This window comes from Streptomyces broussonetiae, assembly GCF_009796285.1.
GTDB lineage: Bacteria > Actinomycetota > Actinomycetes > Streptomycetales > Streptomycetaceae > Streptomyces > Streptomyces broussonetiae.
This window is the reverse complement of record NZ_CP047020.1, coordinates 2,672,027-2,728,721: the sequence shown is the minus strand read 5'-3', so window position 1 is coordinate 2,728,721 and position 56,695 is coordinate 2,672,027. Positions and strand designations below refer to the sequence as shown.

The following is a 56,695-nucleotide window of genomic DNA, read 5'->3' as shown; positions in this document are numbered from 1 at the left end:
CGAGGCCCTCGAGCTGGACAGCGCCCCGCTCAGGATCGAGTGCTACGACATCTCCCACCTCCAGGGGGACGACGTGGTCGCCTCCATGGTCGTCTTCGAGGACGGCCTGCAGCGCAAGAGCGAGTACCGCCGCTTCCAGATCAAGGGCTTCGCGGGACAGGACGACGTCCGCTCCATGCACGAGGTGATCAGCCGCCGATTCAGGCGCTATCTCGCCGAGAAGGAGAAGACGGGGGAGTGGGCCGACGGCGGGGACACCATCACAGGCGGTGAGTCCGTCCTCCCAGACGGTGAGTCCGTCCCCACGGGCGGCGAGTCCGTCCTCAACGGCACGGACGAGATCACCAGCTCCCTCAAGGACGACGACGGCCGTCCGAGGAAGTTCGCCTACCCGCCGCAGCTGGTCGTGGTCGACGGCGGCCAGCCGCAGGTCGCGGCGGCCCGGCGCGCCCTGGACGAGCTGGGCATCGACGACATCGCCGTCTGCGGCCTCGCCAAGCGTCTGGAGGAGGTCTGGGTGCCCGGCGAGGACGACCCGGTGGTCCTGCCGCGTACCAGCGAGGGCCTCTATCTGCTCCAGCGCGTGCGTGACGAGGCCCACCGCTTCGCGATCACCTACCAGCGCACCAAGCGGGCCAAGCGCTTCCGCGCCGGCCCCCTGGACGACGTCCCCGGCCTCGGCGATACCCGCAAACAGGCGCTCATCAAGCATTTCGGCTCGGTGAAGAAGCTCCGGTCCGCGACAATCGAACAGATCCAGGAGGTGCCCGGGATAGGCCGGAAGACGGCCGAGACCATCGCTGCGGCCCTCGCCCAGGCGGCTCCGGCCGCACCCGCCGTGAACACGGCGACCGGAGAGATCATTGAAGACGAGGAACCCGATACGACGGGCGGTTCCTCGGGGGAGCCCGTGACCGCGGGTCTCCCGGACGAACGACGGGGGCAGGAGACATGACCGAGCACGAGGCACACCCCACAGCAGAGCGAGATCGGGCGCACGAGGAAGTCAGCCAGGATCGGCCCCGGGCCGCGGCCGGCGATCAGCCCGCGCCCCAGGGAAGCGATCAGCCCGCGGTCCAGGAAAACGGAGCACAGGTGAGTACGGATGCCACGGCGACCGCGGCCCCCGAAGCGGCCATCCCCGAGCTGGTGATCATCTCCGGCATGTCCGGAGCGGGCCGGTCGACGGCGGCGAAGTGTCTGGAGGACCTCGGCTGGTTCGTCGTGGACAACCTCCCGCCCGCCCTCATCCCGACCATGGTGGAGCTGGGCGCCCGCTCACAGGGCAACGTGGCGCGGATCGCCGTCGTCGTGGACGTGCGCGGCCGCCGCTTCTTCGACAACCTGCGCGAGTCCCTCGCCGATCTGGACTCCCGGGGCGTCACCCGGCGGATCGTCTTCCTGGAGTCCTCCGACGAGGCCCTGGTGCGCCGCTTCGAGTCGGTGCGCCGCCCGCACCCGCTGCAGGGCGACGGCCGCATCGTGGACGGCATCGCCGCCGAGCGCGAGCTGCTGCGCGAGCTGCGCGGGGACGCCGACCTGGTGATCGACACCTCCAGCCTCAACGTGCACGAGCTGCGCGCCAAGATGGACGCCCAGTTCGCCGGCGAGGAGGAGCCCGAGCTGCGGGCCACGGTGATGTCCTTCGGCTTCAAGTACGGCCTGCCGGTCGACGCCGACCTGGTCGCGGACATGCGGTTCCTGCCCAACCCGCACTGGGTCCCGGAGCTGCGTCCGTTCTCCGGCCTGAACGAGGAGGTCGCCGCGTATGTCTTCAACCAGCCCGGCGCCAAGGAGTTCCTCGACCGGTACGCCGAGCTGCTGCGCCTGATCGCGGCCGGCTATCGGCGTGAGGGCAAACGGTATGTGACCATCGCCATCGGCTGTACCGGCGGCAAGCACCGCTCGGTGGCGGTGTCGGAGAAGCTCGCCGCGCGCCTCGCGGCCGAGGGTGTGGAGACGGTGGTCGTACACCGGGACATGGGACGGGAATGACGGAACGTACACCGCGGCTTAGCAGGCTGCGCCGGTTGGCGCCCGAATCGCGTGCCGGGCGCCCGGCCGAGCCTCGTGGCGCTCGGCCCCGCCGCCGGGGCGCGCAGCCCAAGGTCGTCGCGCTGGGCGGCGGCATGGGCCTGTCCGCCTCGCTCGCCGCACTGCGCCGGATCACCGGCGACCTCACCGCCGTCGTCACGGTGGCCGACGACGGCGGTTCCAGCGGCCGGCTGCGCGACGAGCTGGGCGTGCTGCCGCCCGGTGACCTGCGCAAGGCGCTGGCCGCGCTCTGCGGTGACGACGACTGGGGCCAGACCTGGGCCCGGGTCATCCAGCACCGCTTCCAGTCCAAGGGCGACCTGCACGAGCACGCGGTCGGCAATCTGCTGATCGTCGCCCTGTGGGAGCAGCTCGGCGACCATGTGCAGGCCCTGGACCTGGTCGGCAAGCTGCTCGGCGCGCACGGCCGCGTGCTGCCCATGTCGGCCGTACCGCTGGAACTGCAGGCCCTGGTCAAGGGGCACGATCCGGAGCGCCCCGACGACGTGGACACCGTGCGCGGACAGGCCACGGTCGCCCTCACTCCGGGTGAGGTGCAGTCGGTGCACCTGGTACCGAACGACCCGCCGGCCGTCCCCGAGGCCGTCGCCGCGGTGCTGGACGCGGACTGGGTGGTGCTCGGCCCCGGCTCCTGGTTCTCCTCGGTGATTCCGCACCTGCTCGTCCCCGAGCTGCTGGACGCTCTCACGGAGACCAAGGCGCGCAAGGTGCTGTCCCTGAACCTCGCCCCGCAGCCGGGAGAAACCGAGGGCTTCTCCCCGCAGCGTCATTTGGAGGTTTTGGGGCGACACGCCCCTAAACTCGCCCTGGACGTGGTGCTGGCCGACGAGGCCGCCGTGCCCGACCGCGACTCGCTCACCGAGGCCGCCAAGCGGCTGGGAGCCGCGATCGAGCTGGCGCCGGTGGCCCGGACCGATGGATCACCCCGGCACGATCCGGAGCTGTTGGCCGCCGCGTACGACCGTATTTTTCGGATGCATGGAAGGATCGGCCCATGGCGATGACGGCAGCGGTGAAGGACGAGATCTCCCGGCTCCCCGTCACCCGGACCTGCTGCAGGAAGGCGGAGGTCTCCGCCATTCTGCGGTTCGCCGGCGGCCTTCACCTGGTGAGTGGGCGCATCGTGATCGAGGCGGAGCTGGACACTGCGATGGCGGCCCGCCGTCTCAAGCGCGACATCCTGGAGATCTTCGGCCACAGTTCCGAGCTGATCGTGATGGCGCCCGGTGGGCTGCGCCGCGGTTCGCGGTACGTCGTCCGGGTGGTGGCGGGCGGTGACCAGCTGGCTCGCCAGACCGGGCTCGTGGACGGCCGGGGCCGCCCGATCCGTGGCCTGCCCCCGCAGGTGGTCTCCGGGGCCACCTGTGATGCGGAGGCGGCCTGGCGCGGGGCGTTCCTGGCGCACGGCTCGCTGACCGAGCCCGGCCGTTCCTCCTCCCTGGAGGTGACCTGCCCGGGCCCGGAGGCCGCGCTCGCGCTGGTCGGCGCCGCCCGCCGGCTGTCGATCGCCGCGAAGGCACGTGAGGTGCGGGGCGTGGACCGGGTGGTCGTGCGCGACGGCGACGCGATCGGCGCGCTGCTGACCCGGCTCGGCGCACACGAGTCGGTGCTGGCCTGGGAAGAGCGCCGGATGCGCCGCGAGGTGCGGGCGACGGCCAACCGGCTCGCCAACTTCGACGACGCCAACCTGCGCCGCTCCGCCCGCGCGGCCGTGGCCGCCGGTGCCCGGGTCCAGCGGGCGCTGGAGATCCTCGGTGACGAGGTCCCCGAGCACCTCGCGGCGGCCGGCCGGCTGCGCATGGAGCACAAGCAGGCCTCGCTGGAGGAGCTGGGCGCGCTCGCCGACCCGCCGCTGACCAAGGACGCGGTCGCGGGCCGTATCCGCCGTCTGTTGGCGATGGCCGACAAGCGAGCCGCAGATCTGGGCATCCCGAGCACGGAGGCCAACCTCAGCGAGGAGCTGGCGGAAAACCTGGTCGGCTGACCTCATTTCGTCAACGCACCGGTGCCGAGGCCCAGTTGGGGCTTCGGCACCGGTTTTTCACACCTGCCCGCGCCCGCCTCGAGTCCCGTTCCCGCGCCCGCGAAGCAGAAAGAGCCTGGAAAACCCTGCCCTTCAAAGAGGGCGGGGGAACGGCCGGGCGTGCCTTCCTTGACAGATCCCGCACCCCTTGTTCCTCAGGTGAGCGGAACCCCCTCTCAACGGTGCGCAAACGGGGTACTCATCAAGTGAGCCGACCCGCTCACGAACGAGTGAAGGAGGCGTCAAAAGCGCCTGGCATTCCGTAATAAATACGGGTGAATCCACTGCCGATCCGAGGCGGTCCGTACCTCTACTGGTGGGTACGGACTGCCTGCCCGTGTATGGGTCATCTCGATGTCACTCCGGGGCCCACAGAGAGGTAGGGTCGGTGGTGGTCGGGGACATCCCAAACAGAGCTCGCCGGCACCGCATGGCCGGCGTACCAACGAGGAGATCGGTTCGTGACGATCCGCGTAGGCATCAACGGCTTCGGCCGCATCGGGCGTAACTACTTCCGCGCGTTGCTGCAGCAGGGTGCAGACATCGAGGTCGTGGCTGTCAACGATCTGGGTGACACCGCGACCACCGCTCACCTGCTGAAGTACGACACGATCCTGGGCCGCCTCAAGCAGGAGGTCACCCACACCGCCGACACCATCACGGTCGACGGTCACACCATCAAGGTGCTGTCCGAGCGCAACCCGGCCGACATCCCCTGGGGTGAGCTGGGCGTCGACATCGTCATCGAGTCGACCGGCATCTTCACCAAGCGCGAGGACGCCGCCCAGCACCTCGCCGGTGGCGCCAAGAAGGTCCTCATCTCGGCTCCGGCCAAGGACGAGGACATCACCATCGTCATGGGCGTCAACCAGGACAAGTACGACCCGGCGAACGACCACGTCATCTCCAACGCCTCCTGCACCACCAACTGTGTGGCGCCGATGGCGAAGGTTCTCGACGAGAACTTCGGCATCGTCAAGGGTCTGATGACCACGGTGCACGCGTACACGAACGACCAGCGCATCCTGGACTTCCCGCACAAGGACCTGCGCCGCGCCCGTGCCGCCGCCGAGAACATCATCCCGACCACCACGGGTGCCGCCAAGGCCACCGCGCTGGTCCTGCCGCAGCTCAAGGGCAAGCTGGACGGCATCGCCATGCGCGTGCCGGTTCCCACCGGCTCCGCCACCGACCTCGTCGTGCAGCTCCAGCGCGAGGTCACCAAGGACGAGGTCAACGCGGCGTTCAAGAAGGCCGCCGAGGACGGCGACCTCAAGGGCTACCTGGCCTACACCGAGGACCCGATCGTCTCCTCGGACATCGTCGGCGACCCGGCCTCCTGTACCTTCGACTCCTCCCTGACCATGGTCCAGGAGGGCAACTCGGTGAAGATCCTCGGCTGGTACGACAACGAGTGGGGCTACTCCAACCGCCTCGTCGACCTCACGGTCTTCGTCGGCAGCCAGCTCTGATCGACACGGCAGGACCTTGAAGTGAGAGCAGGGCTCGGGCAGCGCACCGCCGCGCTGTCCGGGCCCTGCTCTCGCGTACGGACCACGTCCTCTTACGATCAGGTGCACCACGAGCCCTCCTTGGAGTCCACTCAATGAAGACGATCGACGAACTTCTCGCCGCCGGCGTGAGCGGCAAGCGGGTCTTCGTCCGCGCCGACCTCAACGTGCCGTTGGACGGCACCACCATCACCGACGACGGCCGTATCCGCGCCGTCCTGCCCACCGTCAAGGCCCTCGCGGACGCGGGCGCCAAGGTGGTCGTCGCCTCGCACCTGGGCCGCCCCAAGGGCGCCCCGGACCCGGCCTTCTCACTGCTGCCCGCCGCCGAGCGCCTCGGTGAACTCCTCGGTGCTCCGGTCGCCTTCGCCCAGGACACCGTCGGCCCCGCCGCCCACGACGCCGTCGACGGCCTGCAGCCCGGCCAGGTCGCGGTCATCGAGAACCTGCGCTTCAACCCCGGCGAGACCTCCAAGGACGACACCGAGCGAGGCGAGTTCGCCGACCGGCTGGCCGCTCTCGCCGACGTCTACGTCGGTGACGGCTTCGGCGCCGTGCACCGCAAGCACGCCTCGGTCTACGACCTGCCGAAGAGGCTGCCGCACTACGCCGGCCACCTCATCAGCACCGAGGTCGGCGTCCTGAAGAAGCTCACCGAGGACGTCAAGCGCCCCTACGTCGTCGCGCTCGGCGGCGCCAAGGTCTCCGACAAGCTCGCCGTGATCGACGAGCTGCTCGGCAAGGCCGACCGGCTGCTCATCGGCGGCGGCATGGCCTACACCTTCCTCAAGGCCAAGGGCTACGAGGTCGGCATCTCCCTCCTCCAGGAGGACCAGATCCCGACCGTCACCGAGTACATGGAGCGCGCGGAGAAGAACGGCGTCGAGCTGGTGCTCCCCGTCGACGTCCTCGTCTCGCCCGAGTTCCCGGACCTGAAGACGAAGGCTCCGGCCAACCCCACGACCGTCGCCGCGGACAAGATCCCCGCCGACCAGGAGGGCCTGGACATCGGTCCGGAGACCCGCAAGCTGTACGCCTCGAAGCTCGCCGACGCGGCCACCGTCTTCTGGAACGGTCCCATGGGCGTCTTCGAGCACCCCGACTACGCCGAGGGCACCCGGGCCGTCGCCCAGGCTCTCGTCGACTCGGACGGCTTCACCGTCGTCGGCGGCGGTGACTCCGCCGCGGCCGTGCGTACGCTCGGCTTCGACGAGAACGCGTTCGGACACATCTCGACCGGTGGCGGCGCCTCCCTCGAATACCTCGAGGGCAAGACGCTCCCCGGCCTCGCCGCACTGGAGGACTGACCCCGTATGACCACCCGCACGCCGCTGATGGCGGGCAACTGGAAGATGAACCTCAACCACCTCGAGGCCATCGCCCACGTCCAGAAGCTCGCCTTCGCCCTGGCCGACAAGGACTACGAGGCCGTCGAGGTCGCCGTCCTGCCGCCCTTCACCGACCTGCGCTCCGTGCAGACCCTGGTCGACGGCGACAAGCTCAAGATCAAGTACGGCTCCCAGGACATCTCGCAGCACGACTCCGGTGCCTACACCGGCGAGATCTCCGGCCCGATGCTGGCCAAGCTGAAGTGCACGTACGCGGTCATCGGCCACTCCGAGCGCCGCCAGTACCACGACGAGACCGACGAGATCGTCAACGCCAAGGTCAAGGCCGCCTACAAGCACGGCCTGACCCCGATCCTGTGCGTCGGCGAGGAGCTGGACGTCCGCGAGGCGGGCAACCACGTCTCCCACACCCTCGCCCAGCTGGAGGGCGGCCTCAAGGACGTCCCGGCCGAGCAGGCCGAGACGATCGTGATCGCCTATGAGCCCGTGTGGGCCATCGGCACCGGCAAGGTCTGCGGCTCCGCGGACGCCCAGGAGGTCTGCGCCGCGATCCGCGCCAAGCTGGCCGAGCTGTACTCGCAGGACGTGGCCGACAAGATCCGCATCCAGTACGGCGGCTCCGTGAAGTCGGGCAACGTCGCCGAGATCATGGCGCAGGCCGACATCGACGGCGCCCTGGTCGGCGGTGCCTCGCTGGACGCCGACGAGTTCGTCAAGATCGTGCGTTTCCGCGATCAGTGACGCACGCTGTGAGTAGGCGGTAGCGACGATACGTCGTACTCTTGCGGGGGCACAGCCGGTGTGCTGTGCCCCCGTCGTCCATCCGAATCCGAGGAAGTTGGTCCAGCCGTGGTTTTGGGGTTCTCGATCGCCCTGATCATCTTCAGCCTGCTGCTGATGCTGCTGGTGCTGATGCACAAGGGAAAGGGCGGCGGCCTCTCCGACATGTTCGGTGGCGGCATGCAGTCCTCCGTCGGCGGCTCCTCGGTCGCCGAGCGCAACCTCGACCGGATCACCATCGTGATCGGTCTGCTGTGGTTCGCGTGCATCATCGTTCTCGGCATCCTGATGAAGTCGAACGGCTGACACTCTCCCGCACAGCACGCAGATCACGCATATTCGGTACGTAAGGCCCCATGTTCGGTACGCGCTCCTGGGCGCGGCCTATCATGGGGCTTGCGTCTGGGTGTGAGGGCTTGTAACTCCAATCACTGGACGCGCGTTGGGCCTTACGTAGACTGAGGCGCTCGCAGCGAAGCGGAACGCCGACTCGCTTCGCGGCACCATCACGCAGGGAGTTACGACCGTGGCAAGTGGCAACGCGATCCGAGGAAGCCGGGTCGGGGCGGGGCCGATGGGCGAGGCCGAGCGCGGCGAGTCCGCGCCGCGTCTGCGCATCTCCTTCTGGTGCTCCAACGGGCACGAGACTCAGCCGAGCTTCGCCAGCGACGCGCAGGTTCCGGACACTTGGGACTGCCCGCGCTGCGGCTTCCCGGCCGGCCAGGACCGGGACAACCCACCGGACCCGCCGCGCACCGAGCCCTACAAGACGCACCTCGCCTATGTGCGGGAGCGGCGCAGCGACGCGGACGGCGAGGCGATCCTCGCCGAGGCGCTCGCCAAACTGCGGGGCGAGATCTAGGGATGTGACCGGCCGGGCGCCCCAGGGTGCCGGGCCGGAGGTGTCTGGACCCGCGTGCGGACGGCCCGTTGTCAGTGCCGCCCTCTACGGTTGTGTGCATCGAGTGGTGCACCGGCGCATCGTGAGGGGGGGCGGATGGCTGCGATCGAGGCGGCGAGCACGGGAGCACCCGCGTGGCGCGGGGAATTCGGCCCACTGTGGACGGCCGCCGTGGTCTCCCGGTTCGGGGACGCGCTGCGTACGGCCGCGCTGCCGCAAGTTTGCCGTGCGGCTCACCGACGACCCGCTGGTCATCGCCTCGCTGACGGCGTGCGGCTATCTGCCCTGGCTGCTGGGCGGAGCCGTGGCCGACCGGGTCGACCAGCGGCGGGCGATGTGGGCCGTGGACACCGTGCGCGGGCTGCTCGTCGCCTCGTTCGCCCTCCTGGTGGGGGGCGGGCTTCGCCTCGGTTCCCCTGCTGCTCGCCCTCGCCTTCGGCCAGACCACACTCCAGACGCTGTTCGACAACGCCGCAACGGCGCTGCTGCCCTCACTGGCGCGACGCGAGGCCCTCGGCGGGGCCAACGCCAGGCTGATGACGGGTCAGCAGCTCGCAGGCGGGCTGCTGGCGGGCCCCTTCGTGCCGGTCCTGCTGTCCGTCGGCGTGTTCCTGCCCTTCGTCGCCGACGCCGGCACCTTTCTGCACGCTCATGCAGGAACACAGCCCGGCCGCCATGGTCGGCCGTGTCTCCGCCGCCTTCCGCACCTCCTCCACCTCCGGCGCCCCGCTCGGCGCGCTCCTCGGCGGCGCGGTGGCCGGCGTGGTCTCAACGGCCCGGCCCTGCTCGCCGCCGCCCTGTTCACCCTCGCGGTCATCTCGCTGATACCGGCCCGTCAGCCGGACGTACCTGTTGTTGCGCCGCACAGGGACGCCACCACGGCTCGCACCACGCGGTGATCAATTAGGTTGGAACAGCTGGGACAGGCACGAAAGAAGGCGGAAGTCGGAAATGAACGCAGACGGCCGTACCAGGCTCAACCAGAGGCCCGAATGGGCCGCTCTCGCCAAGCACCGCGAAGGGCTGGCCGACACCCATCTGAGGGAATTGTTCGCCGCCGATCCCGGACGCGGTGAGGGATACACGCTCCGGGTCGGTGACCTGTACATCGACTACTCGAAGCACCTGGTCACCGACGAGACGCTGCGGCTGCTGCGCGAGCTGGCCGCGGCCACGGACGTGTTCGCGCTGCGCGACGCCATGTTCCGCGGCGAGAAGATCAACGTCACCGAGAACCGCGCGGTGCTGCACACCGCGCTGCGTGCCCCGCGGGACGCGGTGATCGAGGTCGACGGCGAGAACGTCGTCCCCAAGGTGCACGCCGTGCTCGACAAGATGAGCGACTTCGCCGACCGTGTCCGCTCCGGCGCCTGGACCGGTCACACCGGCAAGCGCATCAAGAACGTGATCAACGTCGGCATCGGCGGCTCCGACCTGGGCCCCGCGATGGCCTACGAGGTGCTGCGCAGCTTCACCGACCGCGAGCTGACCGTCCGCTTCGTCTCCAACGTGGACGGCGCCGACCTGCACGAGGCAACCCGGGACCTGGACCCGGCCGAGACGCTGTTCGTCATCGCCTCCAAGACCTTCACCACCATCGAGACGATCACCAACGCCACCTCCGCGCGCTCGTGGCTGCTGGACGCGCTCGGTGGGGGAGACTCCGCGGTCGCCAAGCACTTCGTGGCCCTGTCGACCAACACCGAGAAGGTGGCCGAGTTCGGTATCGACACGGCCAACATGTTCGAGTTCTGGGACTGGGTCGGCGGGCGGTACTCGTACGACTCCGCGATCGGCCTTTCCCTGATGATCGCCATCGGTCCGGACCGCTTCCGGGAGATGCTGGACGGTTTCCGGCTGGTCGACGACCACTTCCGCACCGCACCCGCCGAGGCCAACGTCCCGCTCCTGCTCGGCCTGTTGGGCATCTGGTACGACAACTTCCACGACGCCCAGTCGCACGCCGTCCTGCCGTACAGCCACTACCTCTCCCGGTTCACCGCCTATCTCCAGCAGCTGGACATGGAGTCCAACGGCAAGTACGTGGCGCGCGACGGCAAGCAGGTCGACTGGCAGACCGGGCCGGTGGTGTGGGGCACGCCGGGCACCAACGGCCAGCACGCCTACTACCAGTTGATCCACCAGGGCACCAAGCTGATCCCGGCGGACTTCATCGGCTTCGCCGAGCCGGTGGCCGAACTGAGCGCTGGACTCAAGGCGCAGCACGACCTGTTGATGGCCAACTTCTTCGCCCAGACCCAGGCCCTCGCCTTCGGCAAGACCGCCGAGGAGGTCCGCGCGGAGGGCGTGGCCGAGGAACTGGTCCCGCACAAGACCTTCCAGGGCAACCGGCCGACGACGACCATCCTGGCCAAGGAACTCACCCCGTCCGTTCTCGGCCAGCTGGTCGCCCTCTACGAACACAAGGTGTTCGTCCAGGGCGCCGTGTGGAACATCGACTCCTTCGACCAGTGGGGCGTCGAGCTGGGCAAGGTCCTCGCCAAGCGGGTGGAGCCGGCACTGACCGAGGGTGCCGAGGTGCCCGGCCTGGACGCGTCGACCAAGGCGCTGGTCGCGAAGTACCGCGAGTTGCGCGCCCGTAGCTGATCGGGCCCCACGGGAGCCGGGCGCTGCACGGCCGTCCGGCTCCCGTGCGCTGCCGCTGATCACGGGTCCCGGCACCACCCGGGCGCCGGCTCAGGCCACCGCGCTCAGTGTGTCCGCGAGCCGTCCGCGTGCCGCGCGGGCCGCGGGCAGCGCAGCGAGCGCGGCCGCTCCCAGCACGGCGGCCGAGCCCAGCGCGAGCAGCAGCTCGGGCGACGGGGACTGGGCGATCCCCGCACCGATGCCGCTGGAGGCGCCCTGGGCGTCGATGAGCCGGCGGGCCAGCGGCAGCCCGAGGGCCGTGGCGGCGAGGGTCGCGGCCAGGGCCGTACAGCTCGTGGCCGTGACGGTGATCGCGGTGATCTGCCGCGGGGACATGCCGATCGCCCTGAGGGCGAGCACGTCCCGCTCGCCCTCGCGCACGCTCCCGCCGATCGCGGTCAGCAGTTCGACCAGCCCGATGAGGGCGAGCACCGCGATCAGGCCGGCGACGACCGCGCGCAGCGGGGACATGCCGTCGGCCGGGTTCGGCACGGCGTGCACGTCCAGATGGCCCCGGCCGGCGGCGGTGAGTGCGGCGGCCACGCGGTGCGGGTCGGCGCCCGGGTGCAGCTGCAGCTCGTAGAAGGCCGGGGCGAGCTGCGGGTCGTTCTCGCGCAGGGTGTCCAGGGAGGTCGTCACCACCCGGCCGGCGTTCTGCGGTTCGATGCTGCGGCCGACGATGTGCAGGATCTGTGGGCGGTCGCCGACCATCAACCGTACCCAGTCGCCGACCCGCGCGTGCAGCAGGTCCAGCAGTCCCTGCCCGGCCACCGCCTCGTCCGGGCCGTGCGCGGCCCGGCCTTCGGCGAGGGAGCAGGGATAGGGCCGGGTGTCGGTGCCGAGGCCGCGCAGGGCGATGGTCCCGGTCTGTCCGGGCACCAGCGCGGCCAGCTCGACCCCCGGATAGGTGGCGGCCACACGGGAGTCGCCGGTCAGCAGGGACCGCAAGTCCGCCGCGGGCGGTGTGCCGTCGGTGCGGACCGTGAGCGAGGTGGGCAGCCCGACCCGGGCCGGGCTGGTGTGGAAGCGGTCGATCGTGGTCCAGGCGCTGAGCGCCACCACGATCAGCAGCAACGGCAGGGTCAGCCGGGCCACGGTGGCCAACGCGCGTCCGCGCCCCGTGACCGCCTTGTGGCAGCCGAGGACCAGCGCGGCCGGCAGCCGCAGCCCGAGCGCCCGCCGGGCGGCCCCGGAGAGCCGTCCGCCCGCCGCAGTGGCCGGGCGCGGCAACGGAACCGGTGGCACCCGTCCGGCTCGCCAGGCCGCGAGGCCCGTGGTCAGGCCGATGAACAGCACTGCACCCGCGGGCACCGCCAGCAGCGCCACGGTGTGCCCCGGCAGTCCCTGCCACACGCCCACGGCGTCACCGAGCCGCCCGGGGATCCTGCTGCCCAGCGTGTCGGTGAGCGCGGCGGCGGCCACGGCTCCGAGCAGGGCGTAGGCGAGGTGCTGGAGCAGGAAGATCCGTACGACCTGGCCGGGGGTGAAGCCGATCGCCTTGAGCACCGACAGGTCCCGCAGATGGCCGCGGATCCGGGTGGCGATCGCCCCGTGCACGGCGAACCCGGCCGCGATCAGCGCGCCGAGACCGAACAGACCGAGTACCTGCCCGAGCAGCCGGTTGTCGCCCTGTGCCTGGGCGCGCGCCTGCTGCCAGGTGGAGACCTCGCCGACCGCGCCCGCGCCCAGCACGGTGACGGCGCGCTGCACCGCGTAGTCGGTGTCGGACGGATCACCGAGCCGCAGCCCGATGACCTGGCCGCCCGGCGCCCGGACCGCGGACGGCAGGGCCCAGACCAGGCCCGGCTCCTCGCCAGGGCTGTACGCGGGTTCGGCGCTGTCCGCGATGCCCTCGACGGTCAGGGTGCGGGCGGTGCCGGGCAGGGTCAGGGTGTCGCCGGGCTCGGCCAGCAGGGCGCGGGCCAGGCCGCTCTCCAGCACCACACCGTCCGGCTCGGCCGGATCCAGCCAGTGCCCGGCGGTGAGCAGCGGCCGGCCGACGGAGGGCAGGTGCGGGGTGCCCCGCAGTTCGACGGAGGCACGGGTGCCGCGTGCGGCGACGGTGACGGGCTCGGTGCGGTAGGGACCGGCGACGGACGTGACGCCGTCCAGCCGGGCGAGCCTTCCGGTGTCCGCGGACTGCGCCGTGTGGATCCACACATGGGCCCCACGCGCCTCGGCGAAGGTCCGCTGCCAGGGATTGGTCGCATAGCCGAACAGAGCGGTGGCCAGCAGCAGTGAGGCGACGATGCCGGCGGTGGCCAGCACGAGGAACAGCGCCTCGCCGCGATGCGTGCGCAGATCGGAGTGCGCCCAGCGCAGGGTGGCCCGCACGGTCAGTCCTTCAGCTCCAGTACACCGGAGATGCCGGCGCGGCGCGGCGGCGCACCGTCCAGCGAGGCATCGTCCGCTATGCGGCCGTCGAAGAAGCTGATCACCCGGTCCGCGGCGCTGGCCAGCCGGGCGTCATGCGTGACCAGCACGATGGTCTGGCCGCGTCCGTGGAAGCGGGACAGCAGCCGCATCACCTCGCGGGTGCCCTTGCTGTCCAGACTGCCCGCGGGCTCGTCCGCCAGCAGCAGCGGCGGATGGTTGACCAGGGCCCGGGCGAGCGCGACCCGCTGCTGCTCGCCACCGGACAGCTCGCCGGGCAGGCTGCGCTCCTTGCCCTCGAGACCCAGCTCGGCCAGGAGCGCCTCGCGCTCGGCGCGGGCCTTCTTCGGCGGTGCACCGGCCAGCAGGGCGGGCAGTTCGACGTTGTCGGCGACGGACAGGTTCGACACCAGGTTGAAGAACTGGAAGACGATGCCGATGGACCGGCGGCGCTCCACCGCCCAGCGCGCCTCGCTGAAGGAGTCCGTGCAGCGGCCGTCCAGCCAGATGCTGCCGGCGTCCGGCCGCTGCAGTCCGCCCAGCAGGTGCAGCAGCGTCGACTTCCCGGCGCCGGACGGGCCGGTGATCGCGACGAACTCGCCCCGGGCCACACCGAGGTCCACCTCGCGGACGGCGTGCGCGGGCGCGCCCTCCCCGTGGTGGGTCTTCACCAGGCCCGCGGCGCGGAGCACCGGAACACGGTCCTCGCTCATTCCAGTTCCTCCTGGCACCGCTCCAGCCAGTCCAGGTCGGCCTGCAGGTGCAGCATCGCGCCCTCGATCAGCAGGTGGGCGATTCGGTTGTCCCGGTTCTCGGCCGCGGCCAGTTTCGACAGGTTGCGCATGGTGTTGAGGTACTGGCGCCGCTGCTTGTTGATGAGCGCGATCTGGTCGGCGAGACGGGTCTGCGGGGCGAGGGCCAGCTTCATGAAGAACTCGTCCCGTACCCGCGGCTCTTCCTCGGTCTCCTCGAACCAGGCGTGCAGCGCCTCCCGCCCGGCGTCGGTGAGGTGGTAGACCTTCTTGTTGGGTCGGCTGGACTGCTCGACGTCCTCGCCCTCGATCAGCCCGGACTTCTCCAGGCGGCCGAGGGTGACGTAGATCTGGCCGACGTTCGGCTGAGGGTACGCGGAGCCCAGCAGTTGCTCAAGGTCCTGCTTCAGCTCATAGCCGTGGGCGGGGCCGCGGGCGAGGAGTGCCAGGAGGGGCAGGCGCACTCGTGCTGTCCTCCTGTCTGCTCACAATGTGCTCCGGGCCCTAGTATCGCTCATACCTAACAGGTATACATGGCCTCTGACTCCCGGGGCGAGGGTGCCCGGAGCCGTGCGTACGTGTTCAAGGAGGAACCTATGCGGTGGATGCGCGCCGCCGGTAGGGGCCTCCTCGTTCTTGCCGTGGTCATCGCCGGGTACGTCACCTCCGGGGCCCGCGCCGAGGAGGGCGCGGGCGGTGGGCGCGGTCCGCTCACTCTGGCCACCGCCGGCGACCTCACCGGTTATCTCGGCCCACTGCTCCAGGGCTGGAACCGCACCCACCCCGGCGAGAAGGTCACCCTCGTCGAGCTGCCGGACTCGGCCGACGAGACCCATGCGCAGATGACGACCGACCTGCGCGGCGGCGACCGGAGCCGCTTCGACGTCCTCAACATCGACGTCAACTGGACCTCGGAGTTCGCGGCGGCCGGCTGGATCCGACCACTGCCCCCGAGCCGCTTCCCGCTGAAGAGCTTCCTGCCGCCCGTCGTGAACACGGCGACCTACGACGGACGGCTGTACGCGGTCCCGTACGTCACGAACGCCGGACTCCTGCTGTACCGCAAGGACGTCCTCGCCAAGGAGGGTGTGCCGCCGCCGCGTACCTGGGCCGAGCTGGAGCGCGACGCCAGGACCATCGCGCCCAGGTACGGACTCGACGGTTACGCGGGCCAGTTCCTGCCGTACGAGGGCCTCACCGTCAACGCGGCCGAGGCCGTGTACTCGGCGGGCGGGTCCATCCTCGGTGACGAGGGCACCCGGGTCACCGTCGACTCGGCCGCCGCCCGTGAGGGCATCGGCTTCCTCGCCCGGGGGGTCCGCGAGGGCTGGATCCCGAAGGCGGCGCTGACGTGGAAGGAGGAGGAGTCCAAACAGGCCTTCCAGGACGGCAGACTGCTCTTCCTGCGCAACTGGCCCTACGCCTACGCCGTCGCCTCCGCCAAGGGCTCCAGGGTCGCCGGCCGGATCGGCGCCGTACCGCTGCCCGGCCCCGACGGACCGGGGACGAGCGTCCTGGGCGGTTCCAACCTGGCGGTCAACACCCATGCCCGGCACCCCGATTCCGCCGCGCGCCTGATCGCCTACCTCACCAGCGAGCAGGTCCAGCGCCAGGTACTCACCCGGGGCGCGCTGCCGCCCGTACGCGCCGCGCTCTACCAGGATCCCGCGCTGATCCGGCAGTTCCCCTATCTGCCGACCCTGCGCACCGCCGTGCTCACCGCCGCGCCGCGCCCCAAGAGCGCGCACTACGACCAGGTCAGCCTGGTCGTGCAGGCGGTGGTGTACGGCGCCCTGACCGGGCGCGAGACGCCCGAGCAGGCCGTGCGACGACTGGCGCGCGAACTCGACACCATCGCCCGTCGATAGTTACCTGTTAAGTAACGCCGTCATCACGACTGGTGGCTCATTGCGGCGGTTTGTCCATATATGGTCAGTCAACTGGCCGGTAGCTTCCGTTCACTTCGTTGACATCCCCGCGAGGCTCCTACCTAACATGCATGCATGTTGAGTAAGCACGACTGGTGGCGTGACGCGGTGATCTACCAGGTCTACGTCCGCAGCTTTCTGGACAGCACCGGCGACGGCGTCGGCGATCTCGCCGGGGTCCGCGCGGGGCTGCCGTATCTGAAGAAGCTCGGTGTCGACGGGATCTGGCTGAGCCCGTTCTACCCCTCGCCGCAGCACGACCACGGCTACGACGTGGCCGACTACTGCGGGGTCGACCCCCTCTTCGGCGACCTCGCCGAGTTCGACCTGCTGACGGCGGCCGCCCACCGGCTCGGCATCAAGGTGCTCCTCGACATCGTCCCCAACCACTGCTCCAGCGAGCACCCCTGGTTCCGCGAGGCCCTGGACGGCGCACCCGGCAGCCCGGCCCGCGCCCGCTTCCACTTCGCCGACGGCCGTGGCCCGGGCGGCGCCGAGCCGCCCAACAACTGGCACGCCATGTTCGGCGGCCCGGCCTGGACGAGGGTCGGCGACGGCCAGTGGTACCTGCACATGTTCACGCCCGAACAGCCCGACTGGAACTGGCGCGACCCGGGGATCCCCGCCGAGTTCGACCGCGTCCTGCGGTTCTGGCTGGACCGCGGCGTGGACGGCTTCCGCATCGATGTCGCCGCCGGCCTGTTCAAGCACCCCGAACTGCCCGACTCCGACGACCCCGAGGCCGACGCCCGCACCCGCGACTCGGTCAACCCGCTCGCCTGGAACCAGCCCGAGGTGCACGAGGTGTGGCGGCGCTGGCGCTCCATATGCGAGGAGTACCGGGAGCGCGACGGCCGCGAACGCCTCCTCGTCGGCGAGGTCTCCGTCCCCACCGCACGCGAACACGCCCTGTACGTCCGCCCGGACGAACTCCACCAGGCCTTCTTCTTCGACCTGCTCGGCGCCCCCTGGGACGCCGACGCCTTCCGCAAGGTCGTCTCCGAGGCCATGCAGGACATCGCCGGCACCGGCTCCACGGTCACCTGGGTCCTCAACAACCACGACCAGGTCCGCACCGTCACCCGCTACGGCGAACCCGCCACCGAGGGCAGCGGCCTCGGAGCCGTCCGCGCCCGCGCCGCCGCGCTGCTGATGCTGGCGCTGCCCGGAGCCGCGTACATCTACCAGGGCGAGGAACTGGGGCTGCCCGAGGTCGTCGACCTGCCCGACGACGTCCTCACCGACCCGATCTTCCACCGCACCGGCAGCCGCGCCCGCATCCGCGACGGCTGCCGGGTGCCGCTGCCCTGGTCCGGCCAGGCCTCGCCGTTCGGCTTCACCTCCGGCGCGCAGGGCGCCAAACCCTGGCTGCCGCAGCCGGACTACTTCGCCGAGTACGCCACCGACCGCGCCCTCGCCGACACCCGCTCCTTCTGGCACCTGTACCGCGACGGCCTCCAGCTGAGGCGGTCACTGCCCCAGTTGGGCGAGGGGACGCTGCGTTGGCTGGACACCCCGCCCGGCGTCCTCGCCTTCGCCCGCGGCGACGACCTGATCTGCGCCGTCAACTTCACCACGGCCCCCACTCCCGCGCCGGTCTCCGGCACCCCCCTGCTGTCCAGCGGCCCCTGCCCGCCCGGCGTCCTGCCCGGCTCCACGGCCGCCTGGTGGCTGAACGACCTCTGATCCCCCCGGCCCATCCACCTCCACCGAAAGGCCCGTCAGCGATGATGCGACGACGTACGACCCTGCTCACGAGCTGCACCGCCCTCGCCCTCGCGCTCGGCGCCACCGCCTGCGGCGGCGGACCGGTCTCGGCCGGCGGCGGGGACAAGACGCTCAGCGGCCAGACCGTCACCGTGGCCGGTGTCTGGTCCGGCAGCGAGCAGAAGAACTTCCAGAAGGTGCTGGACGCGTTCACCGCGAAGACCGGCGCCAAGACCCAGTTCGTGTCGACCGGCGACAACGTCTCCACCGTCGTCGGCAGCAAGATCGAGGGCGGCAACGCACCCGACGTCGTGATGGTCCCGCAGGTCGGCGTCCTGGAGCAGTTCGCGAAGAAGGGCTGGCTCAAGCCGCTGTCGCCGACCGCGCAAGCGACGATCACCGCCGACTACGCACCCGTGTGGAAGAAGTACGGCAGCGTCGAAGGCACCCTGTACGGCCTCTACTTCAAGGCCGCCCACAAGTCGACCGTCTGGTACAGCCCCGCCGCGCTCGCCCAGGCCGGGGTCAAGCCGCCGAAGACGTACGACGAGATGCTCAAGGACGGGCACACCGTCTCCGACTCCGGGCTCGCCGCCTTCGCCGTCGGCGGTGAGGACGGCTGGACGCTCACCGACTGGTTCGAGAACATCTACCTCTCCCAGGCCGGACCCCAGAAGTACGACGCCCTCGCCACCCACCGGCTCAGGTGGACCGACGCCTCCGTCGTCAGGGCGCTCACCACCCTCGGCAAGCTGTTCAAGGACAAGCAGCTCCTCGCGGGCGGCCAGAAGGAGGCCCTGAACACCGACTTCCCGACCTCGGTGGAGAAGGTGTTCGGACCCAAGCCCGAGGCCGGCATGGTCTACGAGGGCGACTTCGTGGCCGGGGTCGCCCACGACCAGTTCGGCAGGACCATCGGCAAGGACGCGAACTTCTTCCCCTTCCCCTCGGTCGACGGCGGCACGGCACCGGTGGTCAGCGGAGGTGACGCGGCGGTCGTCCTCAAGGACGGCAAGAACGCCACGGCCGGCATGAAGCTCCTGGAGTACCTGGCCACCCCCGAGGCGGCGGCCGTGTGGGCGAAGGCGGGCGGCTTCCTCTCCGCCAACAGGAAGCTCGACCTCGCCTCGTACGGCGACGACGTCACGCGGGCGACCGCCAAGTCCCTCATCGACGCGGGCGACTCGGTCCGCTTCGACATGTCCGACCAGGCGCCCGCCGCCTTCGGCGGCACCAAGGGCGCGGGCGAGTGGAAGCTGCTCCAGGACTTCCTGCGCGACCCCTCGGACCCCAAGGGCACCGCGGCGCAGCTGGAGTCCGCCGCCGCCAAGGCCTACCAGAACTGAGCGACAGCACCATGACCGCCACCACTTACGTGAAACAGCAGGCGGGCCCGCGGGCCGCCGGCGCGGCGCGCGGGCGCCGCGGCCGGCGGCGCGCCCGGCTGGTCGCCCTGCTCTTCGTCTTCCCGGCGCTGCTCCTGCTCGGCGCGCTCGTCGTCTACCCGGTGCTGTTCTCCGTCGGCCGCAGCTTCTTCGACGCCTCCGGCACCCGCTTCGTCGGCGCCGGCAACTACACGGAGATGTTCCGCGACCCGGCCACCCTGAAGGCCGTCCGCAACACCGCGATCTGGGTCGTCGTGGCCCCGGCCCTGCTGACCGGCCTCGGCCTGGTCCTGGCCGTGCTGGTGGAGAAGGTCCGCTGGGCCACGGCCTTCAAGCTCCTGCTCTTCATGCCGATGGCCGTGTCCTTCCTCGCCGCCGGCATCATCTTCCGCCTCGCCTACGACGCGGACCCGAACAAGGGCGTGCTCAACGCGGCCGTCGTCTCCGTCCATGACGCCTTCCAGAGCACATCGGCGTACCCGACGGCCCGAGGGCGCGAGGGCCTGCTGACCCAGGACCGGGACGGCTCCTGGCGTACGACGGCCTCGACGGGCCATTCGGTGACCCTCCCCATGGTCGGCGTCCTGCCGGGGGACCTGCCGAAGAACGCCTCGCCTGCCTACCCGGCCGCCGCGCACGCGGCCACCCCCGGTGAACTGCGCGGAGTCGTCTACCTGGACTTCACCCCCGGCGGGGGTGGCAGACAGGGCAAGGTCGACCCCGGCGAGAGCGGGCTGCCCGGCATGACGGTCCAGGCGGTGCGTGACGGGAGGACGGCCGGGAGCACGACCACCGCGGCCGACGGCTCTTTCCGCTTCTCGGGGCTGACCGCCGGGTCGTACACCGTGAAGCTGCCGGAGTCCAACTTCGCCCAGCCCTATCAGGGCATCTCCTGGCTCGGCCCGACCCTCGTCACACCGGCGATCATCGGCGCATACCTGTGGATCTGGACCGGCTTCGCGATGGTCCTCATCGGCGCGGGGCTCTCCACCCTGCCCCGGGATGCGCTGGAGGCGGCGCGGATGGACGGCGCGAACGAGTGGCAGATCTTCCACCGCATCACCGTCCCGCTGCTGGCCCCCGTGCTCACGGTCGTCTTCGTGACCCTCGTGATCAACGTGATGAAGGTCTTCGACCTCGTCTACATCATCGCGCCCGGACCGGTGCAGGAGGACGCCACGGTGCTGGCCACACAGATGTGGCTGGTCTCCTTCGGCGGTGGCAACAACCAGGGGCTCGGCAGCGCCCTCGGTGTGCTTCTGCTGCTCCTGGTGGTCCCCGCGATGGTGTTCAACGTCCGCCGTTTCCGCCGTAGTCAGCGATGAGGAGCCAACGATGAACGTGATCAGGCGGGGCCTGGGCAACGGCCTGGTGCAGGCCTTCCTGGTGGTGATCGGCCTGGTCTGGCTGACCCCGCTCGCGGGCCTCTTCGTGTCCTCCCTGCGCTCGGCGCAGGACACCGCGAAGGGCGGCTGGTGGACCGCCCTGACGAGCCCCGGGCAGCTGTCCTTCGACAACTACTCGGCGCTGCTGAAGAACTCCGGCATCACCCAGGCCTTCTGGAACACGGTGCTGATCTCGGTGCCGGCGACCACGCTCGTGGTGGTCATCGCGGCCCTCGCCGGATATGCCTTCGCCTGGCTGGACTTCCCGCTCAGGGAGCCGCTCTTCCTGCTGGTGGTGGCTCTGCTGGTGGTGCCGGTGCAGATCGGCCTGCTGCCGGTGGCCAAACTCTTCGGCGCGCTGGGCCTGTTCGGCACGATCCCCGGGGTCGTTCTCTTCCACGTGGCGTACGGACTGCCGTTCGCGGTGTTCCTGCTGCGCAACTACTTCGCGGAGATGCCCAAGGAGATGCTGGAGGCGGCACGGATGGACGGCGGCACCGAGTGGCGCATCTTCACGCGGCTGGTGCTGCCGGTCGGGCGCCCGGCGATCGCCTCACTCGCCATCTTCCAGTTCCTGTGGGTCTGGAACGACATGCTGGTCGCGCTGCTCTTCGCGGACAGCTCCTCCCAGCCGCTGACCGTGCAACTCCAGTCCCAGATCCGTCAGTTCGGCAGCAACATCGACGTCCTGGCCCCGGGCGCGTTCCTCTCCCTGATCGTGCCGGTGGTGGTGTTCTTCGCGTTCCAGCGGCACTTCGTGCAGGGCGTGATGGCAGGATCCGTGAAATGAGCGGCGGCGGGGACCCAAGTCCCCGCCGCCGCTGTCCACAAACAGTCCTCACGGTGACGACGGGGGATACAGCGACCGGGGCAGCTGCGAAGCCGCCGCGGCGTCCAGCAGCCACAGGGTGCGCTGCCGCCCGTACGCGCCCGCCGCCGGGGCCTGGATCTCGCCCGCGCCCGACAGGGCGATGGCCGCGGCCTCCGCCTTGTCCTCGCCGGCCGCGAGCAGCCACACCTCGCGAGCCGCGCGGATCGCGGGCAGGGTCAGGCTGATCCGGGTCGGCGGCGGCTTGGGCGCGCCGTGCACGCCGACCACCATGCGCTCGGTCTCCCGTACGGCCGGCAGCTCCGGGAACAGCGAGGCCACATGGGTGTCCGGGCCGACACCCAGCATGAGCACGTCGAAGGTGGGCACCGAGCCGTGGTTCTCCGGCCCGGACGCCTTCGCCAGCTCCGCCGCGTACGCCTCCGCCGCGGCGTCGACGTCCGCGCCGTACGGGCCGTCGGAGGCGGGCATGGCGTGCACGCGCTCCGGGGCCAGTGGTACGGAGTCCAGCAGCGCCTCGCGGGCCTGCGTGACATTGCGCTCGGGGTCGCCCTCGGGAAGGTAGCGCTCGTCGCCCCACCACAGGTCCAGGCGGCTCCAGTCGACGGCGTCCCGCGCGGGCGCCGCCGCGAGCGCGGCCAGCAGGCCGTTGCCGTTGCGGCCGCCGGTGAGGACCACGGACGCGGTGCCCCGGGAGGCCTGCGCGTCCACGATCTTCGTGATGAGGCGGGCCGCCGCGGCCTGCGCCATCAGTTCCTTGTCGCGGTGGACGACCAGTTGCGGAGTGCTCACTTCGCCGCCGCCTTCCTCGCCGGAGCCTTCTTCGCGGTCCCGGCCGCCGTCTTCTTCGCGGGCGCCCCGGCCGGCACCGCCTCGGGCTCGGCGGCCGGTTCGGCCGTCTCCGTGGAGGCCTGCTCCGGCGCGGTGTCCAGCCGCTCCACGCCGTAGCGCAGTGCCGACGCGTAGGTGTCGTCCGGGTCGAGCCGGCGCAGCTCCTCCGCGATCAGCTCGGCGGTCTCCCGCCGCTTGAGCGCCACCGCGCGGGCCGGCTGGCCCTCGATGGACAGCGTGGCCAGCGAGCCGTCGGCCCGGTCCAGGACGACCGGCCCGCAGGTGGTCTCCATGCGGACGGCCGTCAGACCCGGGCCGGACGACAGGGAACGCCTGACGGGGACTTCCAGCCGGTCCGCGAGCCACATCGCCAGCAGCTCACAGCTCGGGTTGAACTCCTCGCCCTCCACCTCGACGCCCCGCACCTCGCAGGTGACCTGGTCCAGGGCGGCCGCGAGCATCGAGCGCCACGGCGTGATCCGGGTCCAGGACAGGTCGGTGTCACCGGGCGTGTAGGCCTCGGCGCGGGCCGACAGCTCCCGCACCGGCTGCTCGGCGGCGTAGGTGTCGGTGACCCGGCGCTGGGCGAGTGCGCCCAGCGGGTCCTTCGCCGGGTCCAGCGGGGCGTTCACCGGCCACCACACCACGACCGGGGCGTCCGGCAGCAGCAGCGGCAGCACGACCGAGTCGGCGTGGTCGGCGACCTCGCCGTACAGCCGCAGCACGACCGTCTCGCCGGTGCCCGCGTCCGCACCGACCCGTACCTCGGCGTCCAGCCGGGAGGTCGTACGGTCGCGCGGGGAGCGGGAGACCCGCTTGATGACCACCAGCGTGCGCGAAGGGTGCTCGCGCGACGCGTCGCCCGCGGCCTTCAGCGCGTCGTAGGCGTTCTCCTCGTCGGTGACGATGACGAGGGTGAGGACCATGCCGACGGCGGGAGTGCCGATGGCACGGCGGCCCTGGACGAGCGCCTTGTTGATGTCGCCGGCAGTGGTGTCGGTCAGGTCTATCTTCATGGCCGGCGCCAGCTCCGTCCGTCTCGTGCAAGCATCTCGTCCGCCTCGGCGGGGCCCCAGGTGCCCGACGGGTACTGGGCGGGCCTGCCGTGCTTGTCCCAGTACTGCTCGATCGGGTCGAGGATCTTCCAGGACAGCTCGACCTCCTCCGTGCGCGGGAAGAGGTTGGCGTCGCCCAGCAGCACGTCCAGGATCAGCCGCTCGTACGCCTCCGGCGACGACTCGGTGAAGGACTCGCCGTAGGCGAAGTCCATCGAGACGTCGCGGATCTCCATCGAGGTGCCCGGCACCTTGGAACCGAAGCGGACCGTGATGCCCTCGTCCGGCTGGACACGGATGACGATCGCGTTCTGGCCCAGCTCCTCCGTCGCCGTGTGGTCGAAGGGGGAGTGCGGGGCCCGCTGGAAGACGACCGCGATCTCCGTCACGCGCCGGCCGAGGCGCTTGCCGGTGCGCAGGTAGAAGGGGACCCCCGCCCAGCGGCGGTTGTCGACCTCCAGCTTGATCGCGGCATAGGTGTCGGTCTTCGACTTGGCGTCGATGCCGTCCTCTTCGAGGTAGCCGATGACCTTCTCGCCGCCCTGCCAGCCACCCGCGTACTGACCGCGCACAGTGTGCTTGCCGAGGTCCGCCGGCAGCCGTACGGCGCCGAGCACCTTCTCCTTCTCGGCGGCCAGCGCGTCCGCGCCGAAGGAGGCGGGCTCCTCCATGGCGGTGAGAGCCATGAGCTGGAGGAGGTGGTTCTGGATGACGTCACGGGCGGCGCCGATGCCGTCGTAGTAGCCGGCCCGGCCGCCGATGCCGATGTCCTCGGCCATGGTGATCTGCACATGGTCCACGAAGGACCGGTTCCAGATCGGCTCGAACATCGTGTTGGCGAAGCGCAGCGCCAGGATGTTCTGGACGGTCTCCTTGCCGAGGTAGTGGTCGATCCGGAACACCTGGTCCGGCTCGAAGACCTCGTGCACGACCTTGTTCAGCTCCTCGGCCGACTTCAGGTCGTGGCCGAACGGCTTCTCGATGACCGCGCGCCGCCAGGAACCGCCGGTCTGGTCGGCCAGCCCGTGCTTCTTGAGCTGCTGGATGACGACGGGGAAGGAGCGCGGCGGCACCGACAGGTAGAAGGCGAAGTTGCCGCCCGTGCCCTGCGCCTTGTCCAGCTCCTCGATGGTGGCGCGCAGCCGCTCGAAGGCATCGTCGTCGTCGAAGGTGCCCTGGACGAAGCGCATCCCCTGGATGAGCTGCTGCCAGACCTCCTCCCGGAACGGCGTACGGGCGTGCGCCTTGACGGCGTCGTGGACCTCGGCGGCGAAGTCCTCGTTCTCCCATTCGCGGCGGGCGAAGCCCACCAGCGAGAAGCCCGGCGGCAGCAGACCCCGGTTGGCGAGGTCGTACACCGCGGGCATCAGCTTCTTGCGCGACAGGTCGCCCGTGACGCCGAAGATCACCAGGCCCGACGGCCCCGCGATACGCGGGAGCCGTCGGTCGGCGGGGTCACGAAGCGGGTTCGCTCCGGATCCGACGAGGGGTGACAAATCATCCCTCCGAGGGGGTGAGGCGCTTGAGCTCCGCCTCGGTCGACTTCAGCAGGTCGATCCAGGACGCCTCGAACTTCTCGACGCCCTCGTCCTCCAGCACCTGGACCACGTCGTCGTACGAGATCCCGAGCTTCTCGACCGCGTCGAGGTCGGCGCGGGCCTGCTCGTAGGTGCCGGTGATGGTGTCGCCGGTGATCTCGCCGTGGTCCTCGGTGGCCTCCAGGGTGGCCTCCGGCATGGTGTTGACCGTGTTCGGACCGACCAGGTCGGTGACGTACATCGTGTCCCGGTACGCCGGGTCCTTCACGCCGGTCGACGCCCACAGCGGACGCTGCTTGCGGGCGCCCGCGTTCTCCAGCGCCTGCCAGCGGTCGGAGGAGAAGACCTCCTCGTACGCCTGGTAGGCGAGGCGCGCGTTGGCGACGGCGGCCTTGCCGCGCAGCGCCTTGGCCTCGTCGGTGCCGAGGGCGTCCAGGCGCTTGTCGATCTCGGTGTCCACACGGGACACGAAGAACGACGCCACGGAACGGATGAGCGACAGGTCCAGGCCGCGCGCCTTGGCCTTCTCCAGGCCGGTGAGGTAGGCGTCCATGACCGCGCGGTAGCGCTCCAGCGAGAAGATCAGCGTGACGTTGACGCTGATGCCGAGCCCGATGACCTCGGCGATCGCCGGCAGACCCGCCTTGGTGGCCGGGATCTTGATCAGGGTGTTGGGGCGGTCCACCAGCCAGGCCAGCTGCTTGGCCTCGGCGACGGTCGCCCTGGTGTTGTGGGCGAGGCGGGGGTCGACCTCGATGGAGACCCGGCCGTCCTGGCCGTCCGTGGCGTCGAAGACCGGGCGCAGGATGTCGGCGGCGTCGCGGACGTCCGCCGTCGTGATCATGCGGACGGCCTCTTCGACGGTGACCTTGCGGGCGGCGAGGTCCGTGAGCTGCTGCTCGTAGCCGTCGCCGCCGCTGATCGCCTTCTGGAAGATCGTCGGGTTGGTGGTGACGCCCACGACGTGCTGCTGGTCGATCAGCTCGGCGAGGTTGCCGGACGTGATCCGCTTGCGCGACAGGTCGTCCAGCCAGATCGCGACGCCTTCCTCGGAGAGGCGCTTGAGTGCGTCTGTCATGGAATTACATCTCCTACGTGTCGTATATGGGCGTCAGCGCTGGGTGGCGGCGAGGGATTCCCGGGCCTTGGCGGCCACGTTCTCGGCAGTGAAGCCGAACTCGCGGAAGAGCACCTTGCCGTCGGCGGAAGCACCGAAGTGCTCCAGGGAAACGATGCGGCCGGCGTCCCCCACGTACTTGTGCCACGTGAGACCGATACCCGCCTCGACCGACACGCGGGCCCTGACCGACGGCGGCAGCACGGAGTCCCGGTACCCCTGGTCCTGCTCCTCGAACCACTCCACGGACGGCATCGACACCACGCGCGTGGGGACACCGTCGGCCTGGAGCTGCTCACGCGCCTCGACGGCCACGTGCACCTCGGAACCGGTGGCGATCAGGATCACCTGCGGGGCGCCGCCGTCCGCTTCGAAGAGGACGTAACCACCCTTCGCCGCATCCTCGTTGGGCTCGTACGTCGGCACGCCCTGGCGGGTGAGGGCGAAGCCGTGCGGCTGGCCCTTGCCGAACTCCTTGGTGTAGCGCTTGAGGACCTCGCGCCAGGCGATCGCGGTCTCGTTGGCGTCGGCCGGCCGGACGATGTTCAGGCCCGGGATGGCGCGCAGCGAGGCCAGGTGCTCGACCGGCTGGTGGGTCGGGCCGTCCTCGCCGAGGCCGATGGAGTCGTGCGTCCACACGAACGTCACCGGCAGGTGCATCAGGGCCGACAGGCGCACCGCGTTGCGCATGTAGTCGGAGAAGACGAGGAACGTGCCGCCGTAGATACGGGTGTTGCCGTGCAGGGCGATGCCGTTCATCTCGGCGCCCATGGAGTGCTCACGGATGCCGTAGTGAATCGTGCGGCCGTAGGGGTTGGCCTCCGGCAGCGGGTTGCCCTCGGGCAGGAACGAGCTGTCCTTGTCGATGGTGGTGTTGTTCGACCCGGCGAGGTCGGCGGAACCGCCCCACAGCTCCGGGATGACCGCACCGAGCGCCTGCAGCACCTTGCCGGACGCGGCACGCGTCGCGACGCCCTTGCCGGGCTCGAAGACCGGGAGCTTGTCCTCCCAGCCGACGGGCAGCTCGCCCTTGCTGATCCGGTCGAACTCGGCGGCCCGCTCGGCGTTGTCGTCGCGCCAGACCTGCAGCGACTTCTCCCACTCGGCCTTGGCCTGCGCGCCGCGCTCCAGGGCCTTGCGGGTGTGGGCGATGACCTCGTCGGAGACCTCGAAGCTCTTCTCCGGGTCGAAGCCGAGGACGCGCTTGGTGGCCGCGACCTCCTCCGCGCCCAGCGCCGAGCCGTGCGCGGCCTCGGTGTTCTGCGCGTTCGGGGCCGGCCAGGCGATGATCGAGCGCATCGCGATGAACGACGGCCGGTCGGTGACCGCCTTGGCCGCCTGGATCGCCGCGAAGATCGCCTCCGGGTCCAGGTCGCCGTTCTCCTTGGCCTCCACACGCTGCACGTGCCAGCCGTAGGCCTCGTAGCGCTTGACGGTGTCCTCGGAGACAGCCGTCTCGGTGTCGCCCTCGATCGAGATGTGGTTGTCGTCCCACAGCAGGATCAGGTTGCCGAGCTTCTGGTGGCCGGCCAGCGAGGACGCCTCGGCGGAGATGCCCTCCTGGAGGCAGCCGTCACCGGCGATGCAGTACACGAAGTGGTCGAAGGGCGACTCGCCCTGCGGCGCCTGCGGGTCGAACAGGCCGCGCTCGTAGCGGGCGGCCATCGCCATGCCCACCGCGTTGGCGACACCCTGGCCCAGCGGACCGGTGGTGGTCTCGACGCCCTTGGTGTGCCCGTACTCCGGGTGGCCCGGGGTCTTCGAACCCCAGGTACGGAAGGACTCGAGGTCCTCCAGCTCCAGGCCGAAGCCGGCCAGGTAGAGCTGGGTGTAGAGGGTCAGGGACGAGTGGCCGGCGGACAGCACGAAGCGGTCGCGTCCTACCCACTCGGGGTCGGCCGGGTCGTGCCGCATCACCTTCTGGAAGAGGGTGTACGCGGCCGGGGCCAGGCTCATCGCCGTACCGGGATGGCCGTTGCCGACCTTTTGTACGGCGTCTGCGGCCAGGACACGGGCGGTGTCGACGGCCCGCTGGTCCAGCTCGGTCCACTCGAGGTCTGTGGTGGTCGGCTTGGTGCTCACCCTGGGTCAGGGCTCCTCTCCACATGTCGGTCGCCGGTCTTCGGGGCATGTGCCCACCCGGCCGCCGGCGTGCTTCTGCCCGCCGGCCGCTGTCGAGCCTACCCCCGTAAGGACGTGCGTTTTTTCGACTCATTCCAGACTGCCGGGAGTCCGCGCGATCCGCCTCCCGACTGGCCGACACGGCATTTGGCACATGAATACGCGGCCGGTCATCTGAGCGCTCAATCGAGGGGTGGGTCACCTCTTATGGGGGTCCTCCTACGAGGGGCCGCCAACACGACCCCACCCCCGCGGAGGGCGGGGTATGGGCAACGTCTAAAGTGGCGTGGTACGCGCGAGCCTTTACCGGTACTTCACACGGGGAGGCTTGCTGGGATGTCTCTGTCAGGGGTGTGCGTGACGGCCGTCGAATCCCGTCCAGCGGGCTTGCTCGGTGGTGCGAGCCAGGGCCCGGTTCACCGGCCGTTCGGGGCCCGTGTCAAGGCGTTCGTGGCTCTGACGAAGCCGCGGATCATCGAGCTGCTGCTCATCACCACCGTTCCGGTGATGTTCCTGGCGCAGCAGGGTGTGCCGGACCTCAAACTGGTGCTGCTCACCTGCATCGGCGGGTACCTGTCCGCGGGCGGCGCCAACGCGCTCAACATGTACATCGACCGCGACATCGACGCCCTGATGGACCGCACCTCGCAGCGGCCCCTCGTCACCGGCATGGTCAGCCCGCGCGAGTGCCTGGCCTTCGGCATCACCCTGGCGGTCGTCTCGACGCTGCTGTTCGGGCTCACCGTCAACTGGCTGAGCGCCTGGCTGTCGCTCGGCGCGCTCCTCTTCTACGTCGTCGTCTACACGATGATCCTCAAGCGGCGTACGTCGCAGAACATCGTGTGGGGCGGCATCGCCGGCTGCCTGCCGGTGCTGATCGGCTGGTCCTCGGTCACGGACTCGATGTCCTGGGCGCCGATCATCCTCTTCCTCGTCATGTTCTTCTGGACCCCGCCGCACTACTGGCCGCTGTCCATGAAGGTCAAGGAGGACTACGCGCGCGTGGGAGTGCCGATGCTCCCGGTCATCGCCTCCAACAAGGTCGTCGCCCGGCAGATCGTCATCTACAGCTGGGTGATGGTCGCGGTCTCCCTGCTCCTCACCCCGCTCGGCTACACCGGCTGGTTCTACACGGTGGTCGCCCTCGCGGCCGGCGGTTTCTGGCTCTGGGAGGCGCACGGCCTGCAGAACCGGGCGAAGGCCGAGGTGACGGGCGTGAAGCTCAAGGAGATGCGCCTCTTCCACTGGTCGATCACCTACGTGTCGATCCTCTTCGTCGCCGTCGCGGTCGACCCGTTCCTGCGGTAACCACTCTTCCGCGCCGACGGGAGGGGTGCGTGGTCAAGGCCACGCACCCCTCCCGTCGCCGTTTGATCTACTCGTGGGTAGCATCCTGGCCATGGCAGACACACAGCAGGTTGACGCGCGGGCCGAGCGCAAGGTGTCCCGGCTCGCCCACCAGATCAGCGCCTTCGCCAAGGCACACGGCGGTGCCGAGGGCCAGGTGGCCCACATCGGCGAACGTGGCGCCCGCATCGTCCTCGTCGGAGAGGACGGCGGCTGGGGCGACCTGGTGGCCCCCAGCACGGAGATCGCCGAGAAGGCCGTCGAGAAGTCCGGCATCACCGTCCACGAGTCCTTCGACGGTGAATTCGCGGCGAAGGTGAAGACGGGGCCGTACGAGTGGAAGAGGATGGCCGGGATTCAGATCGGCGGTTGAGGCAGCCGACCCCAAGGGGCGCGGGGCTGTATCCGTGTGCGGCTGCGCCGCGGGAGCGCGAGCAGCCAAAGACGGCCTGGAGTCGCCCAACAACGCGCATTCCCGAGCCGATCCGCGACCTCGAACGCCGTCCACCCGTTAGGACTGCAAGGCACAGCGCAGCGTCCTGCGGGGAGACCGGGATGATCGAAACGCCGTCCCTCGTGGACCAGTACTGCCACGGAGTACTCCGCACCGAACTGGGCCTCGGCACCTTCGAGGCCCAACTCGCCCGCACCGAGGGCCCGCCGGCACCCGGCACCACCCTCTTCGACACCCAGACGGGCTTCGCCGTACGACGCTGGTGCCCGCCCCTGCTCGGCCTGGAACCCCACTGTGCGCCCGCACGCTATCTCGCCCGACGGCGTGAACTGGGCGTCCTGGAAGCGGGCCGCAGGCTGCTGCGGGGCAGCGGCATCACCACGTACCTGGTCGACACCGGCCTGCCCGGCGACCTCACCGGCCCCGCCGAGATGGCCTCCGCCGGTTTCGCCCGGGCCCACGAGATCATCCGGCTCGAGCTGCTCGCGGAGCAGGTCGCCGACACCTCCGGCACCGTCGAGTCCTTCCTCGCCAACCTCGCCGAGTCGGTGCACGGCGCCGCCGCGAACGCCGTCGCCTTCACCTCCGTCGCGGGGCTCAGACACGGCCTCGCCCTCGCGCCCGAACCGCCGGGGCCGGGGGAGGTGCGGGGCGCGGCGGGCCGCTGGCTGGCCGGGCGCCGGGTCGGTGGCGCGCTCACGGACCCCGTGCTGCTGCGGCACCTGCTGTGGATCGCCGTCGCCTCCGGACTCCCGCTCCAACTGCACGCGGGGCTCGGCGAGCCCGGCTCCCGCATCGACCGTACGGACCCGGTACTGCTCACCGACTTCGTCAGGGCCACGGCCGGCCTCGGCACCGACCTGATCCTGCTGCACGGCTATCCGTACCACCGCCACGCCGCCCACCTGGCCGGGGTCTTCGCGCATGTCTACACCGACTCGGGTGCCGCGCTCGTGCGCACCGGGGCCCGCGCCGCCACGGTCCTCGCCGAGATCCTGGAACTGGCCCCCTTCGGCAAGATCCTCTTCTCCACCGGTGCCCATGGCCTGCCCGAGCTGCACGTCGTCGGCGCCCGGCTCTTCCGCGAGGCCCTGAGCCGGGTCCTGGGTGCCTGGGTGGCCGAGGACGCCTGGTCCCTGGAGGACGCCCAGCGGGTGGCCCGGATGGTCGCGGCGGGCAACGCACTGCGGGTGTACGGGCTGGAGTGAGCCGACCGGACTGTTCCACCACACCTGTACGGCCGCCGCTGCCCTGAGCGACCCGGACCGGTCCCACCTCAACCAGGGCGCACCGTCATGTTGCGCCGCCGGTCACCCCCGTCACCCGGCGCGAGCTGTTCGGCTCCGGCCGGCTGTTGCACGGGGAGACGGGCCACGTACGGGTGAGGCGCCGCGCGGACCGGCCTACGCGCGCGTCCCCACCGTCACCTCGGCCGCCGGTCCGGGCAGGTCCACGGCGGTCTCCGGGCGTTCACGCAGGGAGAGCAGGATGCGCAGGACGCCGATCCACACCAGGCACGAACCGAGCATGTGCAGGCCGACGAGCATCTCGGGCAGGTGGGTGAAGTACTGGACGTAGCCGATGACACCCTGGCCGAGCAGGATCAGGAACAGGTCGCGCGTACGGTCCAGCGGACCCTTGGGGGCGTCGACCGCCTTGAGGACGAACCACAGGGCGAAGGTGAGCGTCACCACGATCCAGGCGAGCACGGCGTGCAGCTTGGCGACGGTCTCCCAGTCGATCGGGATGCGCTTGACGTCGCTGGAGTCGCCCGCGTGCGGGCCGGCGCCGGTGACGACCGTGCCGACCGCGATCAGCAGCACGGAGGCGACGACGAGCACCCACACCAGCTGCTGCACGGCCTTGCCGACCAGCGGCCGGGGCGCGCCGTCGCCCTCGCGGGTGCGCTGCCACATCACCGCGGCGACCGTGATCAGGGCCGTCGCCAGCAGGAAGTGGGCCGCGACCGTGTACGGGTTGAGGCCGACGAGCACCACGATGCCGCCCAGCACCGCGTTGCCCATGACGAGCCAGAACTGCGCCCAGCCCAGCCGGGTCAGGCTGCGCCGGTACGGCTTCTCGGAGCGTGCCGCGATGATCGCCCAGCCGACCGCGGCGCACAGTACGTACGTCAGCATGCGATTGCTGAACTCGATGGCGCTGTGATAGCTCAGCGCGTTCGTCGGCGTCAGCGAGCCGTCGGTGCACTCGGGCCAGGTCGGGCAGCCGAGGCCCGAGCCGGTCAGGCGTACGGCACCGCCGGTGACCACGATGACCACGGACATGACGAGCGCGGCAAGGGCCGCCCGCTGCACGGTCCGGGGCTCCGGGGTCCAGCGTTCGGCGATGAAGGCGAGCGGGTTGCGCAGGGCGGCTACGGCGTCGGCGCGGGTCAGCTTTGGCACGCGCACCATCGTAGGCCGCCGCTTGTGCACGCTTTCACGAGGGTCCACCGTGGCTTCACTCCCAGCGGAAGAACCTTCCGGCCGCGGCCAGGGCGACGACCGCCCACACGGCCAGGATCCCCAGGTCGCCCCACGGCGTCCCGGCCCCGTGCTGGAGCACGTCCCGCAGACCGTCCGAGAGCGCCGAGATCGGCAGCAGCCCGAGGACGTGCTGCCCGGCCGAGCCGAACTTGTCGAGCGGGACGATGACCCCGCCGCCGACGAGCAGCAGCAGGAAGACCAGGTTGGCCGCGGCCAGGGTCGCCTCCGCCTTCAGCGTGCCCGCCATCAGCAGCCCGAGTCCGGAGAAGGCGGCCGTGCCGAGGATCAGCAGGAGCAGGACGGCGGCGGGGTTGCCGTGCGGGTGCCAGCCCAGCGCGAACGCGATCACCGTCAGCAGGATGACCTGAAGGACCTCCGTGACCAGCACGGACGCCGTCTTCGCGGTCATCAGCCCCCAGCGGGGCAGCGGCGAGGCGGCGAGCCGCTTGAGCACGCCGTAGCGGCGCTCGAAGCCGGTCGCGATGGCCTGCCCGGTGAACGCGGTCGACATCACGGCGAGCGCCAGGATGCCGGGAGCGAGGAAGTCGACCGCCTTGCCCTTGCCGGTGTCGACGATGTCGACGGAGCTGAAGAGCACGAGCAGCAGGGTCGGGATGACGACCGTGAGCAGCAGCTGCTCGCCGTTGCGCAGCAGCATCCTGGTCTCCAGGGCCGCCTGCGCCGCGATCATGCGGGGAAGCGGCGCCGCACCCGGCTCGGGGGTGTAGGTACCGGTCGCGGTCGTCATGAACGCAACTCCTTGCCGGTCAGTTCCAAAAAGACGTCTTCCAGGGTGTGCCGCTCGACCGAGATCCGGTCCGGCATCACCCCGTGCTGGGCGCACCACGAGGCCACCGTGGCCAGCAGTTGCGGGTCGACCTTGCCGATGACCCGGTAGGCGCCCGGGGTCAGCTCCGCGGCCGTGCAGTCGGCCGGGAGCGCCTTGAGCAGGGAACCGACGTCGAGGCCGGGGCGGCCGGTGAAGCGCAGGGTGTTCTCGGCGCCGCCCTTGCACAGCTCCTCAGGGGAGCCCTGGGCGATGACCTTGCCACCGTCGATGATCGCCACGTCGTCGGCGAGCTGCTCGGCCTCGTCCATGTGGTGGGTGGTGAGGATCACCGCGACCCCGTCGGCGCGCAGGTCCTTCACCAGCTCCCAGGTGGCCCGGCGGGCCTGTGGGTCGAGGCCGGCGGTCGGCTCGTCCAGGAAGACCAGCTCCGGGCGGCCGACGACGGCCATGGCGAGCGCGAGCCGCTGCTGCTGGCCGCCGGAGAGCCGGCGGTAGGAGGTACGGCCGCAGGAGCCGAGCCCGAGCCGCTCCATCAGCGCGTCCACGTCCAGCGGATGCGCGTGCAGCTTGGCCACGTGCCGCAGCATCTCGTCGGCCCGGGCGCCGGAGTACACGCCGCCGGACTGCAGCATCACACCGATACGGGGACGCAGCTCGGCGCACTGGCGCACCGGGTCGAGGCCCAGGACGCGCACCGCGCCGGAATCCGGCTTCCGGTACCCCTCGCAGGTCTCGACCGTGGTCGTCTTTCCCGCACCGTTGGGACCGAGGACGGCGGTCACACCCGCCTGGGCCACCAGGTCGAGGCCGTCCACCGCGGTCTTCGTGCCGTACCGCTTCACCAGTGCCTGGACCTGGACCACGGGCTCACTTCGCATGGATCCAGAGTCTAGGGAGACGCCGGACCGCTCAGGCGCGGGGGTGCGGGAACTCCTCCTCACGAGGTCGGTGCAGCGGCAGCCACCGCTGCGCGTAGGCCACCGCGTCCCCCACCGGGAACAGCCGTACGTCCGCCGCGCCCACCGTGCCCCGTACGACGTTCCGGTCCCGTTCGAAGTCGTGGCCCAGCTCGTCGAACCGGTCGGAGGTGATCGAGACCTCGGTCACGGTCTCCCAGCCGCCGCCCGGAGCGGGCCGGCCGACCGGGACCAGGGGGGCGGGTATCCGGTACTCGGCCAGGTGGAAGCTGGTGCAGGCGTCGTAGCCCACGCCCAGCAGCAGGACCCGGGCGCCGAGCTTCTCCAGGCGGGCCAGCGGGCTGCGCTCGCCGAGCCGGCAGTCGGGCGCGTGACCGACGGTGATCTCGCGCGCGTGCGGGCCGACCGCCGCGAAGGAGGTCTGCGGGTGGGCGCTGCGCAGCGCACCGGGCCAGGTCCGCACGGTCTCCGGGACCACCCCGACCCCGCGGGTGGGGGTGATCAGCGGATCGTAGGCGGGCATGGTGGCCCGGATCCGGTCCCACCACTGCCTGGGCACCGGCGGGTTCGACCACACCGCCGGGTCGGACAGATCGCCGGTCTGCGTCGGGACGACGAGCGTGCCGTCCGGGCCGAGGGCGTCGAGCAGGCCCTGGACGACGGCGACCGCGCCTCCATTGACCCAGCCGAGCGAGCTGAGCGAGGAGTGCGCCAGGAGGATCTCGCCGCTCCTGACACCCAGCAGTCGCAGCTGTGCGGCGATGGTGTCCCGGGTGACAAGTGGGCCGGTCGGAGGGGGTGTGGCCATGGTTCGCGAGTCTTCCGGACGGGCCCGCGCGGCGCTACCGAATTGGCCGCACGGCCCTTCAGGGATGATCGATCAAAGATCGTTTTCGCAGGTCAGATTAGGTATGCCTAAGTGATGCAGGGCACCGTCCGGTGATCCGGGCGGCGCTTGTCAGGCCCCGCGGAATTACGCAACAATGGCGTTGTGAAAAACGTCGGCGAGGCTCGGGAGACCTCCTTGGGGGCCCCGCAGGAGGAACTCGCGACCGGTGAGCGCTCCACGCGCAACCGGGTCGCGCGCTCCATCCTGGACCACGGCCCGTCGACCGTCGCCGAGCTGGCCGGCCGGCTGGGACTGACCCAGGCCGCCGTCCGGCGCCATCTGGACGCCCTGGTGGCCGACGACGTCGTGGAGGCGCGCGAGCAGCGGGTGTACGGCACGCGCACGCGTGGCCGTCCCGCGAAGGTCTTCGCGCTCACCGACTGCGGCCGGGACGCCTTCGACCAGTCGTACGACAAGCTGGCCGCGGACGCACTCCGCTGGATCGCCGAGCAGGGGGGCGGACCCGAGGCGGTCGCCGCCTTCGCCCGTGCCCGGATCGCCGCCCAGGCGAGCGCCTACCGCAAGGCGGTCGAGGCCGTCACCCCGGACAGGCGTGCCGAAGCGCTGGCCAAGGCCTTGAGCGTGGACGGGTACGCTGCTACGGCGCGCAGCGCACCGGTCGGCGAGCAGCTGTGCCAGCACCACTGCCCGGTCGCCCATGTCGCGGAGCAGTTCCCGCAGCTCTGCGAGGCGGAGACGGAGATCTTCGCCGAGCTGCTGGGCACGCACGTCCAGCGACTGGCGACCATCGCGCACGGCGACGGCGTCTGCACGACGTTCATCCCCAAGATTTCCCCTAACGCACCTGCAAGCACGGCCGGGAGGAACCCCGCATGACTCTCCCCACGGAGACTGCCCACCCTGAGCTCGAGGGTCTGGGCAAGTACGAATACGGCTGGGCCGACTCCGACGTGGCCGGTGCGTCCGCGCGCCGTGGCCTGAACGAGGACGTCGTCCGGGACATCTCGGACAAGAAGTCCGAGCCGGAGTGGATGACCAAGCTCCGCCTCAAGGGCCTGAAGCTGTTCGAGAAGAAGCCCATGCCGAACTGGGGCTCGGACCTGTCGGGCATCGACTTCGACAACATCAAGTACTTCGTGCGCTCCACGGAGAAGCAGGCGGAGTCCTGGGAGGACCTGCCCGAGGACATCAAGAACACCTACGACAAGCTGGGCATCCCGGAGGCCGAGAAGCAGCGCCTGGTCGCCGGTGTCGCCGCCCAGTACGAGTCGGAGGTCGTCTACCACCAGATCCGCGAGGACCTGGAGGAGCAGGGCGTCATCTTCCTCGACACCGACACCGCCCTGAAGGAGCACCCGGAGCTCTTCAAGGAGTACTTCGGGACCGTCATCCCCGCCGGTGACAACAAGTTCGCCGCGCTGAACACCGCCGTGTGGTCCGGCGGCTCCTTCATCTACGTGCCCAAGGGTGTGCACGTCGAGATCCCGCTGCAGGCCTACTTCCGCATCAACACGGAGAACATGGGCCAGTTCGAGCGGACCCTGATCATCGTCGACGAGGGTGCCTACGTGCACTACGTCGAGGGCTGCACCGCCCCGATCTACCAGTCGGACTCGCTGCACTCCGCGGTCGTCGAGATCATCGTCAAGAAGAACGCCCGCTGCCGCTACACGACCATCCAGAACTGGTCGAACAACGTCTACAACCTGGTCACCAAGCGCGCCGTGGCCTACGAGGGCGCGACCATGGAGTGGATCGACGGCAACATCGGCTCCAAGGTGACGATGAAGTACCCGGCCGTCTACCTGATGGGCGAGCACGCCAAGGGCGAGACCCTGTCCATCGCCTTCGCGGGCGAGGGGCAGCACCAGGACGCCGGCTCCAAGATGGTCCACATGGCGCCGAACACCTCCTCCAACATCGTCTCGAAGTCCGTGGCGCGCGGCGGCGGCCGTACCTCCTACCGCGGTCTCGTCGAGATCGGCGAGGGTGCCCACGGCTCCAAGTCGAACGTGCTGTGCGACGCGCTGCTGGTCGACACCATCTCCCGCTCCGACACGTACCCCTACGTGGACGTCCGCGAGGACGACGTGTCGATGGGCCACGAGGCCACCGTCTCCAAGGTCTCCGAGGACCAGCTCTTCTACCTGATGAGCCGCGGTCTGTCCGAGTTCGAGGCGATGGCGATGATCGTGCGCGGCTTCGTCGAGCCGATCGCCAAGGAACTGCCGATGGAGTACGCGCTGGAGCTCAACCGGCTGATCGAGCTGCAGATGGAGGGCGCGGTCGGCTGAGACCCGCCCCGGACAGCAAGCAGCAATTTCTGACGTAGGAAGAGAGCAGACCGACAGCCATGGCTGAGGCTCAGAACTCCCCCACCCTCAACTCCGTTCGGGCGGGGGGACCCCCACCGATGGGCTCCACCACCGCCGGCCAGATCGCGGTGGCCGCCGAGTCGACCGTCGTCTCGCGCATGAGCGCGCCTCCGTCCTTCGACGTGGCGGACTTCCCGGTCCCGCACGGCCGCGAGGAGGAGTGGCGGTTCACCCCGCTGGAGCGCCTGCGCGGGCTGCACGACGGCACCGCCGTCGCCACCGGCACCGGCGTGAAGGTCGTCGTGGAGGCCCCCGAGGGCGTCACCGTCGAGACCGTCGACCGCGGCGACGCCCGCATCGGCAAGGCCGGCACCCCCGTGGACCGCGTCGCCGCCCAGGCGTACTCGGCCTTCGAGAAGGCCGGCGTGGTCACCGTCCCCAAGGAGACGGTGCTCACCGAGCCGATCCGCATCGCCGTGCACGGCGAGGGCGGGGTCGCCTACGGCCACCAGGTCATCGAGCTGGAAGCCTTCGCCGAGGCCGTCGTCGTCATCGACCACACCGGTGACGCCGTACTCGCCGCCAACGTCGACTACGTCCTCGGTGACGGCGCCAAGCTGACCGTCGTCTCCGTCCAGGACTGGGACGACAGGGCGGTCCACGTGGGTCAGCACAACGCGCTGATCGGCCGGGACGCCACCTTCAAGTCGTTCGTGGTCACCTTCGGCGGCGACCTGGTCCGCCTGCACCCGCGCGTCGAGTACGCCGGCACCGGCGGCGAGGCCGAGCTGTTCGGCCTGTACTTCACCGACGCCGGGCAGCACCAGGAGCACCGCCTGCTGGTCACCCACAACACCCCGCACTGCAAGTCGAACGTCGTCTACAAGGGCGCGCTCCAGGGCGAGGACGCACACGCGGTGTGGATCGGTGACGTGCTCATCGAGGCCAGGGCCGAGGGCACGGACACCTACGAGATGAACCGCAACCTGGTCCTCACGGACGGTGCGCGCGTCGACTCGGTGCCGAACCTGGAGATCGAGACCGGCGAGATCGTCGGCGCGGGCCATGCCTCCGCCACCGGCCGCTTCGACGACGAGCAGCTCTTCTACCTGATGGCCCGCGGCATCCCGGAGCACGAGGCCCGCCGCCTGGTGGTCCGCGGCTTCTTCGCCGAGCTGGTCCAGCAGATCGGTGTCGCCGACATCGAGGAGCGCCTGCTCGCCAAGATCGAGGAGGAGCTGGAGGCGTCCGTCGCATGACGACCTTCGTACGCGTCTGCGGGCTGAGCGAGCTGGAGGAGGACACCCCCAAGCGGGTGGAACTCGACGGCACGCCGGTCTCGGTCGTGAAGACCGAGGGCGAGGTGTTCGCGATCCACGACATCTGCTCGCACGCGAACGTCTCCCTCTCCGAGGGCGAGGTGGAGGACTGCCAGATCGAGTGCTGGCTGCACGGCTCCAGCTTCGACCTGCGCACCGGCAAGCCGTCCGGCCTCCCGGCCACACGCCCCGTCCCCGTATACCCCGTAAAGATCGAAGGGGACGACGTGCTCGTCTCCCTCACCCAGGAGTCCTGAGGCACCCATGGCAACGCTTGAAATCCGAGACCTGCACGTCACCGTCGAGGCCGACAACGCCACGAAGGAGATCCTCAAGGGCGTCGACCTCACCGTGAAGCAGGGCGAGACGCACGCCATCATGGGCCCCAACGGCTCCGGCAAGTCGACCCTCGCCTACTCCCTCGCGGGTCACCCCAAGTACACGATCACCGAGGGCACCGTGCTGCTCGACGGCGAGGACGTCCTGGAGATGTCCGTCGACGAGCGTGCCCGCGCGGGCCTGTTCCTGGCGATGCAGTACCCGGTCGAGGTCCCCGGCGTCTCGGTCTCCAACTTCCTGCGCACCTCCGCCACCGCGATCCGCGGCGAGGCCCCCAAGCTGCGCACCTGGGTGAAGGAGGTCAAGGAGGCCATGGAGCGCCTCAACATGGACCCCGCCTTCGCCGAGCGCAACGTCAACGAGGGCTTCTCCGGCGGTGAGAAGAAGCGCCACGAGATCCTCCAGCTGGAGCTGCTCAAGCCGAAGGTCGCGATCCTCGACGAGACCGACTCCGGCCTCGACGTCGACGCGCTCCGCATCGTCTCCGAGGGCGTCAACCGCGTCCGCGAGACCGGCGAGGTCGGCACCCTGCTGATCACGCACTACACGCGCATCCTGCGCTACATCAAGCCCGACCACGTCCACGTGTTCGCCGGCGGCCGCATCGTCGAGTCCGGCGGCCCCGAGCTGGCGGACAAGCTGGAGAACGAGGGCTACGAGGCATACGTGAAGGGTGGCGCATCCGCGTGACACAGCTGCCGGGCCTCCTCGACGTCGAGGCGATCCGCAAGGACTTCCCCGTTCTGGACCGTGTCGTCCACGACGGCAAGAAGCTCGTGTACCTGGACAACGCGGCGACCTCGCAGAAGCCGCGCCAGGTGCTGGACGCCCTGAGCGAGTACTACGAGCGCTACAACGCCAACGTCCACCGCGGTGTGCATGTGCTCGCCGAGGAGGCCACGGCGCTGTACGAGGGCGCGCGTGACAAGGTCGCCGAGTTCATCAACGCGCCGAGCCGCGACGAGGTGATCTTCACCAAGAACGCCTCCGAGTCGCTGAACCTCGTGGCGAACATGCTGGGCTGGGCCGACGAGCCCTACCGGGTGGACCACGAGACCGAGATCGTCATCACGGAGATGGAGCACCACTCCAACATCGTGCCGTGGCAGCTGCTCGCGCAGCGCACGGGCGCGAAGCTGAAGTGGTTCGGCCTCACCGACGACGGCCGGCTCGACCTGTCCAACATCGACGAGATCATCACCGAGAAGACGAAGATCGTCTCCTTCGTGCTGGTGTCGAACATCCTGGGCACGGTCAACCCGGTCGAGGCCATCGTGCGCCGTGCCCAGGAGGTCGGCGCGCTGGTGTGCATCGACGCCTCCCAGGCCGCCCCGCACATGCCGCTGGACGTGCAGGCCCTGCAGGCCGACTTCGTGGCCTTCACCGGTCACAAGATGTGCGGCCCGACCGGCATCGGCGTCCTGTGGGGCCGCCAGGAGCTGCTCGAGGACCTGCCGCCGTTCCTCGGCGGCGGCGAGATGATCGAGACCGTCTCGATGCACTCCTCGACGTACGCTCCGGCGCCGCACAAGTTCGAGGCGGGCACGCCCCCGATCGCGCAGGCGGTCGGACTGGGCGCGGCGATCGACTATCTCAACTCGATCGGCATGGACAAGATCCTCGCCCACGAGCACGCGCTCACCGAGTACGCGGTGCGCCGCCTGGCAGAGGTCCCGGACCTGCGGATCATCGGCCCGACCACGGCCGAGGACCGGGGCGCCGCGATCTCCTTCACGCTGGGCGACATCCACCCGCACGACGTGGGCCAGGTTCTGGACGAGCAGGGCATAGCGGTCCGCGTCGGCCACCACTGCGCTCGGCCCGTCTGCCTGCGCTACGGAATTCCTGCGACCACGCGAGCGTCGTTCTATCTGTACTCCACGCCGGCCGAGATCGACGCACTGGTCGACGGCCTGGAGCACGTACGGAACTTCTTCGGCTGAGGGGCGTGCTGAAACGGTGAAGCTGGATTCGATGTACCAGGAAGTCATCCTGGACCACTACAAGAACCCGCACGGGCGTGGTCTGAGGGATGGCGACGCCGAGGTGCACCACGTGAACCCGACGTGCGGCGACGAGATCACCCTCCGAGTGAAGTACGACGGCACGAGGATCGAGGACGTCAGCTACGAGGGCCAGGGCTGCTCCATCAGCCAGGCCAGCGCCTCCGTCCTCAACGATCTGCTGGTCGGCAAGGAGCTGGCCGACGCGCAGAAGATCCAGGAGACCTTCCTGGAGCTGATGCAGTCCAAGGGCAGGATCGAGCCGGACGACGCGATGGAGGACGTCCTGGAGGACGCGGTCGCGTTCGCCGGTGTCTCCAAGTACCCCGCACGGGTCAAGTGCGCCCTCCTGAGCTGGATGGCGTGGAAGGACGCGACGGCCCAGGCGCTGGGTGGCGCCGAAGCCGAAAGGAAGACCGCATGAGCGACACCGTCCAGATGAAGCCGGCCTCGGAAGAGGAACTCCGCGAGGCGCTGTACGACGTCGTCGACCCCGAGCTGGGCATCGACGTCGTCAACCTCGGTCTGATCTACGGCATCCACATCGACGACGCGAACATCGCGACGATCGACATGACCCTGACGTCGGCGGCCTGCCCGCTGACCGACGTCATCGAGGACCAGGCCAAGTCCGCCACGGACGGCCTGGTCAGCGAACTGCGCATCAACTGGGTCTGGATGCCGCCGTGGGGCCCCGACAAGATCACGGACGACGGCCGCGAGCAGCTGCGGGCGCTGGGGTTCAACGTCTGACATCACCGTGTGCGTGAAGCGGCGGCACCCGCATCGGGTGCCGCCGCTTCTTCGTGTGTCCGTGATCGGTGTTCCGGTACGGGTCCGGTTCCTTGTGTACGCACGTACGCATCCATGTGTACGCTCGTACGCATGGGATACCTGTTGCTCGCCGGCGCCATAGCCGCCGAGGTCGCCGCGACGACGGCGATGAAGTACACCGCGGGTTTCACCCGGCTCTGGCCCTCGCTGGCGACGGCCCTCGGCTACGTCGTCTCCTTCGCGCTGCTCGCCCAGACCCTCAAGACCGTGCAGATCGGCACCGCGTACGCGATCTGGTCCGGGGTGGGCACCGCGACCATCGCCGTGCTCGGACTGCTGCTGTTCGGGGAGGGGCTGAGCGTCACCAAGGTCGCCGGGATCCTGCTGATCATCGGGGGCGTCGTGGTGCTGAACCTGGGCGGGGCGAGTCACTGATGCCCCGCCGCTACGACCCCGAGCGGCGGCAGCGGATCATCGACGCCGCGATCCGCGTGGTCGGCCGGGACGGCATCGCCGGGCTGAGCCACCGCTCCGTCGCCGCCGAGGCGGACGTACCGCTCGGCTCCACCACGTACCACTTCGCCACTCTCGAAGAGCTGATGGTGGCCGCGCTGCGGCAGGCGAACGAGGGCTTCGGGCGGATGCTCGCCGAGCGGTTGCCGCAGGGCGGCCGGGGAGACCTGGCGGCGGAGCTGGCCGGCGCGCTCGGCGCGTGGCTCGGCGGTGACCGCACGGGTGTGGAGCTGGAGTACGAGCTGTATCTGGCCGCGCTGCGCCGGCCCGCGCTGCGGCCGGTCGCCGCCGAGTGGACCGAGGACGCCGCGGCGCTGCTGGCCCGGCGCACGGACCCGGTCACGGCCCGGGCGCTGCTCGCGCTCATGGACGGCATCTGTCTGCAGGTGCTGCTGACGGGCGGTTCGTACGACGAGGAGTACGCGCGCACCGCGCTCGCCCGTCTGATCCCCTGAAGCCGCGCCCGGCACGTGAGACGCCCCGGTGCTGGTTCGCCTCCACGACCCCGCTCACGTTAGGTTTTGGTACATGACCGACTCTGCTTCCCGTACCACCGGCGCCGTCGCCGCCGGCCTCGCCACCATCGCCTCCGACGGCACTGTCCTCGACACCTGGTTCCCGGCCCCCGAGCTGGTCGAGCAGCCGGGCCCGGCCGGCACCGAGCGGCTGAGCGCCGAGCGCGCGGCGGAGCTGCTGGGCGAGGGCGCGACCAAGGCGGTCGGCCCGGACGCCCGTCGGGGCGTCGAGGTGGTCGCGGTCCGCACGGTCATCGCCTCGCTGGACGAGAAGCCGATCGACGCGCACGACACCTACCTGCGGCTGCACCTGCTCTCGCACCGCCTGGTCAAGCCGCACGGCCAGAGCCTGGACGGCATCTTCGGTCATCTCGCCAACGTCGCCTGGACCTCGCTCGGCCCGGTCGCCGTGGACGACATCGAGAAGGTGCGGCTCAACGCCCGCGCCGAGGGCCTGCACCTGCAGGTCACCTCGATCGACAAGTTCCCGCGCATGACGGACTACGTCGCCCCCAAGGGCGTCCGCATCGCCGACGCCGACCGGGTCCGCCTGGGCGCGCACCTGGCCGAGGGCACCACGGTCATGCACGAGGGCTTCGTCAACTTCAACGCCGGCACGCTGGGCACCTCGATGGTCGAGGGCCGGATCTCCGCGGGCGTGGTGGTCGGCAACGGCTCGGACATCGGCGGCGGTGCCTCCACCATGGGCACCCTGTCAGGCGGCGGCAACGTGATCATCTCCATCGGTGAACGCTGCCTGATCGGCGCCGAGGCGGGCGTCGGCATCGCGCTCGGCGACGAGTGCGTGGTCGAGGCCGGCCTCTACGTCACCGCCGGCACCCGGGTCACCATGCCCGACGGCCAGATCGTCAAGGCCCGTGAGCTGAACGGCGCCTCCAACATCCTCTTCCGCCGCAACTCGGTCACCGGTGTGGTCGAGGCCCGCCCGAACAACGCGGTCTGGGGCGGCCTGAACGACATCCTGCACAGCCACAACTGACGCGCGCCGCACGCCCGGAAGCGCCCTTCACCGTCCGGTGAGGGGCGCTTGTGCCATGTGCCGATCTCTTCTGTGCCGACGCCCGCCGCGAACTCCCGCAGGACCGCGGCGTCGCCCTCCCGCAGGCCGACCCGTGGATCGACGTGGTGCAGCGGGGCCGGACCGGGGTGACGGTCCCTGACGTACAGCGTGTCCGCCGGGCTCTGCTCGTCGTCCACCCAGGCGAACGGCCGGCCCGCGGCGTGCGCCACGATCGCCTCCGTCTTCCAGTGGACGCCGTCCGGGCGCTCGGAGAACAGGCCCCGGCCGAAGCCGACGTACGGCAGATCGGCCGGCAGGCGACGACCGGTGCGATCCACACGCCGGCTCCGCCATCCATCCCGTCGCCCAGACCGGCTCGTGGCCAAGCCGGAGCAGTTGCCGGGCCGTGGGCCGGGTTCAGCCAGACCCGCAGTGGCCGTCGGTGGGCGAGGGGCACCCGGATCGTCGCGTGGCCCGCGGGTCGCCGTTCCGGCTTCGCCGCGTACGGGTTCAGGGGCCGTCGACGCCCAGGAACAGCAGGGGGCGGGTCACGGGGCCACCGTGCGGCAGGTGGCGACAGGGTCCCGTCGACCGGTCGCGCGAGCGCCGGTCAGGCTGCCGTCAACTCCTCGTACAGCGCCAGCAGCCCGTCGGCTGTCTCCCGGCCGGCGGCCATGAGCGGTGCGCGGACCGGGCCCGCGGGCAGGCCGAGGCGGGCCAGGAGGGCCTTGGCGGTGACCGTGCCGGGCAGGCCCGCGGCCATCATCGCCTCGATCAACGGCGTGACGCGCAGCTGGAGTTCGCGGGCCCGGGCCGTGTCGCCCGCGTCGAAGGCGTCGAGGATCGCGGCGAAGTGGCCCGGGACGGCGTTGCCGACCGTGCTCACACAGCCCGCCGCGCCGATCGCGTACAGCGCCAGCACATGTTCGTCACAGCCCGTGTAGTACGCCAACTCCGTGCGCCCAAGCACCTTCTGGGTGCCGAGGAAGTCGTAGGAGCAGTCCTTGACCGCCACGATCCGCGGATGCTCCGCGAGCCGGATCATCGTGTCCGGCTCGATCCGGGTGCCGGTGCGGCCCGGGATGTCGTAGAGCATCACGGGCACGCCGCTCGCGTCGGCGACCTGGCGGAAGTGCGCCTCGACCGCCTCCTGCGGGGGCCGGCTGTAGTACGGCGTCACCACCAGCACCCCGTCCGCACCCGCCTTTTGCGCCGCGAGCGCCAGCTCGACGGTGTGCCGGGTGTCGGCGCTGCCCACGCCCGCGACCAGGGTCGCCTCGTCGCCGACCGCCTCCCGCACGGCCGCGACCAGCTCCGTCTTCTCCCTGTCCGTGGTGGTCGGCGACTCGCCCGTGGTGCCGTTCAGCACCAGGCCGTCGCAGCCCTCGGCCACCAGCCGCGCGGCCAGGGCCCGGGCCCCGTCCAGGTCGAGGGTGCCCGCCTCGGTGAACGGCGTGATCATCGCGCAGAGGGTGCGGCCGAAGGGCCGGGCGGGGTCGCGTGTGCTCGTCATGGGAGTAGTCTCGGTAGCGCGACGGTGAAGCTCTACTTAATTCTTCTACGAGGTATTACTAAGTGATACTGATGGATTGGGTCGGCGGCCGGAGGCCCTGTGTCCAACTCGGCCCCTCATGGGTCACTATGGCCGGAGGGTCACCGACGTCACTCATGGGAGGCACCATGAAGCTCGGCAAGGCACTGGCCACCGGAGTCGCCGAGGAGCGGCCGCGCGTCCGGGAAGAGGAGATCCCGCTCCCCGAGGACGCCGTCACGGTCGAACCGGCCGAGCCGGCCCGCGAAGAGGTCCCGGCCGCCCGATGAGACTGCGGCTCCCGGCGGAACGCCCGACGGAGCCGCCGACCGGATACAAGATCGCCCACCCGGTGCTGTCCCAGGACGGCACCCGGGCCGGGTTCACGGGTGTGTCGCTCGGTGGCGCGCTGCCGTACGGCGTGCTCGACGACGCCTCCTGCCTCTACGGCCGACGGCACCGCCCGCCCGCGCGGCTGTGCGACTGCGGCTTCCACTGCGTCCACGACCGCGCCGCCGCCGAGGCGATGCTGTGCACGGCCGAGCACCGTACGGCACTCCTGCTGGAGGTCGCCGTGCTCGGCGCCTACATCCGCTTCGAGCGCGGATTCCGTTATGCCCGCCAGCGGGTGCGCACCGCCACCGCCGGCCCGTGCTCCTGCGGGGCCACCGCCCTCGCGCTGGCCGACGCCGGCTGGGGCCGCCCCGGCTGGCGCGCCCTCGCCCCTGTCTGTGCCGGCTGTGTGCGCGGCCGTACGTCCGTCCCGCTCGCCGGGTTCGCCCGGCTGGCCGGGGAGGGGCTCAAGGTGGTGGCGCGGGGTGGCGGCACGGGACTTGCGTCCCCCGAGCCGGTGTCCGGGGCCGAGCCGGGCGTGCCCGAACTCGTCGCCGAGGCGGCGCTGTTGCAGGCGCGCCTCGACTGGTTCCAGAGCCAGCTCGCCCGCCTCGGCGAACGCGGCACCGGGGGAGTGGGCCAGGGCTGAGTGCCGGGTGCCTCGGGATCGCAGGCGTGCGCAGGAGCGCGCACTCCTTCACCGAAAGTCCGACCCTCCTGGACAAAAAAAATTTTCGGTGCAAGGGTGGATGCATGCTGGACGTGACCGTGATCGAGGATCCCGAAGCAGCGGCCGTTTCGCTGGACCCCGTACGGGCCCGGCTGCTCGCCGAGCTGGCCGCCGAGCCCGCCTCGGCGGCGATGCTGGCCGGCAAGGTCGGACTGCCCCGGCAGAAGGTGAACTACCACCTCAAGGCGCTGGAGCGGCACGGCCTGGTCGAGCTGGCCGGAGAGCGGCGCAAGGGCAATGTCACCGAGCGGCTAATGCGCGCGACCGCCGCGTCGTACGTCATCTCGCCCGCTGCCCTGCCCGCCGTGCAGCCGGACCCGGAGCGCTTTCGCGATCAGCTCTCCGCGCGCTGGCTGCTCGCGCTCGGCGCCCGCCTGGTGCGGGACGTCGGCGTGCTGATCACCGGCGCCGCCAAGGCCAGGAAGCGGCTGGCGACCTATGCCCTGGACGGCCAGGTCCGCTTCGCCTCCGCGGCCGATCGCGCGGCCTTCGTGCAGGAGCTGACGGCGGGCGTGAGCGCGCTGATCCGCAAGTACGACGCCCCCGGCACCGAGGGCGGCCGGGACCACCGGATCGTCGTCGCCCTCCATCCCACGGTCAAGGAGCCCGTGGCCAAGGAGTCCGTGGCCAAGGAGCCCGTGGCCACGGACGTCACGGTCGAGGACCCCGCGGTCGAGGACCAGCCCACCCCCGCACTGGATCAGTAAGCAGGAGCCCCGCCATGCCCGAGGAATTCGAGATCGTCCGCGAGTTCGAGGTCGACGTCCCGCCCGAGAAGGTCTGGGAAGCCGTCACCACCGGCACCGGTGGCTATCTGTGGCCCATGGACCCGCCGGAGCCCCGGGAGGGCGGCCAGGGACCCTTCGGGTCGACGGTCACCGCCTGGGACCCGCCCCACCGCTACACCAGCCGCAGTGAGAACGTGGGCATGCCCACCCAGTCGCTCAACCAGCTCGACTACACCATCGAGCCCCGCGACGAGGGCCGCCACGCCTGGGTGCGCTACGTCCACAGCGGCATCTTCACCGACGACTGGAACAACCAGTACGACGGCGCGAGCAAGCACACCAACTTCTATCTGCACACCCTGTGCGAGTACCTCACGCACTTCGCGCCCCGCCCGGTCGCCTTCGCCCAGCTGAACGGGCCCGCGGCCTCGGCGACCCAGGAGGCGCTCGCCGCCGTCGCCCACGCCCTCGGCCTCGCGGACGACGCCGCCGCCGGCACGAAGGCCGCCGTCCAGGGGCCCGGCGGGCGGACCCTGGACGCCGTACTCGACTACCGCAACCCGTACTTCATCGGGCTGCGCACCGACAACGCCCTCATCCGCTTCTTCGGGCGGGGCCACTGGGGCGCCCCGCTCGGCATCAGCATCCACGACTTCGCGCCGGACGCCGACGCCGAGGCGAACCAGAGCGCGTGGCGCGCCTGGCTGAACGGGGTGTTCAGCCAGGCGTGACCTCCCCTGATCAGGGATGGAAGCGCAGCACCTGCGGGTCGTGGTCGCTGATCTGGTCGTTGAACTCCGAGTTGATGTGCACGCTGTCGTACTCGAAGTCGCCGCCGCGGCGGATCGCCGGGCTGATCAGGATCTGGTCCAGGACCTGCTCGTTGCCCTGGTAGTCGTAGGTGTAACGCTCGCTCCTGGGCAGGGACTTGATCGCCGACCACAGCTCGCCGTCGCCCTCGAGGATCTTGGCGGTGCCGGAGAACTCGAAGTCGTTCATGTCACCGAGGGCGATGACGTTCGCGTTCTTCTGGACCTTCAGGATGTCCTTGACGAACGCGTTCACCTCGGTCGCCTGCGCGTGGCGCTGGATCTCCGAGCTGCGCGTCACCGGCTGGTACTGCGAGGTCAGCGCCTGGTCGCCGCCCTTGGAGACCAGGTGGTTGGCGATCACGAAGACCGTCTTGCCGTGGAAGACGAACTCGCCGGCCAGCGGCTTGCGGCTGTCCTTCCAGGCCGCGTTCGTCGGGTCGATCCGGCCCGGGGAGGCCGTCAGCTCGGCCTTGCCGTGCACCTTCGTGACGCCGACCGCCGTGGTGGAGTCGCCGCCCGCGCGGTCCACGAAGGACACCCGCTCGGGGTTGAACAGGAACACCTGGCGGATGTTGCCGCCCGGCTCGCCGCCGTCCTGGTCGTTGACCGGGTTGATCGAGCGCCAGTCGTACTTGGGGCCGCCCGCCGCGACGATCGCGTCGATCAGCTTGTTCACCGTCACGCTCGCGTCGACCGTGCCGTCGTCCGTGGCGCCGTTGTTGTCCTGGATCTCCTCCAGGGACACGATGTCCGGCGACTGCAGGTTGTTCACGATCGCGGAGGCGTGCTTGTCGAACGTGTTGTCCGACGGGTCGAGGTTCTCGACGTTGTACGTCGCCACCGCCAGCTCGCGGCCCGACTGCTTGCGCGTGGTCTCGCGCTGCAGCCCGCCGCTCCTGAGCGTGCCGAGCTTGCTCGCGACGAGGGTGTAGCCGCCGAACTGGTTGAAGTCCAGCGGGCCGGTGGTGGTGCCCTCGAGCGTGTCGCCGACGTTCGCCTTGGGGAAGTCGGCGGTCGAGCCCAGCGACTGTATCTGGAGCCGGCCGGTGTTCTGCGAGTCGTAGGAGCCGTAGACCGTGCCGCCGCGGCGGCTGCGGTGCTCGTGCGGCTTCACCGTCACCCACAGCTCACTGTAGTGGTCGGTGCCGGTGACCACGCGGGCGTTCTCGACCTGGACGTTCATGCCCTCCAGGGACTCGTAGTAGTCCAGGGCGTACTTCGACGGCTGCAGGGTCAGACCGTTGACGGAGCCGTTCGCGGCCGTGTCGCCGGCCGGGGTGTACGCGCCCTGGACCGACTTCGCGTCGATCACGACCGGCGCCGGCACCGCGTTGCCGGTGGAGACGGTGGTGATCGTCGGCTTGGTGATCTCCGTCAGGGACTGGTTGCCGGACGAGGTGCCGCCCGGGACGTACTCGGAGACCGTGCCGGTCACCGTCACCGAGTCGCCGACCGCGACCTTCGGCGTGGAGCTGGTGAAGACGAACACGCCCTCGCTGGTGCGCGGGTCGTTGTCCGGATTCGGATCCTGCAGCCAGAAGCCTCTGGAGGAGCCGTAGGTGCGCGTGGCCGTGACGATGCCGGGTACGTCCGTCACCTTCTGGCCCGCGAAGGGCGAGATCCGGGTCGTGCCCTGGATGTCGTGGATGCGCACCGAGTCGGCGTGCGCGGGAGCGGGGAGGGCAACGATCTGGACGGCTGCCGCGGCGGAACAGACGGCGGCGACGGTGAGCGCGGCGAGGCGCGCGGAAGACCTGCTCGGCAAGGGATCCCTCCGGGGACATGACGAAGTGCCGGGACGAGGTGGGACTCGAGGGCGGAACGGGAGCGTGTGGGGCTCGTCGCCCTCCGTGACGTGCGTAGAGCCGAGTGAACACTTGTCCCCCCAGCTTCTACGCGCGTCAATCTCCAGGCTGGGCCCGGGAGTTGTCAAGGTTTCGGCCATGTACGACGGCCGACGCAGAGATGAACCGGGCGGCATGGGTGGAAATCCGTCTAGGCTGAGCGATCGAGCCCGTTCACGGTCCGAGGAGAACCAGCCGATGTCAGACAGCTCCCCCCTGCCGCCCGTGCGGCTGCACCCCGAAGCGGAGCTGGCGCGCGCCGCGCTGTCCACGCCGTTGCTCTCCCGCGCCGCCCGACTCGCCCGCTGGGCCGGACCCGACACTCGTGTGGACGCCGGCGGCGGCCTGGTCGAGGAGCAGCTTCCGGCCGCCGCCGAACTGCTGGGGCTGACCGGGGACGACGCCGCCGCGTACGCCGGCGAGGCCTGGCGGGTCGCGGTGGATGCCGGACTGGTCGAGATCACGGACGAGGAGGACGGCACGGTCCGGGCCGGGGAGGAGCTGAAGCTGCTCACCGGCGGTTCCCCGCACGAGGTGCTCACCGTGTGGCTCACCGCCCTGGAGACCGTCCTCGCCGACGCCGCCGTACCCGATCTGGACGATCTGGTCGACGCGCTGGACACGGGCGGCGAGGTCGATTTCTCGTCACTCGACTGGGACCCGGAGGTCGAGGCGGACTTCCTCGACGGCGTCCTCGGCAACCTCTATCTGCTGACCGTGAGCGAGGACGGCCCGGGCGACGGCCCCGTCCCGCTGCCGGCCCTCGCCGCCTCGATGATCGTCCCCGACGACATGGGCGAGCCCACCAACGACGTCCTGGAGCAGGTCTCCGACGCGATGATGCGGCTGGACGACCAGTTCCGGGCGCTGGAGCCGATCGGGATCGTGGAGTACCAGCCGGTGGACGAGGCGCTCATGGCCGACGCCGACGAGGAGGGCGCCGCGCCGGTCGACGACACGGACGTCTCCCGCTACGGCATGGTCCGGCTGACCCCGCTCGGCGCGTACGGGCTGCGGGCGCGGCTGATGGAGGCCGGGTTCGCGGCGCCGGCCGTGGGTGAACTCGCCGACAAGGGTGCGGACGTCCTGCTCGACGGCACGGCCGGATTCGGGCCGTCCGCCGCGCAGGGCGAGACCGAGCAGTGGCTGGCGCGGCGGGAACCGCTGGGTGCGGCACGGGAGTTGCTCGCCGCGGCGCGCGGCGGCGACGAGGGGGCGCCGCTGCGGCGGCTGCGCTGTCAGCAGGCCCTGTCGCTGATCGGCGTTGAGGCCGAACCGGCGCTGCGGGAGGTGCTCGACGATCCGGAGCTGGGGGGCCTCGCCCGGGTGTGGCTGACCGAGCAGGGCGCCGACGGGGTGCCGGCACCGTCCCAGGAGATGGTGTTCTGGCTGACCGTCGACACGCTCGCCGCGCAGCTCGCGGCCGAAGGCAACTCCGAGGAACTGCAGGCCCTGGTCGAGGGGTTGGCCGCGCAGCACAGCGGGTTCTTCGCCACGGCCTGGCGGGTGGAGCACCCGGCCACCGCCGATGTGCTGGAGGCGATGGGACGGTTGCATCCGGACAAGAAGGTGGCCAAGGAGGCCAGGAAGGCAGCCTTCAAGGCGCGGTCCCAGCAGGGGGGCTGAGGCGGCTCCCGGGCGCGGCGGGAGGGGAGTCCTTTGGGTTTGCCATGGGATGGCGCATACGGATTCTTGAACAAGGGCTGTTGAAGTCGCCGGACGTTCAAGCGCCGTTCAGAAGCGGGCGGGAGCGTGTGCGCCGAACCGAGGTCCGCCACCCTCCACGGCACTCCCACCGTCTCAGGAGACACCATGTCGCTCACCCGCAGGGACTTCGCCAGGAACTCCGCGATCACCGGTGCCGGGGTCGCCCTGGCGGGCAGCGTCGGGGCGCTCGCCACCGCCCCGAACGCTCTCGCGGCCACGGAGCCCGGGGACGGCGAGGCCGAGTCGGCCCACGGCCACCACGGCGTCGGCTACGGCCCGCTCGTCCCCGACCCGGACGGCATCCTCGCCCTGCCCGCGGGCTTCTCCTACGAGATCGTCACCTACAGCGGCCGGACCACGCTGGAGTCCGGCGAGTTCACCCCGTCCCACCACGACGGCACAGCCGCCTTCGACGGCCCCCGCGGTGCCACCCTGCTCGTCAACAACCACGAGCTGGCGGGCCCGCGCGCCAAGTGGCAGTACCCGGTGCCGCTCGCCGAGGGCCTGGTCTACGACCCCGCCGCCTCCGGTGGCTGCACGGTGGTCGAGGTGCGCCGTGACCACGTCGCCGAGTGGGTCGGCATCGCCGGCACCGCCACCAACTGCGCGGGCGGCAGCACCCCCTGGGACACCTGGCTGACCTGTGAGGAGACCGAGGACAAGGCCGGCCAGAACGGCATGACCAAGGACCACGGCTACGTCTTCGAGGTCGACCCCGCCGACCGCCGTGCCAACCGGGACCCGGAGCCGATCAAGGCGCTCGGCCGGTACGCCCACGAGGCCGTCGTGGTCGACCCCAAGCGCGGTCACCTGTACCTCACCGAGGACGCGGCCGGCCCCAACGGCCTGTTCTACCGCTGGACCCCGCCGGAGGGCTTCCGGCACGGCCGCGGCAGACTGCGCACCCTCGCCGACGACGCGGGCGTGCTCCAGGCCTTCAGGTGCTTCGACTCCGGCGGCAGGTTCGTGGACGACCTCTCCCGCGCCACGAGGATCGGCACGGTCTACGGCGTCGACTGGGTGGAGGTCCCCGACCGCGACGCCAGGAAGGTCTCCACCCGCAAGCAGTTCACCGACGGCCAGATCACCCGCGCCCGCAAGCTGGAGGGGATGTGGTGGGGCGACGGCGGTGCCTACATCGTCTCCTCCTACGCCCGTGCGGAGAGCCCGCTCCAGCACGACGGCCAGGTCTGGTTCTACCACCCGGGCCGCCGCACCCTCACCCTGAAGGTCCTGCTCGGCGTCAACCCCGACCCCGCCAGGGACGGCGCCTTCGACGGCCCGGACAACATCACCGTCTCCCCGTACGGCGGCCTGGTCGTCGCGGAGGACGGCGAGGGCGTCCAGCACCTGTTCGGCGCGACCGACAGCGGCCGGACGTACCCGATCGCCCGCAACGAGCTGAACATCGGCACCGAAGCGGCGCCGGAGTACAGCGAGTTCACCGGCGTCACCTTCTCGCCCGACGGCCGGACCCTGTACGCCAACATCCAGACCCCGGGCATCATGCTGGCCGTCACCGGGCCGTGGAAGCGGCAGAAGCGGTGATTAATTCGTTCGCCACACCCGCGTCCTGCCCCTAGAGTGATCAACGTCCAGGTGCGACAGGCAGGACCTACTTCCACTCTTAATGGGGAGGCCGCGGGTTCGAGTCCCGCCACCGGCTCCAACAGGCCGGTGTAGCTCAGGGGTCAGAGCACCAAACGTCGGTTCCGCCGGCCTCGATCTCTGGACACCCAAAACTTCACGCACCTCCCGGTGCGCGGGCAGCGGTTACTTCGTTGTGATCGAAATCAGAACCGCCGCCGACCTGATCTCGGGAGGCGCGGCACATGGAGGGTGGCCGGTGTGCAGGCAGCGGTTACTTCATTGGATCGGACGGTTGCGGGTTCGAGTCCCGTCATCGACTTCGGGTCGGTGTAGCTCAAGCGGTAGAGCATCTGGGTAAAGTCCGCCGCCGACTTCTGACCTCGGCCACCCTCCATGGCCGCGCCTTCCTCGAAACAGTCACGAATTCGGGGGAGTTCACGATGGCGCGATTCAACACGCCTGCCGCCAAGGCGCAGCCGAAGTCGGCGGTGACGTCGACCGGCCGGGTCCTGCGGACCTACGAGGGCGGCCGGGGCCAGGAGCGGGACCCGCGCTCGGAGCTGTTCCTGCTGGCGGTCTCCCACTTCCTCGGGGACACCTTCTACGAGAAGGCCGAGGACCGCGACGACCGCTTCACGCGCCTCGTGCGCGACCTCGCCGTCAGCGACCCGGACTGGACGGCCGGCCTGCTGGGCTGGCTGCGCGGTGAGGGCGCCATGCGGACGGCGTCGATCGTGGGCGCCGCCGAGTACGTGCACGCCCGGCTGACGGCCGGTGCGACCGCCGGCCCGTCGAACCGGCAGGTCGTGGCCTGTGTGCTCCAGCGCCCGGACGAGCCCGGTGAGCTGCTGGCCTACTGGACGGCGACGTACGGCCGCGCGATCCCCAAGCCCGTGAAGCGCGGGGTCGCCGACGCCGTGCGACGGCTCTACCACGCCAAGTCGCTGCTGAAGTACGACACCGCCGCCAAGGGCTACCGCTTCGGCGACATCCTCAACCTGGTGCACGCGGCGCCGGACCCGGACAAGCCGTGGCAGGGCGAGCTGTTCCGGTACGCGCTCGACCGCCGGCACAACCCGGCCACGGCCGTGCCGCCCGCCGCGCCGGCGATGCTCACCGCGCACCGCGAGCTGATGGCGCTGCCGGTCCGGGACCGGCGGGCGGTCGTCACCTCGCCCGGCGGCGCGGAGCGGCTGGCGGCGGCCGGGATCACCTGGGAGGCGCTGGCCGGCTGGCTCCAGGGCCCGATGGACAAGGCGGCCTGGGAGGCCGTGATCCCGTCCATGGGTGCGATGGCGCTGGTCCGCAACCTGCGCAACTTCGACGAGGCCGGAGTGTCCGACGAGGTCGCGGCCCAGGTGGCGGCGAAGATCAGTGACCCGTCGCAGGTCGCGCGCTCGCGGCAGTTCCCCTTTCGCTACCTCGCCGCCCACCGGCACGCGCCGTCGCTGCGCTGGTCCTACCCGCTGGAGCGAGCGCTCGGCCACTCGCTGGCCAACGTGCCGGCGCTGCCGGGCCGGACGCTGGTGCTGGTCGACCGGTCGGGCTCGATGTTCTGGGCGCAGGTCTCCGAGCGATCGCAGCTCACCCGGGCCGACGCGGCGGCGGTCTTCGGCACCGCGCTCGCGCTGCGGGCGGCGGACGCCGATCTGGTGGAGTTCGGTACGACGAGCCGTGCGGTGCGGTTCGGCAAGGGCGAGTCGGTGCTCAAGGTCCTGGACCGCTTCGGCAGCCTGGGCGGCACCGACACCACCGACGCGGTACGCCGGCACTACGAGAAGCACGATCGGGTGCTGATCATCACCGACGAGCAGTACGCCGCGAACCGGCACGGCGACCCGACCGCCCAGATCCCGGCCGACGTGCCGGTCTACACCTGGAACCTGGAGGGCTACCGGGCGGGCCACGGGCCGTCGGGCACCGGAAACCGGCACACCTTCGGGGGCCTTTCCGACGCGGCTTTCCGTATGGTGCCGCTGCTCGAGGCCGCCCGGGACGCGCGCTGGCCGTGGCAGGCCTGAGCGGCAACCGTCCGGACATGAGCGTGGCCCGCACTTCCACGACGGTGCGGGCCACACCCTTGCCCGCACCCTGATCTGATATCTAACATTTCAGTTCATGCAGGCTCTACGACCCGTGCCCCGCACCCTCCTGCGGGACCGCGCCCACACCGCCATCCGGGACGCCATCGTGGCCGGGGAGATCGAGCCCGGCGCAGTGGTGCGCGACGCCGACCTCGCCGAGCAGCTCGGGCTGTCCCGGGCGCCCGTGCGCGAGGCCTTCTCCCGGCTGGCGGACGAGGGCCTGCTGGAGAGCAAGCCGCAGAGCCACACCCGGGTCACCCCGCTCGTCGCCGCCGACGTACGGGACGCGGCCGCCGTGGTCGGTGCGATGCACGAGCTGGTCACCCGGACTGCGGTCCCCCGGCTGCGGCAGGCGGACCTCGAGGAGATGCGCGCGGCCAACGACCGGTTCGCCGCCGCCGTGCGCGCCGGTGACGTGGACGAGGCCCTGGGCGCCGACGACGAGGTGCACGACGTGCTGCTCAGGGCGGCCGGCAATCGTGCGGCCGCCGCCACCGTTGCCCGCTACACCCCGCTCATCCGCCGCCTGGAGCGCCGGCGCTTCGGCGAGGGCGGCTCGTGCCGCTCGGCCGGACTGCACGAGCGGCTGATCGAGGCCTGCGCGGACGGTGACGTGGACGGCGCGCTGCGGGTGACGGAGGAGATCTGGCGCACGCTCACCGACCTGGCCGACCCCGACTGACCCTGGAGGTCCCGTGTCCCTGCCCGCGTCCCTCGGCTCGTACGACCGCTACCCCCTGCTCTTCGGCCCCTCCCCGGTACACCCGCTGGAACGGCTCACCGCGCACCTCGGCGGCGCCGCGCTGTGGGCCAAACGCGAGGACTGCAACTCCGGTGTCGCGTACGGCGGGAACAAGACGCGCAAGCTGGAGTACCTGGTCGCCGACGCCCTCGCCCAGGGCTGCGACACGCTGGTGTCGATCGGTGGGGTGCAGTCCAACCACACCCGCCAGGTGGCCGCCGTCGCCGCCCGCGCCGGACTGGCGTGCGTGCTGATCCAGGAGAGCTGGGTCGACTGGCCGGACCCCGTCTACGACAAGGTCGGCAACATCCTGGTCAGCCGGCTCGCCGGCGCCGACGTACGGCTGGTCGGAGCCGGCTTCGGGATCGGGTTCAAGGAGAGCTGGGAGCAGGCGCTGCGGGACGTGGCGGCGGCGGGCGGAAAGCCGTACGCCGTGCCGGCCGGTGCCTCCGACCATCCGCTCGGCGGTCTCGGCTTCGCCCGCTGGGCCTTCGAAGTCGCCGAGCAGGAGCGGGAGTCGGGCGTCTTCTTCGACACCGTGGTCGTCTGCTCGGTGACCGGCTCGACCCAGGCGGGCATGGTCGCCGGGTTCCGCGCGCTCGAGGAGGCGGGCGGCCGGCGCCGCCGGGTCATCGGCATCGACGCGTCCGCCGAACCCGCCGCCA

The 56,695-nt window shown here is 70.6% G+C and carries 52 protein-coding genes and 2 pseudogenes (2 of these 54 cut by a window edge); 39 read left to right on the top strand and 15 right to left on the bottom strand.

The features are described from left to right. The 11 genes and pseudogenes from uvrC to pgi form a co-directional block, all read left to right on the top strand. A protein-coding gene (uvrC, locus tag GQF42_RS12605) for an excinuclease ABC subunit UvrC (RefSeq protein ID WP_158919727.1) crosses the window boundary here: on the top strand, positions 1–955 show its end. The gene continues 1,175 nt to the left of window position 1, outside the view; only the last 955 of its 2,130 coding nucleotides appear in the window; its start codon lies beyond the left edge, outside the window; its stop codon occupies positions 953–955. Further along, positions 952–1,995: an RNase adapter RapZ gene (gene rapZ / locus GQF42_RS12600; protein WP_158919726.1), complete on the top strand. Its 1,044-nt coding sequence runs from the start codon at positions 952–954 to the stop codon at positions 1,993–1,995. The genes uvrC and rapZ overlap by 4 nt, the downstream gene beginning before the upstream one ends. Further along, entirely contained in the window at positions 1,992–3,059 is a 1,068-nt protein-coding gene (locus tag GQF42_RS12595) for a gluconeogenesis factor YvcK family protein (protein WP_158919725.1), read from the top strand. The genes rapZ and GQF42_RS12595 overlap by 4 nt, the downstream gene beginning before the upstream one ends. After that, positions 3,050–4,039 (top strand): DNA-binding protein WhiA, encoded by a 990-nt coding sequence (gene whiA / locus GQF42_RS12590; RefSeq protein WP_158919724.1) that lies wholly within the window; start codon positions 3,050–3,052, stop codon positions 4,037–4,039. Before GQF42_RS12595 ends, whiA begins: the two co-directional genes overlap by 10 nt. Positions 4,040–4,539: 500 nt before the next feature. Beyond that, positions 4,540–5,550 carry a type I glyceraldehyde-3-phosphate dehydrogenase gene (gene gap / locus GQF42_RS12585; protein ID WP_158919723.1) on the top strand — a complete coding sequence of 337 codons (1,011 nt, stop codon included), beginning with the start codon at positions 4,540–4,542 and terminating at the stop codon, positions 5,548–5,550. 134 nt (positions 5,551–5,684) lie between these two features. Then, positions 5,685–6,896 (top strand): phosphoglycerate kinase, encoded by a 1,212-nt coding sequence (locus GQF42_RS12580; protein WP_158919722.1) that lies wholly within the window; start codon positions 5,685–5,687, stop codon positions 6,894–6,896. 6 nt (positions 6,897–6,902) lie between these two features. After that, a complete protein-coding gene (gene tpiA / locus GQF42_RS12575; protein WP_158919721.1) occupies positions 6,903–7,679 on the top strand; it encodes a triose-phosphate isomerase in 777 nt (258 codons plus the stop codon). A gap of 114 nt (positions 7,680–7,793) precedes the next feature. Next, positions 7,794–8,024 carry a preprotein translocase subunit SecG gene (gene secG / locus GQF42_RS12570; protein ID WP_067048529.1) on the top strand — a complete coding sequence of 77 codons (231 nt, stop codon included), beginning with the start codon at positions 7,794–7,796 and terminating at the stop codon, positions 8,022–8,024. Positions 8,025–8,244: 220 nt separating this feature from the next. Beyond that, the gene (locus GQF42_RS12565) at positions 8,245–8,580 is read left to right on the top strand and encodes an RNA polymerase-binding protein RbpA (RefSeq protein ID WP_003957010.1); all 336 of its coding nucleotides are present in this window, start codon (positions 8,245–8,247) and stop codon (positions 8,578–8,580) included. A 135-nt stretch (positions 8,581–8,715) separates the two neighbouring features. After that, positions 8,716–9,275, top strand: a pseudogene (locus GQF42_RS45840) (MFS transporter); the annotation flags it as partial. Positions 9,276–9,570: 295 nt separating this feature from the next. Beyond that, positions 9,571–11,226 (top strand): glucose-6-phosphate isomerase, encoded by a 1,656-nt coding sequence (gene pgi / locus GQF42_RS12555; RefSeq protein ID WP_158919720.1) that lies wholly within the window; start codon positions 9,571–9,573, stop codon positions 11,224–11,226. A gap of 90 nt (positions 11,227–11,316) precedes the next feature. Here pgi and GQF42_RS12550 read toward each other — a convergent pair whose 3' ends face one another. The 3 genes from GQF42_RS12550 to GQF42_RS12540 are packed head-to-tail and all read right to left on the bottom strand — an operon-like array spanning position 11,317 to position 14,854. Next, on the bottom strand, positions 11,317–13,599 hold the full coding sequence (locus GQF42_RS12550) for an ABC transporter permease (RefSeq protein ID WP_158919719.1): 2,283 nt from the start codon (positions 13,597–13,599) through the stop codon (positions 11,317–11,319). Between the two features lie 2 nt (positions 13,600–13,601). Further along, positions 13,602–14,351: an ABC transporter ATP-binding protein gene (locus GQF42_RS12545; protein ID WP_158919718.1), complete on the bottom strand. Its 750-nt coding sequence runs from the start codon at positions 14,349–14,351 to the stop codon at positions 13,602–13,604. Further along, complete coding sequence (locus GQF42_RS12540) at positions 14,348–14,854, bottom strand: PadR family transcriptional regulator (RefSeq protein ID WP_158919717.1); 507 nt, start codon at positions 14,852–14,854, stop codon at positions 14,348–14,350. The genes GQF42_RS12545 and GQF42_RS12540 overlap by 4 nt, the downstream gene beginning before the upstream one ends. 132 nt (positions 14,855–14,986) lie before the next feature. Here GQF42_RS12540 and GQF42_RS12535 point away from each other — a divergent pair, with 132 nt between their 5' ends. From GQF42_RS12535 to GQF42_RS12515, 5 genes are all read left to right on the top strand, one after another. After that, positions 14,987–16,258, top strand: a complete 1,272-nt coding sequence (locus tag GQF42_RS12535; protein WP_158919716.1) for an ABC transporter substrate-binding protein — start codon at positions 14,987–14,989, stop codon at positions 16,256–16,258. Between the two features lie 135 nt (positions 16,259–16,393). Continuing rightward, positions 16,394–18,004 carry a glycoside hydrolase family 13 protein gene (locus GQF42_RS12530; protein ID WP_199272658.1) on the top strand — a complete coding sequence of 537 codons (1,611 nt, stop codon included), beginning with the start codon at positions 16,394–16,396 and terminating at the stop codon, positions 18,002–18,004. 41 nt (positions 18,005–18,045) lie between these two features. After that, the gene (locus GQF42_RS12525; RefSeq protein WP_158919715.1) at positions 18,046–19,371 is read left to right on the top strand and encodes an ABC transporter substrate-binding protein; all 1,326 of its coding nucleotides are present in this window, start codon (positions 18,046–18,048) and stop codon (positions 19,369–19,371) included. 11 nt (positions 19,372–19,382) lie between these two features. Next, positions 19,383–20,735 (top strand): ABC transporter permease, encoded by a 1,353-nt coding sequence (locus GQF42_RS12520; protein ID WP_158919714.1) that lies wholly within the window; start codon positions 19,383–19,385, stop codon positions 20,733–20,735. A gap of 10 nt (positions 20,736–20,745) precedes the next feature. Then, positions 20,746–21,585 (top strand): carbohydrate ABC transporter permease, encoded by an 840-nt coding sequence (locus tag GQF42_RS12515; protein WP_158919713.1) that lies wholly within the window; start codon positions 20,746–20,748, stop codon positions 21,583–21,585. Positions 21,586–21,633: 48 nt separating this feature from the next. Here the strand turns inward: GQF42_RS12515 and pgl are convergent, their stop codons facing one another. Genes pgl through tkt form a run of 5 tightly spaced genes read right to left on the bottom strand, consistent with a single transcriptional unit; the run spans position 21,634 to position 28,247 of the window. Continuing rightward, the gene (pgl, locus tag GQF42_RS12510) at positions 21,634–22,416 is read right to left on the bottom strand and encodes a 6-phosphogluconolactonase (protein WP_158919712.1); all 783 of its coding nucleotides are present in this window, start codon (positions 22,414–22,416) and stop codon (positions 21,634–21,636) included. Then, positions 22,413–23,471, bottom strand: coding sequence for a glucose-6-phosphate dehydrogenase assembly protein OpcA (gene opcA, locus GQF42_RS12505; RefSeq protein ID WP_158919711.1), 1,059 nt, complete (start codon positions 23,469–23,471; stop codon positions 22,413–22,415). Before opcA ends, pgl begins: the two co-directional genes overlap by 4 nt. Continuing rightward, complete coding sequence (gene zwf / locus GQF42_RS12500) at positions 23,468–25,006, bottom strand: glucose-6-phosphate dehydrogenase (protein WP_158919710.1); 1,539 nt, start codon at positions 25,004–25,006, stop codon at positions 23,468–23,470. The genes opcA and zwf overlap by 4 nt, the downstream gene beginning before the upstream one ends. Position 25,007: 1 nt before the next feature. Further along, a complete protein-coding gene (gene tal, locus GQF42_RS12495; RefSeq protein ID WP_158919709.1) occupies positions 25,008–26,126 on the bottom strand; it encodes a transaldolase in 1,119 nt (372 codons plus the stop codon). Between the two features lie 33 nt (positions 26,127–26,159). Continuing rightward, positions 26,160–28,247 (bottom strand): transketolase, encoded by a 2,088-nt coding sequence (gene tkt, locus GQF42_RS12490; RefSeq protein WP_158919708.1) that lies wholly within the window; start codon positions 28,245–28,247, stop codon positions 26,160–26,162. Positions 28,248–28,637: 390 nt separating this feature from the next. On the opposite strand from tkt, the gene GQF42_RS12485 reads away from it, so the two are divergent. From GQF42_RS12485 to GQF42_RS12475, 3 genes are all read left to right on the top strand, one after another. Then, complete coding sequence (locus GQF42_RS12485; protein WP_158930068.1) at positions 28,638–29,594, top strand: heme o synthase; 957 nt, start codon at positions 28,638–28,640, stop codon at positions 29,592–29,594. A gap of 91 nt (positions 29,595–29,685) precedes the next feature. Next, on the top strand, positions 29,686–30,006 hold the full coding sequence (locus GQF42_RS12480; protein WP_158919707.1) for a hypothetical protein: 321 nt from the start codon (positions 29,686–29,688) through the stop codon (positions 30,004–30,006). A gap of 182 nt (positions 30,007–30,188) precedes the next feature. Beyond that, positions 30,189–31,295, top strand: coding sequence for an amidohydrolase family protein (locus GQF42_RS12475; protein WP_158919706.1), 1,107 nt, complete (start codon positions 30,189–30,191; stop codon positions 31,293–31,295). A 195-nt stretch (positions 31,296–31,490) separates the two neighbouring features. Here the strand turns inward: GQF42_RS12475 and GQF42_RS12470 are convergent, their stop codons facing one another. Genes GQF42_RS12470 through GQF42_RS12455 form a run of 4 tightly spaced genes read right to left on the bottom strand, consistent with a single transcriptional unit; the run spans position 31,491 to position 35,088 of the window. Next, positions 31,491–32,501 (bottom strand): COX15/CtaA family protein, encoded by a 1,011-nt coding sequence (locus GQF42_RS12470; protein ID WP_158919705.1) that lies wholly within the window; start codon positions 32,499–32,501, stop codon positions 31,491–31,493. 46 nt (positions 32,502–32,547) lie between these two features. After that, positions 32,548–33,321, bottom strand: coding sequence for an ABC transporter permease (locus tag GQF42_RS12465; protein WP_158919704.1), 774 nt, complete (start codon positions 33,319–33,321; stop codon positions 32,548–32,550). Next, positions 33,318–34,241, bottom strand: coding sequence for an ABC transporter ATP-binding protein (locus GQF42_RS12460; RefSeq protein WP_158919703.1), 924 nt, complete (start codon positions 34,239–34,241; stop codon positions 33,318–33,320). The genes GQF42_RS12465 and GQF42_RS12460 overlap by 4 nt, the downstream gene beginning before the upstream one ends. Positions 34,242–34,272: 31 nt before the next feature. Next, positions 34,273–35,088: an aminoglycoside N(3)-acetyltransferase gene (locus GQF42_RS12455; RefSeq protein WP_158919702.1), complete on the bottom strand. Its 816-nt coding sequence runs from the start codon at positions 35,086–35,088 to the stop codon at positions 34,273–34,275. Positions 35,089–35,271: 183 nt separating this feature from the next. On the opposite strand from GQF42_RS12455, the gene GQF42_RS12450 reads away from it, so the two are divergent. From GQF42_RS12450 to dapD, 11 genes are all read left to right on the top strand, one after another. Beyond that, positions 35,272–36,006: a helix-turn-helix transcriptional regulator gene (locus GQF42_RS12450; RefSeq protein ID WP_158919701.1), complete on the top strand. Its 735-nt coding sequence runs from the start codon at positions 35,272–35,274 to the stop codon at positions 36,004–36,006. Beyond that, positions 36,003–37,424, top strand: a complete 1,422-nt coding sequence (gene sufB / locus GQF42_RS12445; protein WP_158919700.1) for a Fe-S cluster assembly protein SufB — start codon at positions 36,003–36,005, stop codon at positions 37,422–37,424. Before GQF42_RS12450 ends, sufB begins: the two co-directional genes overlap by 4 nt. A 59-nt stretch (positions 37,425–37,483) precedes the next feature. Next, positions 37,484–38,704, top strand: coding sequence for a Fe-S cluster assembly protein SufD (gene sufD / locus GQF42_RS12440; protein ID WP_375996064.1), 1,221 nt, complete (start codon positions 37,484–37,486; stop codon positions 38,702–38,704). Next, positions 38,701–39,021: a bifunctional 3-phenylpropionate/cinnamic acid dioxygenase ferredoxin subunit gene (locus GQF42_RS12435; RefSeq protein ID WP_158919699.1), complete on the top strand. Its 321-nt coding sequence runs from the start codon at positions 38,701–38,703 to the stop codon at positions 39,019–39,021. The genes sufD and GQF42_RS12435 overlap by 4 nt, the downstream gene beginning before the upstream one ends. A gap of 7 nt (positions 39,022–39,028) precedes the next feature. After that, on the top strand, positions 39,029–39,793 hold the full coding sequence (gene sufC / locus GQF42_RS12430) for a Fe-S cluster assembly ATPase SufC (RefSeq protein WP_158919698.1): 765 nt from the start codon (positions 39,029–39,031) through the stop codon (positions 39,791–39,793). Next, entirely contained in the window at positions 39,790–41,046 is a 1,257-nt protein-coding gene (locus GQF42_RS12425; RefSeq protein WP_158919697.1) for a cysteine desulfurase, read from the top strand. Before sufC ends, GQF42_RS12425 begins: the two co-directional genes overlap by 4 nt. A 16-nt stretch (positions 41,047–41,062) precedes the next feature. Beyond that, positions 41,063–41,530 carry a Fe-S cluster assembly sulfur transfer protein SufU gene (gene sufU, locus GQF42_RS12420; RefSeq protein WP_158919696.1) on the top strand — a complete coding sequence of 156 codons (468 nt, stop codon included), beginning with the start codon at positions 41,063–41,065 and terminating at the stop codon, positions 41,528–41,530. Continuing rightward, positions 41,527–41,859 (top strand): metal-sulfur cluster assembly factor, encoded by a 333-nt coding sequence (locus GQF42_RS12415; protein ID WP_158919695.1) that lies wholly within the window; start codon positions 41,527–41,529, stop codon positions 41,857–41,859. Before sufU ends, GQF42_RS12415 begins: the two co-directional genes overlap by 4 nt. A 132-nt stretch (positions 41,860–41,991) precedes the next feature. Then, a complete protein-coding gene (locus GQF42_RS12410) occupies positions 41,992–42,315 on the top strand; it encodes a DMT family transporter (RefSeq protein ID WP_158919694.1) in 324 nt (107 codons plus the stop codon). Beyond that, positions 42,315–42,848 carry a TetR/AcrR family transcriptional regulator gene (locus tag GQF42_RS12405; protein ID WP_158919693.1) on the top strand — a complete coding sequence of 178 codons (534 nt, stop codon included), beginning with the start codon at positions 42,315–42,317 and terminating at the stop codon, positions 42,846–42,848. The genes GQF42_RS12410 and GQF42_RS12405 overlap by 1 nt, the downstream gene beginning before the upstream one ends. Positions 42,849–42,921: 73 nt before the next feature. Beyond that, positions 42,922–43,908 carry a 2,3,4,5-tetrahydropyridine-2,6-dicarboxylate N-succinyltransferase gene (dapD, locus tag GQF42_RS12400; RefSeq protein WP_158919692.1) on the top strand — a complete coding sequence of 329 codons (987 nt, stop codon included), beginning with the start codon at positions 42,922–42,924 and terminating at the stop codon, positions 43,906–43,908. Positions 43,909–43,982: 74 nt separating this feature from the next. Here the strand turns inward: dapD and GQF42_RS45835 are convergent. Together GQF42_RS45835 and dapA are read right to left on the bottom strand one after the other, a co-directional pair. After that, positions 43,983–44,481 (bottom strand): annotated as a pseudogene (locus tag GQF42_RS45835) (hypothetical protein); the annotation flags it as partial. 58 nt (positions 44,482–44,539) lie between these two features. After that, positions 44,540–45,442 (bottom strand): 4-hydroxy-tetrahydrodipicolinate synthase, encoded by a 903-nt coding sequence (gene dapA / locus GQF42_RS12395; protein ID WP_158919691.1) that lies wholly within the window; start codon positions 45,440–45,442, stop codon positions 44,540–44,542. Between the two features lie 167 nt (positions 45,443–45,609). Between dapA and GQF42_RS44900 the strand changes: the two genes are divergently transcribed. From GQF42_RS44900 to GQF42_RS12380, 4 genes are all read left to right on the top strand, one after another. Next, positions 45,610–45,750: a hypothetical protein gene (locus GQF42_RS44900; RefSeq protein WP_199272657.1), complete on the top strand. Its 141-nt coding sequence runs from the start codon at positions 45,610–45,612 to the stop codon at positions 45,748–45,750. After that, positions 45,747–46,442, top strand: a complete 696-nt coding sequence (locus GQF42_RS12390; protein ID WP_158919690.1) for a hypothetical protein — start codon at positions 45,747–45,749, stop codon at positions 46,440–46,442. Before GQF42_RS44900 ends, GQF42_RS12390 begins: the two co-directional genes overlap by 4 nt. A gap of 104 nt (positions 46,443–46,546) precedes the next feature. Next, positions 46,547–47,230, top strand: a complete 684-nt coding sequence (locus tag GQF42_RS12385; RefSeq protein ID WP_233273332.1) for an ArsR/SmtB family transcription factor — start codon at positions 46,547–46,549, stop codon at positions 47,228–47,230. A gap of 14 nt (positions 47,231–47,244) precedes the next feature. Further along, on the top strand, positions 47,245–47,982 hold the full coding sequence (locus GQF42_RS12380) for an SRPBCC family protein (protein ID WP_158919689.1): 738 nt from the start codon (positions 47,245–47,247) through the stop codon (positions 47,980–47,982). Between the two features lie 10 nt (positions 47,983–47,992). Here GQF42_RS12380 and GQF42_RS12375 read toward each other — a convergent pair whose 3' ends face one another. Further along, on the bottom strand, positions 47,993–49,828 hold the full coding sequence (locus tag GQF42_RS12375; protein WP_158919688.1) for an endonuclease/exonuclease/phosphatase family protein: 1,836 nt from the start codon (positions 49,826–49,828) through the stop codon (positions 47,993–47,995). 277 nt (positions 49,829–50,105) lie between these two features. On the opposite strand from GQF42_RS12375, the gene GQF42_RS12370 reads away from it, so the two are divergent. From GQF42_RS12370 to GQF42_RS12350, 5 genes are all read left to right on the top strand, one after another. Then, a complete protein-coding gene (locus tag GQF42_RS12370; RefSeq protein ID WP_158919687.1) occupies positions 50,106–51,533 on the top strand; it encodes a hypothetical protein in 1,428 nt (475 codons plus the stop codon). Between the two features lie 186 nt (positions 51,534–51,719). Further along, positions 51,720–53,162, top strand: coding sequence for an alkaline phosphatase PhoX (locus GQF42_RS12365; protein WP_158919686.1), 1,443 nt, complete (start codon positions 51,720–51,722; stop codon positions 53,160–53,162). Between the two features lie 482 nt (positions 53,163–53,644). Further along, a complete protein-coding gene (locus GQF42_RS12360; RefSeq protein ID WP_158919685.1) occupies positions 53,645–55,225 on the top strand; it encodes a TROVE domain-containing protein in 1,581 nt (526 codons plus the stop codon). A gap of 97 nt (positions 55,226–55,322) precedes the next feature. Beyond that, positions 55,323–55,970, top strand: coding sequence for a GntR family transcriptional regulator (locus GQF42_RS12355; protein ID WP_158919684.1), 648 nt, complete (start codon positions 55,323–55,325; stop codon positions 55,968–55,970). Positions 55,971–55,983: 13 nt separating this feature from the next. After that, positions 55,984–56,695: the 5' portion of a 1-aminocyclopropane-1-carboxylate deaminase gene (locus GQF42_RS12350; RefSeq protein WP_407699489.1), read on the top strand. 317 nt of this gene lie beyond the right edge of the window; 712 of the gene's 1,029 nt are visible here — the first part of the coding sequence; its start codon is at positions 55,984–55,986; its stop codon lies off the right edge, out of view.

Excerpts from the sequence above, each read along its gene's own strand:
- GQF42_RS12405 (WP_158919693.1), top strand. The coding sequence starts at position 42,315 with ATGCCCCGCCGCTACGACCCCGAGCGGCGGCAGCGGATCATCGACGCC.
- GQF42_RS12520 (WP_158919714.1), top strand. The coding sequence starts at position 19,383 with ATGACCGCCACCACTTACGTGAAACAGCAGGCGGGCCCGCGGGCCGCC.
- GQF42_RS12365 (WP_158919686.1), top strand. The coding sequence starts at position 51,720 with ATGTCGCTCACCCGCAGGGACTTCGCCAGGAACTCCGCGATCACCGGT.
- GQF42_RS12390 (WP_158919690.1), top strand. The coding sequence starts at position 45,747 with ATGAGACTGCGGCTCCCGGCGGAACGCCCGACGGAGCCGCCGACCGGA.
- GQF42_RS12410 (WP_158919694.1), top strand. The coding sequence starts at position 41,992 with ATGGGATACCTGTTGCTCGCCGGCGCCATAGCCGCCGAGGTCGCCGCG.
- GQF42_RS12515 (WP_158919713.1), top strand. The coding sequence starts at position 20,746 with ATGAACGTGATCAGGCGGGGCCTGGGCAACGGCCTGGTGCAGGCCTTC.
- GQF42_RS12380 (WP_158919689.1), top strand. The coding sequence starts at position 47,245 with ATGCCCGAGGAATTCGAGATCGTCCGCGAGTTCGAGGTCGACGTCCCG.
- opcA (WP_158919711.1), bottom strand. The coding sequence starts at position 23,471 with ATGAAGATAGACCTGACCGACACCACTGCCGGCGACATCAACAAGGCG.
- dapA (WP_158919691.1), bottom strand. The coding sequence starts at position 45,442 with ATGACGAGCACACGCGACCCCGCCCGGCCCTTCGGCCGCACCCTCTGC.
- GQF42_RS12535 (WP_158919716.1), top strand. The coding sequence starts at position 14,987 with ATGCGGTGGATGCGCGCCGCCGGTAGGGGCCTCCTCGTTCTTGCCGTG.
- GQF42_RS12415 (WP_158919695.1), top strand. The coding sequence starts at position 41,527 with ATGAGCGACACCGTCCAGATGAAGCCGGCCTCGGAAGAGGAACTCCGC.
- GQF42_RS12480 (WP_158919707.1), top strand. The coding sequence starts at position 29,686 with ATGGCAGACACACAGCAGGTTGACGCGCGGGCCGAGCGCAAGGTGTCC.
- GQF42_RS12595 (WP_158919725.1), top strand. The coding sequence starts at position 1,992 with ATGACGGAACGTACACCGCGGCTTAGCAGGCTGCGCCGGTTGGCGCCC.
- GQF42_RS12530 (WP_199272658.1), top strand. The coding sequence starts at position 16,394 with ATGTTGAGTAAGCACGACTGGTGGCGTGACGCGGTGATCTACCAGGTC.
- tal (WP_158919709.1), bottom strand. The coding sequence starts at position 26,126 with ATGACAGACGCACTCAAGCGCCTCTCCGAGGAAGGCGTCGCGATCTGG.
- sufB (WP_158919700.1), top strand. The coding sequence starts at position 36,003 with ATGACTCTCCCCACGGAGACTGCCCACCCTGAGCTCGAGGGTCTGGGC.
- GQF42_RS12545 (WP_158919718.1), bottom strand. The coding sequence starts at position 14,351 with ATGAGCGAGGACCGTGTTCCGGTGCTCCGCGCCGCGGGCCTGGTGAAG.
- GQF42_RS12580 (WP_158919722.1), top strand. The coding sequence starts at position 5,685 with ATGAAGACGATCGACGAACTTCTCGCCGCCGGCGTGAGCGGCAAGCGG.
- GQF42_RS12460 (WP_158919703.1), bottom strand. The coding sequence starts at position 34,241 with ATGCGAAGTGAGCCCGTGGTCCAGGTCCAGGCACTGGTGAAGCGGTAC.
- GQF42_RS12435 (WP_158919699.1), top strand. The coding sequence starts at position 38,701 with ATGACGACCTTCGTACGCGTCTGCGGGCTGAGCGAGCTGGAGGAGGAC.
- rapZ (WP_158919726.1), top strand. The coding sequence starts at position 952 with ATGACCGAGCACGAGGCACACCCCACAGCAGAGCGAGATCGGGCGCAC.
- GQF42_RS12385 (WP_233273332.1), top strand. The coding sequence starts at position 46,547 with ATGCTGGACGTGACCGTGATCGAGGATCCCGAAGCAGCGGCCGTTTCG.
- GQF42_RS12470 (WP_158919705.1), bottom strand. The coding sequence starts at position 32,501 with ATGGTGCGCGTGCCAAAGCTGACCCGCGCCGACGCCGTAGCCGCCCTG.
- sufD (WP_375996064.1), top strand. The coding sequence starts at position 37,484 with ATGGCTGAGGCTCAGAACTCCCCCACCCTCAACTCCGTTCGGGCGGGG.
- GQF42_RS12370 (WP_158919687.1), top strand. The coding sequence starts at position 50,106 with ATGTCAGACAGCTCCCCCCTGCCGCCCGTGCGGCTGCACCCCGAAGCG.
- GQF42_RS12465 (WP_158919704.1), bottom strand. The coding sequence starts at position 33,321 with ATGACGACCGCGACCGGTACCTACACCCCCGAGCCGGGTGCGGCGCCG.
- GQF42_RS12475 (WP_158919706.1), top strand. The coding sequence starts at position 30,189 with ATGATCGAAACGCCGTCCCTCGTGGACCAGTACTGCCACGGAGTACTC.
- GQF42_RS12355 (WP_158919684.1), top strand. The coding sequence starts at position 55,323 with ATGCAGGCTCTACGACCCGTGCCCCGCACCCTCCTGCGGGACCGCGCC.
- GQF42_RS12455 (WP_158919702.1), bottom strand. The coding sequence starts at position 35,088 with ATGGCCACACCCCCTCCGACCGGCCCACTTGTCACCCGGGACACCATC.
- GQF42_RS12525 (WP_158919715.1), top strand. The coding sequence starts at position 18,046 with ATGATGCGACGACGTACGACCCTGCTCACGAGCTGCACCGCCCTCGCC.
- dapD (WP_158919692.1), top strand. The coding sequence starts at position 42,922 with ATGACCGACTCTGCTTCCCGTACCACCGGCGCCGTCGCCGCCGGCCTC.
- tpiA (WP_158919721.1), top strand. The coding sequence starts at position 6,903 with ATGACCACCCGCACGCCGCTGATGGCGGGCAACTGGAAGATGAACCTC.
- pgi (WP_158919720.1), top strand. The coding sequence starts at position 9,571 with ATGAACGCAGACGGCCGTACCAGGCTCAACCAGAGGCCCGAATGGGCC.
- GQF42_RS12360 (WP_158919685.1), top strand. The coding sequence starts at position 53,645 with ATGGCGCGATTCAACACGCCTGCCGCCAAGGCGCAGCCGAAGTCGGCG.
- whiA (WP_158919724.1), top strand. The coding sequence starts at position 3,050 with ATGGCGATGACGGCAGCGGTGAAGGACGAGATCTCCCGGCTCCCCGTC.
- GQF42_RS44900 (WP_199272657.1), top strand. The coding sequence starts at position 45,610 with ATGAAGCTCGGCAAGGCACTGGCCACCGGAGTCGCCGAGGAGCGGCCG.
- sufC (WP_158919698.1), top strand. The coding sequence starts at position 39,029 with ATGGCAACGCTTGAAATCCGAGACCTGCACGTCACCGTCGAGGCCGAC.